Source organism: Enterobacter sp. R-1.6.2 (assembly GCF_035064085.1).
Classification (GTDB): Bacteria; Pseudomonadota; Gammaproteobacteria; order Enterobacterales; family Enterobacteriaceae; genus Enterobacter; species Enterobacter asburiae_B.
Genome location: NZ_JASEYI010000015.1, coordinates 57672 through 113918 on the forward strand (window position 1 = coordinate 57672; position 56247 = coordinate 113918).

The following is a 56247-nucleotide window of genomic DNA, read 5'->3' on the forward strand; positions in this document are numbered from 1 at the left end:
GGAAAGACGGTGAGCCGCTGAAGAAGGGCGACAGGCTGGTGCAGAAGAACCTCGCCAAAAGCCTGGAGCTGATTGCGGAGCACGGTCCGGACGCCTTCTACAAAGGGGCAATTGCCGACCAGATAGCCGAAGAGATGCAGAAGAACGGCGGGCTCATCACCAAAGCGGATCTGGCGGAATACAAGGCGGTGGAGCGCGAGCCGATTAGCGGTACCTATCGCGGATACGAGGTCTTCTCCATGCCGCCGCCGTCCTCCGGCGGGATCCACATCGTGCAGATCCTCAATATTCTCGAAAACTTCGATATGCACAAATTCGGCTTCGGCAGCGCGGACGCCATGCAGGTGATGGCGGAAGCGGAAAAACGCGCCTACGCCGACCGGTCGGAATATCTCGGCGATCCGGACTTCGTGAAGGTGCCGTGGCAGGCGCTGACCAACAAGGCGTATGCCAAATCCATTGCCGATCAGATCGACATCAACAAGGCCAAGCCGTCGAGCGAGATCCGCCCCGGCAAGCTGGCGCCGTATGAAAGCAACCAGACCACCCACTTCTCGGTGGTGGATAAAGACGGTAACGCGGTGGCGGTGACGTACACGCTCAACACCACCTTCGGCACCGGGATTGTGGCGGGCAACAGCGGTATTCTGCTGAACAACGAGATGGATGACTTCTCTGCCAAACCGGGCGTGCCGAACGTCTACGGGCTGGTGGGCGGCGATGCGAATGCAGTAGGGCCGAAGAAACGTCCGCTGTCTTCTATGTCGCCCACCATTGTCGTGAAAGACGGGAAAACCTGGCTGGTGACCGGCAGCCCTGGCGGGAGCCGTATTATCACCACCGTGCTGCAGATGGTGGTGAACAGCATCGACTTTGGGATGAACGTCGCCGAAGCGACCAACGCTCCGCGTTTCCATCACCAATGGCTGCCGGACGAGCTGCGCGTGGAGAAGGGCTTTAGCCCGGACACCATCAAGCTGCTGGAACAGCGCGGGCAGAAGGTGGCGGTGAAGGAGGCGATGGGCAGCACCCAGAGCATTATGGTCGGGCCGGACGGGGCGCTGTTTGGCGCGTCGGATCCGCGGTCGGTGGATGATTTATCGGCGGGGTATTGATGGTTTGCCGGGTGGCGGCTTCGCCTTACCCGGCCTACGTTTTTCATTCCCTCTCCCTGTGGGAGAGGGTTAGGGTGAGGGCAACAAACTACTTCATTCGCGCCATATAATACGCGTCCACATATTCACCGTTGCGCAGGGCATAGCGTTTGCCGGTGCCTTCAATTTCGAACCCGTGTTTTTTGTACACCGCAATCGCCGGTTCGTTATCGACAAATACCGTCAGCTCAATGCGGTCAACGCGCAGCCAGTTATCGCACATATCAATCATAGTGCGCATCAGAGCGCTGGCAACGCCCCGGTTTTGCCACTGCGCGCCGACACAAATCCCAAAATCAGCCACATGGCTGCGGCGCGGGCGTTGCGCGACGACGATGCACAGATGGCCGGCGACATGACCGTCTATGCAGGCGACGAGCTGCTTGATGCCGGGCTGGTCGGATAGCCGTTCTTGCCACATTTGCTCAGAGGGATGAGGAACCTGTAGTGTGTTGTGGTACACCTCCGGCTGGGCGTGGATCTGACGAATGGCGTCATAATCTTTCGGTTCCGCATGGCGTATCACTATCTCACTCATTCCTTATTCCTCAGTCAGTTAAACGTCCCTTTCAACATCAATGACTTTAAAATTTGAGTCAACCGCTATTTTTTGCAAAAAGTATTGGACAAGTGCGAATGAGAATGATTATTATTGCTATGCATTCAGGAAGACCGCTACGGGAACCTGAAAGCACGACATTGCTCACATTGCTTCCAGTATTACTTTAGCCAGCTTTTAGCTGGCTTTTTTTTTGTTATGGTTAGACTCAGTAACCTTCCAAAAGGACTGAGCCATGACACTACATTGCGCATTTATTGGATTTGGTAAAAGTACGACCCGCTACCACCTGCCGTATGTTCTCAACCGTAAAGACAGCTGGCACGTCGCGCACATCTTCCGCCGCCGCGCGAAGCCAGAAGAGCAATCCCCGCAGTATTCCCATATCCATTTCACCAGCGATCTTGATGAAGTGCTTAACGACCCGCAGGTCAAACTGGTTGTTGTCTGCACCCACGCCGACAGCCATTTTGACTATGCGAAACGCGCGCTGGAAGCGGGTAAAAACGTGCTGGTGGAAAAACCGTTCACCCCGACCATCGCCGAAGCAAAAGCGCTGTTCGCGCTGGCGAAAAGTAAAGGCCTGACCGTTACGCCGTATCAGAACCGTCGCTTTGACAGCTGCTTCCTGACGGCGAAAAAGGCGATTGAAAGCGGCAAGCTGGGCGACATTGTGGAAATCGAAAGCCACTTCGATTACTACCGTCCGGTAGCGGAAACCCAACCCGGCCTGCCGCAGGACGGCTCGTTCTATGGTCTGGGCGTGCATACGATGGACCAGATCATCTCCCTGTTTGGCCGACCGGACCACGTGACGTATGACATCCGCAGCCTGCGTAATAAAGCCAACCCGGACGACACCTTTGAAGCGCAGCTGTTCTACGGCGACCTGAAGGCCATTGTCAAAACCAGCCATCTGGTGAAAATCGACTATCCGAAATTTATCGTTCACGGCACCAAAGGATCGTTCATCAAGTACGGCATCGACCAGCAGGAGACCAGCCTGAAGGCCAACATCATGCCGGGTGAACCGGGCTTTGCGGCGGATGATTCCGTGGGCATTCTGGAGTACGTAAACGATGAGGGTGTGACGGTGAGAGAAGAGCTGAAGCCGGAAACCGGCGACTATGGCCGCGTCTACGATGCGCTGTATGAAACTCTCACAACCGGCGCGCCGAATTACGTCAAGGAATCTGACGTTCTGACCAACCTGGAAATCCTCGAACGGGCCTTCGAGCAGGCTTCTCCTGCCACGGTAACCCTCGCGAAATAAGCAAAAACGGCTCCTCTGCGCTTGTTCATAATTTTTGAACAGAGGAGTCAATTTTCACCCTCTATGATCCCAGTCGGTTTGCGTCCACACTTACTCCATCGAAACGAACTGAGGGTGAAACAATGATCTACTTACGCAAAGCAAACGAACGTGGTCACGCGAATCATGGCTGGCTGGACTCATGGCATTCATTCTCGTTTGCCGACTACTACGACCCGAACTTCATGGGCTTCTCCGCACTGCGCGTGATTAACGACGACGTGATTGATGCAGGCCAGGGCTTCGGTACCCACCCGCACAAGGACATGGAAATCCTGACCTATGTGCTGGAAGGGGCGGTAGAACACCAGGACAGCATGGGCAACAAAGAGCAGGTTCCGGCGGGCGAGTTCCAGATTATGAGCGCGGGCACCGGGGTGCGTCACTCCGAGTACAACCCGAGCAAAACGGAAAAACTGCACCTGTATCAAATCTGGATCATTCCAGAAGAGACCGGCATCACGCCGCGCTACGAGCAGCGCCGCTTCGACGCGAAACAGGGCAAACAGCTGGTGCTGTCCCCGGATGCGCGTGAAGGTTCTCTGAAGGTGCATCAGGATATGGAGCTGTACCGCTGGGCGCTGGCGAAAGACGAACAGTCTGTGCACCAGATTGCCGCCAACCGCCGCGTCTGGATCCAGGTGGTGAAAGGTGAAGTGTCCATCAACGGCACCAAAGCGACAACCGCCGATGGCCTGGCCGTCTGGGATGAGCAGGCGCTTTCCGTGCATGCCGACAGCGAAAGTGAAATTCTGCTGTTTGACCTGCCGCCGGTGTAATAAATCATAAATAAATGCCCATCCTTCCCTTTGGCAGGGGAAGGATGGGCTTTGTCCGTGATAAACTGAGCAAATCTCTCACTTCAAGATTTCTCAGGACGATGAAAAAGAAACGCCCCGTACTTCAGGATGTCGCCGATCGCGTCGGTGTGACCAAAATGACGGTCAGCCGTTTTTTACGTAACCCGGAACAGGTTTCCGTGGCGTTGCGTGGCAAGATTGCCGCGGCCCTTGATGAACTGGGTTATATCCCCAACCGCGCGCCCGATATTCTCTCCAATGCGACCAGCCGTGCGGTGGGCGTCCTGCTTCCTTCCCTGACCAACCAGGTTTTCGCCGAAGTTTTGCGAGGCATTGAAAGCGTCACCGATGCTTTTGGCTATCAAACCATGCTCGCCCACTACGGGTACAAGCCGGAACTGGAAGAGGAACGTCTTGAATCGATGCTTTCCTGGAACATCGACGGCCTGATTTTAACGGAACGTACCCACACTGCCCGCACGCTCAAAATGATTGAAGTGGCCGGTATCCCGGTGGTGGAGCTGATGGACAGCCAGTCGCCGTGCCTCGATATCGCCGTGGGGTTCGATAACTTCGAAGCGGCGCGCCAGATGACGGCGGCCATCATTGCCCGTGGGCATCGTCATATCGCCTATCTGGGTGCGCGTCTTGATGAACGTACTATCATCAAACAGAAGGGATACGAGCAGGCGATGCTCGACGCGAACCTAACCCCGTATAGCGTGATGGTGGAGCAGTCCTCTTCCTATACGTCGGGTATTGAGCTGATGCGCCAGGCACGACGCGAGTATCCGCAACTGGACGGTATTTTCTGTACCAACGATGACCTTGCGGTCGGCGCGGCGTTTGAGTGTCAGCGTCTGGGGCTCAAGATCCCGGATGATATGGCGATTGCCGGTTTCCACGGCCACGACATTGGCCAGGTGATGGAGCCGCGTCTGGCTAGCGTCCTGACCCCGCGTGAACGTATGGGCCGCATTGGCGCAGAACGCCTGCTGGCGCGCATTCGTGGCGAGACGGTTACCCCAAAAATGTTAGATTTAGGTTTCACCTTGTCACCGGGTGGATCTATTTGAACTGACAAATTTGAAGTAGCTCACACTTATTCACTTCGCGCACGTTTGGATATTGCTTCTCTTTTGCCCCGGCAGGACAATGTTACCGATAACTGTTACCCGTAACAATTGACTGAGGGACACCCTTTGAGCACGACTAATCACGATCACCACGTCTACGTCCTGATGGGCGTTTCCGGTAGCGGGAAATCAGCCGTAGCCAGCGAAGTGGCGCATCAACTCCAGGCTGCGTTCCTTGATGGCGACTTCCTCCATCCGCGCAGCAACATCATGAAAATGGCCTCCGGCGAGCCGCTGAACGACGACGACCGCAAACCGTGGTTGCAGGCGCTGAATGACGCCGCGTTCGCCATGCAGCGCACCAACAAAGTCTCCCTGATTGTCTGCTCTGCGCTGAAAAAAACCTACCGCGACCTGCTGCGCGACGGTAACCCGAACCTCTCTTTCATCTACCTGAAAGGGGATTTCGAGGTGATTGAAAGCCGTCTGAAGGCGCGTAAAGGTCACTTCTTCAAAACCCAGATGCTTGTGACGCAGTTCGAAGCGCTGCAGGAGCCGGGTGAAGATGAGAAAGATGTCTTAGTGGTTGATATCGATCAGTCACTGGAAGGTGTTGTTGCCAGCACCATCGAGGTCATTAATAAAAGGCAGTAAGTTTTGAGTACATTAACGCTAGTTTTGACAGCAGTGGGTTCCGTGTTGCTGCTGCTGTTTTTAGTGATGAAGGCGCGTATGCACGCTTTTGTCGCTTTGATGGTGGTTTCTATAGGTGCAGGTCTCTTTTCCGGTATGCCGCTCGACAAGATCGCCGCGACGATGGAAAAAGGGATGGGAGGCACGCTGGGCTTCCTGGCGATTGTGGTCGCCCTTGGCGCGATGTTTGGCAAGATTTTGCACGAGACGGGCGCGGTCGACCAGATTGCCGTCAAGATGCTGAAATCCTTTGGCCACAGCCGCGCGCACTACGCGATTGGTCTGGCTGGCCTGATTTGCGCGCTGCCGCTGTTCTTCGAAGTGGCCGTTGTGCTGCTGATAAGCGTCGCGTTCTCCATGGCGCGCCATACCGGCACTAACCTCGTGAAGCTGGTTATTCCGCTGTTTGCGGGCGTGGCGGCAGCCGCAGCGTTTCTGCTGCCTGGGCCTGCGCCGATGCTGCTGGCGTCCCAGATGCACGCTGACTTTGGCTGGATGATCCTGATTGGCCTGTGCGCGGCAATCCCGGGGATGATTATTGCCGGTCCGCTGTGGGGCAACTTCATCAGCCGTTACGTTGAGCTACACATTCCGGATGACGTCACCGAGCCGCACCTGGGCGAGGGCAAAATGCCGTCCTTCGGCTTCAGTCTGTCGCTGATCCTGCTCCCGCTGGTTCTCGTGGGACTGAAAACCATCGCCGCGCGCTTTGTGCCGGTGGGTTCCAGCGCCTACGAATGGTTCGAGTTCATCGGTCATCCGTTCACGGCGATCCTGGTGGCCTGTCTGGTGGCGATTTACGGCCTGGCGATGCGTCAGGGAATGCCAAAAGACCGGGTGATGGAGATCTGCGGTGCCGCGCTGCAGCCCGCGGGTATTATCCTGCTGGTGATCGGTGCCGGCGGCGTGTTCAAGCAGGTGCTGGTGGATTCTGGCGTGGGTCCGGCTCTGGGCGAAGCGCTGACCGGGATGGGCCTGCCGATTGCGGTCACCTGCTTCGTGCTGGCTGCGGCGGTGCGTATCATCCAGGGTTCCGCAACCGTGGCGTGCTTAACCGCCGTGGGTCTGGTGATGCCGGTGATTGAACAGCTGAACTACTCCGGTGCGCAGATGGCCGCGCTGTCTATCTGTATCGCGGGCGGTTCGATTGTGGTCTCTCACGTTAACGACGCGGGCTTCTGGCTGTTCGGTAAATTTACCGGCGCCACCGAAGCGCAAACCCTGAAAACCTGGACGCTGATGGAAACCATTCTCGGCACGACGGGTGCCATTGTCGGGATGATTGCTTTCACACTGCTGAGCTGAATGCGGTGATTTAACAAGGCTCAAAAATAAGGCCCGGTAGCGTTAACGCTTACCGGGCCTTTATATTATGCAGAACGCCAGGCCGGGTCAGGTGAAACCACCAACCCGGCTTTTTCACATCACTCGCCCTGCGTCGCGCTCTCGATCGTCAAACGCACATCCGACGTAATGAGTTCGGCCAGCATCTGGTACACCTTCAGCGTCTCTTCCGGCTCTGCATCGCCCGTATCGCTGATGTAGCCTTCATCACGCAGCGTCAGGACCAGAGAGCTGAAGACCGCTTTGTCGAAGAACTCAGGGGCGTTAATGCCGTGCAGAACGGACAGGCGCTGTGCCAGCGTCCGGCTCTCTTTCTCCAGCGTACCGCGGTTGATAGACGGGTTCGCACTCAGCAGCCAGAACGTAATGGCGTAGCGCTGCAGCGTTTCGCGCGCACCGGCCGCAAGCAGTTGCAGAGTTCGGGAACGCGACGGATTGATGTGCAGCTCGTCGTTTGAGACGGTGATCAGCCCCTGACGACGCAGCTCTTCCGTCAGTTTGTCCAGTTCGCCCGCCAGCTCGTCTTTGCTCCAGCGCAGGAACAGCTCCGCTTTCAGCATCGGATAGAGCGTCTCAACGTGACGCAATAGCTCCTGACGCGAAATACGGCGATGCTGGGTGATGATAGCCGCCATGAGCGACGGCAGCATCAGCATATGGGTGATGTTGTTGCGGTAGTAGGTCATCAGCACTGCCTGCTCGCGCGGCAGAATGATGATGTCGCCGATCGTGTCCTTTTCGACTTCAAACTTGTTCATCTGCAGCGCGTGATCGATAAGCTCACTGGCGGTAGCAGAAGGCACGGTTGAATCAACGGAATACGGCACGTTGCGCATCATGTCCAGATAGCAATCCAGCTGCTCCGTGAGCTGTTCGCGGGTCAGCGAGCGCTGACGCGAAGCCAGAAGCGCCGTACAGCACAGGTTCATGGCGTTAGCCGCACCGGCGTTGTTAATGCGCACCATCAGCTCGGACGCGATGCCGTTGACCGTTGGCGTCAGCCAGGCCGGACGAATCGCTTCGATAGGATCGATGGATTCACGCCACTCGGGAACGTGATGGTTCAGATACGTCATCAGCGGCATGGGTTCGCCGAAGTTCACGTAGCCCTGACCGAGATTGCGTAGCTTGCTCAAACCGCGCAGCATCTGCGGCAGGCTCTCTTTCTCTTTTGTCGCACCGCGCAGCTCTTTGGCGTACGTGCCCACTTCCATCACGTGCTCATAGCCAATGTAAATTGGCACCAGCGTGATTGGACGGGTTCCTCCGCGCAGCATCGCCTGAATGGTCATCGACAGCGTGCCGGTCTTCGGATCGAGCAGACGTCCGGTACGGGAACGACCGCCCTCCACGAAGTACTCCACGGAATAGCCGCGGCTGAACAGCTCGCCCAGATATTCGCGGAACACGGTGGAGTAGAGCTTGTTGCCCTTGAAGGTGCGACGGATAAAGAACGCGCCCAGGCGGCGGAAAATCGGACCTGCTGGCCAGAAATTCAGGTTGATACCGGCAGCAATGTGCGGCGGTACCAGCCCCTGGTGATAGAGCACGTAGGAAAGAAGCAGGTAGTCCATGTGGCTGCGGTGGCAGGGAACATAGACAATCTCATGGCCATCGTGCGCCAGCTGACGCACACGTTCAGCATTATGAACGTTGATGCCCTGATACAGGCGGTTCCAGGTAAAGCCGAGAATACGATCGGACAGGCGAATCATCTCGTAAGAGAAGTTCGCTGCAATCTCTTCCATCAGCGCAATGGCGTTCTGCTGGGCTTTCTCATGCGATATTTTCTTGCTGCGCGCTTCGTCTTCAACGGCGCGGGCAATCGCTTTGGAGGCCAAAAGCTTGTTGAACAGATCCTGACGCGCCGGGAGACGCGGCCCTACGGCAGCGAGGCGCTGGCGGGCGAAGTGCATACGCGCCACGCGCGCCAGTTTTTGCGCGATGATCTTGTCGGTACCGTGCTCGTCCGCCATACGACGCAGCGAAACGGAAGGGGAGAAACGCACAAAGCTGTCGCGTCCCAGCCAGGAGACCGCGAAGAACTTCTGAATGCCGTTAAGCATGCGCAGCGGCGGGTTCTCTTCACCTTTTTCACGGCCCGGACGACGACCAAACATCACCGATACCGGCACCATCTGCACATCCAGATCGGGGTTGCTGCGGTGCAGGTCGAGATAGTCATGGAACAGCTTGATGGACTCTTCTTTTGGCGTGTAGTAGGTAAACACGCGCGGTCCACCGTGAATGAACACGTAGCGCGGCAGCAGCGTACCGTCAACTTCAAGCGGTTCAAGCGGGTCCGGTAAGTCATGCGCCAGACATTGGGCGCGAAGCGTCAGTAAGTCTGCCTTCGAGTTATAAGGCAAAACGTACATAATAGGACGCGACGTATCGAGCCCCAATTCCAGCGCGGGTTCTGCTGGGATAGACTTGCTTTTTACCAGGATGCTTAATGGTAAATTAAGTAATTTGTAGTAAATTCGTGGCCAGCCGGACATAAACGATGTAAAGCCTCTGGTTAATAATGCAATTGCGGCGCAAGGATAACAGAAAGCGCGCAAAATTTCTGTTGTTACCCGTCATACTTCAGGCTGTAGCGAAACGCGCTACAGTTCCTGTTACTGACGCTTTTTTTCATAAAAGGTTCTTTTAATGGCCAATAATACCACTGGGTTAACGCGTATCATCAAAGCCGCCGGCTATTCATGGAAAGGTTTCCGTGCCGCGTGGATCAACGAAGCTGCCTTTCGCCAGGAGGGCGTCGCCGCTATCATCGCGGTGATCATCGCCTGTTTCCTTGATGTTGATGCTATTACCCGCGTACTTCTTATCGGTTCCGTACTTCTGGTGATGATAGTGGAAATTCTTAATAGCGCTATTGAGGCCGTTGTTGATCGCATAGGTTCAGATTTCCACGAGCTTTCTGGCCGCGCAAAAGACATGGGCTCTGCTGCCGTGCTGCTGGCGATTATCACTGCCGTTATCACCTGGGTCACGCTGCTTTGGTCACATTTCCGATGAGCCTCGAGGAATAATTAAGTCCCTGGTTTTTTGTGCAGTTTTTGGTTCCAAAATCGCCTTTGACTGTATATACTCACAGCATAACTGTATATACACCCAGGGGGCGGAATGAAAGCGTTAACGACCAGGCAGCAAGAGGTGTTTGATCTCATCCGGGATCATATCGGCCAGACGGGTATGCCACCCACGCGTGCGGAAATCGCGCAGCGTCTGGGCTTCCGTTCTCCGAATGCTGCTGAAGAACACCTGAAAGCGCTGGCGCGTAAAGGCGTGATTGAGATTGTTTCAGGCGCGTCACGCGGTATCCGCCTGCTGGTGGAAGAAGAGACGGGCATTCCGCTGATAGGCCGTGTTGCTGCCGGTGAGCCTTTACTGGCACAGCAGCATATTGAAGGCCACTACCAGGTCGATCCTGGCATGTTCAAACCGAGCGCTGATTTCCTGCTGCGCGTCAGCGGTATGTCGATGAAAGACATCGGTATTCTTGACGGCGATCTGCTTGCGGTGCACAAAACACAGGATGTGCGTAACGGTCAGGTGGTTGTCGCGCGCATAGATGATGAAGTTACCGTCAAACGTCTGAAAAAACAGGGTAACACCGTTCAGCTACTGCCTGAAAACAACGAGTTCTCCCCGATTGTGGTCGATCTCCGCGAACACAACTTCTCTATCGAAGGACTGGCGGTTGGGGTCATTCGCAACGGCGAATGGCTGTAACCTCTTCCTGACAGGCTATGGCGCCGCTGTAGCCTGCTTCATTCTCCACTCCCGGTATTTTTCATGTCACTGCTGACGGAATCAGATAAGGCATTGTGGCGTCTTGCTCTGCCGATGATTTTCTCCAATATTACCGTTCCCTTGCTGGGTCTGGTCGATACTGCCGTTATTGGCCACCTTGATTCGCCTGTTTATCTTGGCGGCGTGGCGATTGGCGCGACGGCAACCAGCTTCCTGTTTATGCTGCTGCTGTTTTTGCGCATGAGCACCACCGGGCTCACGGCCCAGGCTTATGGTGCAAAAGATCCGCTGCGTCTGGCGCGCGCGCTGGTCCAGCCGCTGATCCTTGCGCTTGGCGCGGGAGTGTTAATCGTTTTATTACGTACGCCCCTGATCGACCTTGCGCTCCATGTTGTCGGCGGCAGCGAGGCGGTACTGGCTCAGGCGCGCCGTTTCCTTGAAATTCGCTGGCTCAGCGCGCCCGCCTCGCTGGCAAACCTGGTTCTGCTGGGGTGGCTACTGGGCGTGCAGTACGCCCGTGCGCCAGTGATTTTGCTGGTGGCAGGCAACCTTCTCAACATTGTGCTGGATGTCTGGCTGGTAATGGGCCTGCATATGAACGTGCGGGGCGCGGCGCTGGCGACGGCGATTGCCGAATACGGAACCTTGATTATCGGTCTGTGGATGGTCTGGCGCGTGCTGTCGATGCGCGGGATCTCCCTGGCGCTGCTCAAAACCGCATGGCGCGGCAATATCCGTAAGCTGCTGGCGCTCAATCGTGACATCATGCTGCGCTCGCTGCTGCTTCAGCTCTGCTTTGGCGCGCTGACGGTTTTCGGGGCCCGACTGGGGCCAGAAATCGTCGCGGTCAACGCGGTATTGATGACGCTGCTGACCTTTACCGCCTACGCGCTGGACGGATTTGCCTATGCGGTAGAAGCGCATTCCGGGCAGGCGTACGGGGCGCGCGAAAGCGGGCAGCTTAGGGACGTCTGGCGGGCAGCCTGCCGCCAGTCTGGGCTGGTGGCGCTGGCGTTCGGCCTGGTTTACGCCTGCTTTGGTGAGCAAATTGTCGCGTTGCTTACGTCTCTTCCTGCGCTGCGCGAGCTGGCGAGTCACTATCTCATCTGGCAAGTCATCTTACCGGTGGTCGGCGTCTGGTGTTATCTGCTGGACGGTATGTTCATTGGTGCGACGCGCGGAGCGGAAATGCGTAACAGCATGGCGGTCGCGGCGGCCGGGTTTGGTCTGACGCTGCTGACGCTTCCCTGGCTGGGTAATCACGGTTTGTGGCTGGCCCTGGCCGTTTTCCTCTCGCTGCGAGGGATATCGCTGGCTTTTATCTGGCACCGCCACTGGCAAAACAATACCTGGTTCCCTTCACGTCACGATATATCGTGACGGTTAAAGATTCCGAATATCAAATCAACTGCCGAATCCTTAACTACAATAATTATCACGTCCAGCAGAAAAGAACGTAACGGACGTTACGACCCGACGCTTAACTAAGAGGACACGATGATGAATAAAGACGAAATCGGCGGCAACTGGAAGCAGTTCAAAGGTAAAGCGAAAGAACAGTGGGGTAAGCTGACCGATGACGATATGACCGTCATTGAAGGTAAACGCGATCAGCTTGTCGGTAAAATCCAGGAGCGTTACGGCTACGCGAAAGACCAGGCGGAAAAAGAAGTGGGCGACTGGGAAAAACGCAACGACTACCGCTGGTAACCGGGCTATACCCGCAAGTACAAGGAAGTACACCCTGAGGGCGGCCATGAGCCGCCTTTGCTTTTACTACTGCTAACGCGGTTTTTTCTTCACAAGAATAGAGTGGTCGTGCTGACATGCGTCCTGATGGCGGCAGGCTTCCACTTCCACGCAGGCAGAGCACAGTCCGTGCGCTTCAATCACGTTATGACGCAGGGCAAAACCCATTTTCGCCGCCAGCGTATGCATAATATCTTCCACGCCTTCCGCAGCCTCTTCTTTCACCACGCCGCAGCGGTCGCAGATAAACATCGCCGATGTATGGGTGGGCTGATCGAACAGATGGCACAACACGTAGCTGTTTGTGGACTCAACTTTATGCACGAATCCTTGTTCCAGCAGGAAATCCAGGGCGCGATACACGGTCGGTGGTTTCGCCTGCGGCTCGCTTTCGCGGAGCAGGTCCAGCAGATCGTAAGCGCTGATGGCACCCTGCTGCAGGCTCATCAGACGTAAGACTTCAAGGCGCTGCGGAGTCAGGCGCACATTGCGTTGCGCACACAGCTTTTCGGCCTGCGCTAACAGCTCTTTTGTGGACTTATCCATTTAGCACCCCGGATGTTATAGGACGGAAAACCCTCACTTTATCATGTTCTGGTAAAAACGCCGAGATCCGCCAGTCTGTGCTATACCTGACCCATTGCAAACCGGGAAATAAACAATGAAAAAACCTGACTGTATTCGACATTGGCGCGACGTTGAAGGCGCGGATGATTCGACCTATCCAGATAGCGATGAGCGTTTTTCTATCGGCGCCCCGTTGGCTCGCAAGCTTGGGCTCGGGCGCATTGGTATCCATCACGAGCGTTTACCGCCCGGGCGCAGGACGTCCTATCCGCACGCGGAAAGCGATGAAGAAGAGTTCGTTTATGTGCTCGAAGGTCATCCAGAAGCGTGGATCAATGGCTATTTATGGAAACTTGAACCGGGCGACAGCGTGGGGTTTCCTGCCGGAACCGGTATTTGCCACACCTTTATCAACAACACGGACGAAGAGGTGCGGTTACTGGTCGTTGGCGAGGCCAACAAAAAGCACAACCGCATCTACTACCCGCTCAACCCTGTGTATGCCGCCACGCGTGAGGATCGCTGGGTAGACCACCCGCCCCAGTTTTTTGGACCGCATGATGGAAAACCTGGGAAAAAATAATTTCCTCTTCTATAAATATTGAGGGCCGTCACAAAATATAACAGGCCGTAAGGGAGTTTTACTTAGGGATAGAAATAGCGGGTCTTTTACTACTTATTCACAGCAATAGTTCGTTCCTGTTTGGGTGATAACAGACAGGGGTTATTTCATAACAGACTATAACGGGCATACTGTGAAAAAAAATTTTAAATTTTCGGTGGTTAGTATCGCTGTTTCCTTGTTTATGGCAAATCAGGCGGGAGCAGCCAATACTTGGACAGAATCACGTAGCGACGCAATGGGTGGCACTGGCGTTGCCTCCGGGAGCTATGGTAGCGGGGCGTTAATCAACCCCGCGTTGCTGGCAAAGGCAAAACCGGACGATGATGTGACGGTCATTTTGCCGTCCGTTGGCGTACAGGTGACGGATGAGGACAATCTGCAGGACGAGATTGATACCATCAACGACAAAATCAATCACTATAAGGATGTGGTTGATGACCTCACGCCAAGGGAGATCATCACCAATCCGTTAGGTTCCATTAATCAATTCCAGGGCGCGGCCAAAGATCTGGCCGATGAGCTGGACTATCTCAAGGGTAAAACCGCACGCGCGACGGCAGGTGCAGGGCTTGCCGTGAGTATCCCTAACGATGTGCTTTCCGTGGCCTTTATGGCGAAAGGCTACGCCCATGGCCGGGTAAGCTCGTCTATCGATCAGCAAGATATTGATTATCTGCGCGGTATTCAACAAAGCAAAGCGGTGGCTGCCGGTGTTGCCCTGGACGCTGCGCTGAACGGCACGGATCAGATCACTAAAAATCTCAACTCAACGGCGTCTGGCCGGGCAGCGATTGTGTCCGACTATGGTGTTGCCGTTGCCCGTCAGTTTGACCTCGGCGGCGTCCCGGTTTCCGTGGGGGTGACGCCAAAACTGCAAAAAACCTGGGTCTATAACTACACCACGTCAATCTACGATTACGACAGTAACAAGTGGAACGACAGCCGCTACCGCACGGACGACACGGGCTTTAACGTCGATGCCGGTATTGCGGCTGATTTCGGCGAACACTGGACGGTTGGCGTGAGCGGGCAAAACCTGATGTCGCGCGATATCGACACCAAAGATATCCGTATCCGCAACGGCCGGACGGGAGAAGTGGTGAGCTACAAAGACACCTACCAGATCCGTCCGCTGGTGACCGCCGGCGCCGCCTGGCATAACGACCTGGTGACGCTGACCGCCGATGGCGATCTGACGGAAACCAAAGGCTTCAAGAGCGAAGATACGTCGCAGTACGTGGGCGTCGGTGCTGAGGTTACGCCGCTCAGCTGGCTGGCGGTGCGTGCGGGTTATCGCGCGGACGTGAAGGGTAACGACAGCAATGTCTTTACCGGCGGTGTCGGCTTCGCGCCGTTCAGTACCGTTCATGTTGACCTGATGGGCCTGTACGGCGAGGACGAAACCTGGGGCGCCGGGGCTCAGCTGAGCATGACGTTCTAAAGTCCACCGGAGGCGCTGCGCCTCCGGCTTTTCTTTGTGCTATAGTAGCGCCCCTTTTCCACCAGATGCTTAAAACTTCGCCATGTCGTCAGAATTACAGACCGCTTTCCCTGCACACCGTTTCTCCATTGCGCCGATGCTCGACTGGACGGACAGACACTGTCGCTACTTCCTGCGCCAGCTCTCCCGCCATACGCTGCTGTACACCGAAATGGTGACCACGGGCGCAATCATTCACGGGAAGGGCGACTATCTGGCCTATAGCGAAGAAGAGCATCCGGTTGCCCTGCAGCTGGGCGGCAGCGATCCGGCCGCGCTGGCGCAGTGCGCGAAGCTGGCGGAAGAACGCGGCTACGACGAGATCAACCTGAACGTTGGCTGCCCGTCCGACCGCGTGCAGAACGGCATGTTTGGCGCCTGTCTGATGGGGAATGCACAGCTTGTAGCGGACTGTATCAAGGCGATGCGCGATGTGGTCTCCATTCCGGTCACGGTCAAAACCCGTATCGGCATTGACGACCAGGACAGCTACGAATTCCTGTGCGACTTCATCAACACGGTATCCGGGAAAGGCGAGTGCGAGATGTTCATCATCCACGCGCGAAAAGCCTGGCTCTCCGGCCTCAGCCCGAAAGAGAACCGCGAGATCCCGCCGCTGGACTATCCGCGCGTGTATCAACTGAAGCGTGACTTCCCGCACCTGACGATGTCCATCAACGGCGGCATCAAGTCGCTGGAAGAGGCCAAAGCGCATCTGGCGCATATGGATGGCGTGATGGTCGGCCGCGAGGCGTATCAGAATCCGGGCATTCTGGCGACGGTCGATCGCGAAATCTTTGGGATCGAAGGCGCGGACACCGATCCGGTTGCCGTCGTGCGTGCGATGTACCCTTACATTGAGCATGAGTTGAGCAATGGCACGTATCTCGGCCATATCACCCGCCATATGCTTGGCCTGTTCCAGGGTATTCCGGGCGCGCGTCAGTGGCGCCGCTACCTGAGCGAGAATGCGCATAAAGCCGGAGCCGATATTGAGGTGCTGGAACATGCGCTGCGACTGGTGGCGGACAAGCGATAACTTTCGCTAAAAGTTCGTCAAATTCACCACGCCCTGCGAACGTTCGCGGGGCGTTTTGCTTTAATAACAACAGGTTAATACTGGCATGATTCTTGTAATGCTTACTTCATTACTCGGGAACTCGTGGGAGATCACCATGCTGGAACTACTTTTTGTGATTGGCTTTTTTGTCATGCTGTTAGCGACAGGCGTTTCGCTGCTCGGCATTCTGGCGGCTATCGTGGTGGCGACGGTGGTCATGTTTATTGGCGGATTGTTTGCGCTGACGATCAAACTGTTGCCGTGGCTACTGCTGGCCATTGCGGTCGTGTGGGTGATTCGGGCGATTAAAGCGCCAAAAGTGCCCAGTTATCAGCGCAATAACCGCTTCCGTTACTAAGGTATTGAGGGGTTCGTCACATACTTGTAACTTTTCCGGCGGCATGGCTTAGAACAGAATAGGATTTAGTTATCGAATCTGTCACTATGACTGCCGTTAAAGAATTCATCGAGCTGTACCCTACATACAGCCGAACTAAAAAAAGAAAGGGCTTCCCACGGGAAGCCCAATTTCTTTTTGGGGCTCAGGGAATCAACAAGCTCGACCCCTGCGTCGCCCGGCTCTCCAGCACCTCATGCGCGCGCTGCGCATCGGTCAGCGCGAATTTCTGCGCATCTGCCACATCCACTTTGATGACGCCGCTGGCGATCAGCGAGAACAGCTCGTTGCTGGCTTCCTCAAGTTCTTCCCGGTTGGTGATGTATCCTTGCAGGGAAGGGCGAGTCACATACAGCGAACCTTTCTGATTCAGAATACCGAGGTTAACGCCGGTTACCGCGCCTGATGCATTGCCGAAGCTGACCATCAGACCACGGCGCTGCAGACAGTCCAGCGACGCTTCCCACGTGTCTTTCCCCACAGAGTCATACACCACGCGCACTTTTTTGCCGCTGGTGATCTCCTTCAGCCGCTCAACAATGCTCTCTTCACGGTAGTTAATCACCTGCCAGGCGCCCGCCTGCAGCGCGCGCTGCGCTTTTTGTGCATTTCCGACCGTGCCGATCAGCTTCGCGCCCAGCGCCTTTGCCCACTGACAAGCGATGAGCCCGACGCCACCCGCTGCGGCATGGAACAGGAACTGCTCGTCGGGCTTAATTTCATAGGTTTTGCGCAGCAGGTAGTAAACCGTCAGACCTTTCAGGAACGAGGCCGCCGCCTGCTCAAAGGAGATGGCGTTAGGCAGCAGGGCGGCTTTATCCGCCGGAACGTTGTGGACGGAGCTGTAAGCGCCCAGCGCAGACTGCGCGTACACCACGCGGTCGCCCTCTTTAATATGCTTAACCGCGCTGCCCACTTTGACGACGACCCCGGCTGCCTCAGTGCCCAGGCCGCTCGGCATTGACGGCGGCGGGTAGAGACCGCCGCGAATATAAGTGTCGATGTAGTTTATGCCTATGGCTTTGTTTTCAACTTGCACTTCGTTTTCGCCAGGCGCGGCAGGGGTGAACTCCACCGCTTTCAGTACGTCTGGCCCACCGTGTTTCTGGAATTCAATGCGCGTTGCCATGCTCCCTCCGTAAGAAAAATATGGTAATCTTTCGACCCACTCTTTATCTCGGTAACTCCATTCACTATGGCAGGAAACAAACCCTTCAACAAACAGACTGAACCTCGCGAGCGTGATTTCCAGGTCGCAGGGTTAAAGGTCCCGCCGCACTCGATTGAAGCGGAACAGTCGGTGTTGGGCGGTTTAATGCTGGATAACGAACGCTGGGACGACGTCGCCGAGCGCGTTGTGGCGGAAGATTTCTACACCCGCCCGCACCGCCACATCTTTACCGAAATGGCGCGTCTGCAGGAGTCGGGCAGCCCAATCGACCTGATCACGCTCGCGGAATCGCTGGAGCGCCTTGGTCAGCTCGACAGCTGCGGCGGGTTTGCCTATCTGGCGGAACTGTCAAAAAACACGCCTAGTGCGGCGAACATCAGCGCGTATGCCGATATCGTGCGCGAACGTGCCGTCGTCCGCGAGATGATTTCGGTGGCGAATGAGATCGCCGAAGCCGGTTTTGATCCACAGGGGCGTACCAGCGAAGACCTGCTCGATCTGGCTGAATCCCGCGTCTTTAAAATCGCCGAAAGCCGCGCCAATAAAGACGAAGGTCCAAAAAACATCGCCGATGTCCTCGACGCCACCGTTGCCCGTATCGAACAGCTGTTCCAGCAGCCGCACGACGGTGTGACCGGGGTAAACACCGGCTATGACGATTTGAACAAGAAAACCGCTGGCCTGCAGCCGTCGGATTTGATTATCGTCGCCGCGCGTCCGTCGATGGGTAAAACTACCTTTGCGATGAACCTCGTCGAAAACGCGGCGATGTTGCAGGATAAGCCGGTATTGATCTTCAGCCTTGAGATGCCCTCCGAGCAGATTATGATGCGTTCTCTGGCGTCGCTGTCGCGCGTGGATCAGACCCGCATTCGTACCGGCCAGCTCGATGATGAAGACTGGGCGCGCATCTCCGGCACCATGGGCATTCTGCTGGAAAAACGTAACATCTATATCGATGACTCCTCCGGCCTGACGCCGACGGAAGTGCGTTCCCGCGCGCGCCGTATCGCCCGTGAACACGGCGGCATCGGCCTCATCATGATCGACTACCTTCAGCTGATGCGCGTCCCGTCGCTTTCCGACAACCGTACGCTGGAAATTGCGGAGATTTCCCGCTCGCTCAAGGCGTTAGCCAAAGAGCTGCACGTACCGGTCGTTGCGCTGTCGCAGCTGAACCGCTCTCTGGAACAACGTGCCGACAAGCGCCCGGTCAACTCCGACCTCCGTGAATCCGGCTCCATCGAGCAGGATGCCGACTTAATCATGTTTATCTACCGTGATGAGGTTTATCACGAGAACAGCGACCTGAAAGGGATCGCCGAAATTATTATTGGTAAACAACGTAACGGCCCAATCGGGACGGTGCGTCTGACCTTTAACGGACAGTGGTCGCGTTTCGACAACTATGCCGGTCCTCAATATGATGATGAGTAATTTCTAAGGAATTCAAATGCAAGCGGCAACTGTTGTTATTAACCGCCGCGCTCTGCGACACAACCTGCAACGTCTGCGTGAACTGGCGCCTGCCAGCAAGCTCGTTGCAGTCGTGAAAGCGAACGCTTACGGACACGGTCTTCTTGAGACCGCGCGAACGCTCCCCGATGCCGACGCCTTTGGCGTCGCCCGTCTCGAAGAAGCCCTCCGCCTGCGCGCGGGCGGCATTACTCAACCCATACTGCTCCTCGAAGGCTTTTTCGAAGCCAGCGATCTGCCGACCATTGCTGACCAGCATCTGCATACCGCGGTACATAACGAAGAACAGCTCGCCGCACTCGAAACCGCCAAGCTGAGCGAGCCGGTGACCGTCTGGATGAAGCTCGACACGGGCATGCACCGTCTGGGCGTGCGTCCGGAAAGCGCGGAAGCGTTTTATCAGCGTTTATGCCGGTGCAAAAACGTGCGTCAGCCGGTGAATATCGTCAGCCACTTCGCCCGCGCCGATGAGCCCGAGTGCGGTGCGACCGAGCGCCAGTTGGATATCTTTAACACCTTCTGCGAAGGCAAGCCGGGGATGCGCTCGATTGCGGCATCCGGCGGTATTCTGCTGTGGCCGCAGTCGCATTTCGACTGGGCGCGACCGGGCATCATTCTCTACGGCGTGTCGCCGCTGGAGAATAAACCCTGGGGGCCGGACTTTGGCTTCCAGCCGGTCATGTCGCTGGTCTCTAACCTGATTGCCGTGCGTGACCATAAAGCGGGCGAGCCGGTGGGCTACGGCGGTACCTGGACCAGCGAGCGTGATACCCGTCTCGGCGTGGTGGCGATGGGCTATGGTGACGGCTATCCGCGCGCCGCGCCGTCGGGCACGCCGGTTCTGGTCAACGGTCGCGAGGTGAAGATCGTCGGCCGCGTGGCGATGGACATGATTTGTGTCGATCTGGGGCCTGAAGCCCAGGATAAGCCCGGCGACGATGTCGTGATGTGGGGCGAAGGTTTGCCCGTCGAACGCATTGCTGAAATGACGAAAGTGAGTGCTTACGAACTTATCACGCGCCTGACGTCAAGGGTGGCGATGAAGTACATCGACTGAGACTCGCAGATAGTCGTCCAACGGCATTAGCTGCCGTTGGACGCGTAACGCTTATTTCAACACGTTATAGATCGCCTGATTAGTCAAATAATCCGACGCGAGCCCTGACTCCGGACTGAAGCGCGAACCCTGGATGGACGAGAACCGTTTTCCGGTGCTGCCCAACGAGACATAACGCTCCCCCCCATCGTTTTCCGAAATGGTGTACACCGTTTTCTGCATCTCGGCGAATAGCGGAGCGTTACGCTGAATGGCCTGATGCAATTCCAGCAGCTGCACTCCATCCAGATTGAGCTTTTTATCCAGCGTGACGCCCCATCTTTGCAGGCAAACTTCGGCGAAATGACGCACGATCGTGCCGGGCTCATGGACCACTTTTTCCCCGATATTCCCATTGGCCGAAGCATTCCCTACCAGCGTAGCGTGGCGACCAGACATGGGATAAATATGGACTTTTGTCGCGCTATCGGTCTGCGGAATGACGCACGAGAAACCTTTTGACCGCTCATGTCTGGCATAGAAAGCCACATACTCCTTCACGTTGCTGCCCAGAGTGACTTTGTCCGCCTGGAAATTACCCATGCCCGGAACCGGATCGACCGCAAAAATATTCACCGGAATCGTCGTCAAAAGGGGGTCGGCCAGCATTGCATTGGCAAGCATATGGCAGCTAATTCCGCCCCGGCTCCACCCAACAAGGTTCACCTGAGTGGGCAGGATCTGACCCTGGCGGAAGGTTTTGATGATTTGCTGCTGCAGCGCCTGCTGGGTCACTTTACGATCGCCATAGTCATATTTGCGCCACCAAAATGAGCCGGTAACCTCAACGTCCTGAATCGGTACGCCCGCCTTTTTAAGCTGCTCATAGTTTTCTTTTGTGAGCTTCTCACGCTGCCAGTCAACGTGTCCTTTGATAATATTGATCGCATGCTGAACATTCTCATTCCAGCCGCTGCCCAGAAGCTGGGCGCGAAGCTGAGAATATTCTCCGCTTTTGACCCAAAGCTCATCGCTTTGTAGATTGCCGCTCCCCGGGCCATCAAGAATGACCCATTCGGCGAACTCTTTACCCTTGTTATTGGCTGCCAGAGAAGAGATGAGCTCGCCGTTCCAGTAATTAGCATGAGACTCATCAAATTTATTAGATCCAGTACCACAGAAATACACTGTTAGTATTGTCATAAATGACCTCATTGAAATATTAATATGTAGGTGGATGGCACGCGTGCAGTAAAATAATAAGTGCCAGCAATATTTCTGGGAATATGCTATTGAGCCCAGGCTGTTTTTAATAACGATAAGATCGTTTTTAATTAAATATGGCTATGTCTAATGTGTAGTACTGCTTAACTTTTTGCTTTGGGTATATGACGTTTGCCTTATGCCGAATGCTGTTTTTACAGTTTTGTAATAGCACGCATACTTAATTTCGGAATAAGTTGGTTGAATAGCCTAAGAAAATAGATTTCACACGGGGTTATGCTACGATGAATATATTAATGATCGATGAATTACCGATCTTCATTCACGGTATGAAAACAGAGCTGAAACGCGTCATGCCGGAATGCACTGTTTTTGCAGCGAGCAATTTTGAAGATGCACACGCAATTTTAACCTCTATGCCGGTCAGCATTATTTTGCTGGATGGTGAAATGAAGTGCCGTGATTTTATCACTAATTTGATGACAAACTGGCCTGAGCTACCGATCGTGGTGATGTTACGAAAAACGACGGATAAGATATTCAACTTCTACATCCGCCAAAGCATTAAGGGCATTTTTACCAAGGATCTCCCCGCGGAGAAAATCAGCCAGATACTTTGCATGGTTTCCTCGGGGGTGGTCTGTTTTCCGGAGCAAGCCGTGGTCCAGCGAGAACAACCCACTGGCGGGTTGCCGATCTACTCCCTGAGTCGTCGGCAGAAGGAAGTTCTTAAGCTGCTGGCGAATGGAGGAACAAATAAGCAGATCAGCCGGCAATTGAATATCAGCGCAGGTACGGTCAAAGTGCATCTGGAATCCATCTTTCACCGACTACAGGTCAACAATCGGACGCAGGCCGCAATGCTCTATTTTAAATATATGTCTAATTAGCCGATTTTCAGCAAAGCGAAGGGCTGCAGTCAAAATGCGTTAAAAGAAAAGCGCAACAGACAGACCTCTGTTGCGCTTTGTTTTTTTAACGGTACTGAGATTTGAAATAATATATCACCACCACCAGCGTTCCGAAGTCCTGCAATAGCCAAAATGGAAAGCTGTCACTCAGTATATCAGCACCGGTAAGAATAAATTTCATGTTTAAGCTGCTCTCACCAAAAAAACCAAAGGCGAGGGCGGCTAAGCCAATTTTACACATTACCGGCAGGGCATGGACTCTTCGGCTATAGGCGGCAAACAAAATCAGCAGCGATGTTATCAGGTCGACGAAGATAATAAAGGGAAGCACCCAGCCATTCATTATGTTAAGCATTTATTCTCCATCGGGTTTGTTGTGGGTTAAATCAGGCGGAGAAAGTGATTCATGTCTGACTTTACTTTTGATGACGCTTGCAACATCAAAAATATCGCGCTGTTCATGCCGGCGAAAAAAGTTTGCCAGCCAGACGATCAGGCCATTACTCATTGCCCCGAGGATATACCCTAAACCAAGCGTGATATCGGCCTGATTAAGGTCTATCTTTAACCAGCGGGCTGCTAATCCACCTAATGCGACGGCCGCGCCCATGCTGATTCCACCAAAAATAATGCCTGCCATAAATCGGCTGTGCTGGTGCAATCGCTGCGGTTGCCAGAAAAACGAGATACTGACGCCGCCAAATAAACCTGAAAAAGCCAGCAAGGCTTCACTGATGAGGGTCGGGAGATAGATGTCAGACATACGTTCATCCTCTGCAAGGATAAATCCCCTCGGAAAAGGGGATTTATTATCGTAACGGGCGCTTATTATTGGCAGGGATCCAGCTCAACAATATGCTGATACTTATCGGTCGTAATAAAGCGCTGTTGCCCTGACAGGCTGTAAATCAAACGCTTGGGAGAGCGATACCCCTTCACGACATCGATATCCGCGCTAAGCCAGGGCTGACTGGAAGGAAGAGCGCGATCGCTGTATTTATCGCCACCGATCCATTTTTGATTGGTGGGTTTAAGACCCCAAAGCGATTCGCTTTCACTTCCCGACCAGCCGAGGCGTTTGGCCTCATCCGAGGTAATATAGCGGTCGGGCAGGCGCCCAAAATTTTTTATATGACGAAGCGTTGTCGCCAGATCGGTCACGTTATTGACGGGCACCATACCCTGAGAAGATAAAAAGGCGTTGGCTTCCTTTATTTCCTCTTCGCAGGTTGGCATGGCGGCGGTTGCCTGTAACACGTTGAATAACGAAACAGACAGTACGGCCATTTTCACTATGTAAAGTGGTTTCATTGTAATTTTCCTGTTGAATTAACTAAGAAATAGCTTCATTTCCGCCTCGCGGCGTCGGGTAAGCCCGGTCAAAACCTTACCGCCTGCCTTATTCCAGCTTTTGAACTGCAGTGCGGCGCCCTGGATATCGCCTGCGTTGAATTTTTTGAGCAGCGTGGATTTCTTTAAATTGCCCACGCCAAGGTTGAAGGCGAACGAAACCAGCGCGTCGAATTGGTTCTGCGTCGAAGCGTTGTTCAGCAGTTTTTTCACGCCGTCCTCGGTGCGTTTCAGATCTTTGCGCAGCAGATCTTTGGCTTCACCGGTGGTAATTTTGGTGAGCTTTTCCATCTCCTCTTTGAGGATCAAATGGCCGTAGCCGATGGTCCATAAACCTACGGCATCGCGATAACGCTCCAGCCTCAGCCCTTCAAACTGGCAAATAAGCTGAATGCCCCTGTCACCTGTACGTTCTGGTTGTTTTTGCATTACGGAGTCTCCTCTGCTTTCGGGCGGGGAATCACCTTGTTGGTGTATTCGTCAATCAAACGCATGACGCTTTCCGGTGGCTCAAGTGCGGTAAATTGCATCTCTACATCGACGTGGCGGCTGTCACGCCCGCCTTTGTTATCGCTGGAAGGCGAAAGGCTGACGTGAAAGCGGCCAAATTCGTTTTCACCGGACTGGCGGGAAGGCGCCTGCATGCCTTCCGTGCGGATCGTCAGGTTGACCTTCATCTTTTCCAGCATCAGCCCGCGCGGTGTCGAAAGCGCGACCAAGGGCAGGTCAAAGTAATGCTTTTCATCCAGCGCCAGCTGTACCGTGCGTGGAATTAACGAACCGTCTTCTGCGGGTTCGAAAAAGGGATCCAATGCCTTCATATACTGCTGAGCAATCAGTTCGTTGGCCGCAGTGGCCGCGTACTGCATCCCACGCGTGATATCTTCAAGCGAGATCGGCACGCCGGGAATATCGGCTGGAGGCGCTGGAGGCGTGTTTTCCTGTACCGATGGCGTGCCTTCATCCTCTTTGCCCGCCCTGTTTTCCGGCTCCTCATCCTTGCCGCCGCGCAGCCATTTTTTAAAAGACATATTTCGCTCCTGGAAAAAGGGCTACCCGGGTAGCCCCTGCGTTACGGAATCGCACGTATGTCGCGGCGTGGAAGATTATTGCGCGGCGACAGGCTTGGTTTTGGCGTTGGTCAGGTAATCAATCACGCGCTGCAGAGCTTCAGGTGGCTCCTGGCGTTTAATCTGGGTATGAATGGAATATTTCGCGCGTGTATCGGTCGAACGGGTCTGCTCCGATTTATGGGAGACCTTGCCGGTCATTTTCGCTTTGAAAACGCCCCAGCCGACGGACGCTTCCACGGAGGCCTCCGCTTCGGTGCTGCTGGAACTGGCTTCGCTCTGGCTCACTTCCAGCTCAAAGTCGATGGTACCGTCCTCGATACAGATGATGGGGTGGGTGACCGCCGCCAGGAGCGGAATACTCATCTTGCGAGTCACGCTGCCTTTATTGACCCCCTGTTCGTCTACCACGGTTTCGTCGTAATCGAACTCGATCGCGACAGCTTTGCCGTCTTTAATACAGACGGAGAGCAGGAAGTCGGTATAGGCCTTGCTCGCCTGGACCTGTGCTTTGATCATCGCCTGCAGCGGACCGCCGATCATATGTTCCAGCGGCAGGGCGTTAATAACTGAACCAATAAATTGTGAATCCATGATGTGAACTCCTTGAATCAGTGAATGCGCGGTTGCGCAGGAGCCACATTACGGAAAGCGAGAAGGGGAAAATATTGGGTAAATGTCATGGCGAGAGGACGCAAAAAACCTATGCCGATCGCAGGATAATCTTAAGGGGTGGTGTTGAGTGATGTTCCGGTTTATTGTTGAAATCCCTGCCTCATCGAATTCCGGAGAACCATCGCGTGTTTCAGAAAGTTGACGCCTATGCCGGCGACCCTATCCTCTCCTTAATGGAGCGTTTCAAAGAAGATCCTCGCAGCGACAAAGTGAACCTCAGCATCGGTCTGTATTACAACGAGGATGGCATCATTCCTCAATTAAAAGCCGTTGCCGAAGCCGAAGCGCGTCTGAACGCTGTTCCACACGGTGCTTCTCTTTATCTGCCGATGGAAGGGTTAAACGCCTACCGCAACACCATCGCTCCGCTGTTATTCGGTGCCGATCACGCGGTGCTCGCGCAAAAACGCGTGGCGACCATCCAGACGCTGGGCGGCTCGGGTGCGCTGAAAGTGGGTGCAGACTTCCTGAAAAAATACTTCCCGGATTCAGGCGTATGGGTCAGTGACCCGACGTGGGAAAACCACGTTGCGATCTTCGAGGGCGCAGGTTTCAACGTGGCGACCTATCCGTGGTTCGACAGCGAAACGAACGGCGTGCGCGTTGAAGCGCTGCTGGAAAAACTAAACACGCTGCCGGCGCGCAGCATTGTGCTGCTGCACCCATGCTGCCATAACCCGACCGGGGCGGATCTCACCAACGCCCAGTGGGATGCGGTGATTGAGGTACTGAAGGCCCGCGACCTGATTCCGTTCCTCGACATCGCCTACCAGGGCTTTGGCGCGGGCATGGAAGAAGATGCTTACGCCATCCGCGCCGTGGCCAGCGCCGGGCTGCCAGCGCTGGTCAGCAACTCCTTCTCTAAAATCTTCTCCCTGTACGGTGAACGCGTTGGCGGTCTGTCCGTGGTCTGTGAAGACGCCGAAGCGGCGGGTCGCGTCCTGGGCCAGCTGAAGGCGACGGTGCGCCGCATTTACTCCAGCCCGCCAAACTTTGGTGCGCAGGTGGTGGCGACGGTTCTCGGTGACGAACAGCTGAAAGCGTCCTGGCTTGCCGAAGTGGAAGCGATGCGTAAGCGCATCCTGTCCATGCGTCAGGAGCTGGTTAACGTGCTGAAAGAGGCCGTGCCGGGACATAACTTCGACTATCTGCTCAAGCAGCGTGGGATGTTCAGCTATACCGGTCTGAGCGCGGCGCAGGTCGATCGCCTGCGGGAAGAGTTCGGCGTCTACCTGATCGCCAGCGGCCGTATGTGCGTGGCGGGCCTGAATGCCAGCAACGTTCATCGCGTGGCGCAGGCGTTTGCTGCTGTAATGTAAGTATTCACTTACTTGCATGCTATATGTAGGCCGGGTAAGGCGCAGCCGCCACCCGGCTTTTTTTGTTTGCGCCGGTGCCAATCATTGCCCGGTGGCGCTTCGCTTACCGGGCCTACACGCCTCTTCCACGCTTTGTGATCGTCTTCTTTTTATTCCGCTTCATAAGCAAAAACTCCTTCCCTTCACCTCCCGCTGGGGTTATGGTCGGATAGTTTTTTGACCATCTACTCAAATTAAAACGATAACAAACTGAATATTCAGGGGAAAATATGCGCAAGATCACACTGGCGCTCAGCGCCGCCTGCTTATTGTTCTCGCTTAACAGCGCCGTCGTCGCACGAGCTTCTGCCCCGACGCCGCTTTACACCGGCACCACCGCCGCCATTCTTGCCGAGCAGGCGCCCATTCACTGGGTTTCAGTGGCCCAAATCGAAAACAGTCTGATCGGCCGCGCGCCAATGGCCGTGGGTTTTGACATTGACGATACCGTGCTGTTCTCAAGCCCCGGCTTCTGGCGCGGGAAGAAAACGTATTCACCCGACAGCGAAGCGTATCTGAAGAACCCGGAATTCTGGGAAAAAATGAATAACGGCTGGGACGAATTCAGCATCCCGAAAGAGGTTGCCCGTGCGCTTATTGCCATGCACGTGAAGCGCGGCGACAGCATTTATTTTGTTACCGGCCGCAGCCAGACCAAAACCGAAACCGTCTCTAAAACGCTGCAGGATGATTTCCAGATCCCGGCGACCAGCATGAGCCCGGTCATTTTTGCCGGTGACAAAGAGGGGCAAAACACCAAGACCCAGTGGCTGGAAAAGAAAAATATCAAAGTATTCTACGGCGATTCGGATAACGACATCACCGCCGCGCATGACGTGGGGGCCAGAGGGATCAGGGTATTGCGCGCCTCTAACTCGACCTATCGACCGCTGCCGATGGCCGGAAAGTTTGGCGAAGAGGTGATCGTCAATTCGGAGTATTAAGTACCCGGCAGCGGGTTTGACTCTTTTTTAATCAAATCTCGCTGCTGCGGGTTTTACCTTTCGTCTTCTTGCTGCACACTTAGAAAGATTCATCTTTCATCACGGAGCAGCACATGTGGTACCAACAGACCCTGACCTTAAGCGCTAAACCACGCGGATTTCACCTGGTGACGGATGAAGTCATCGGGCAACTCCGCGATCTGTCGCGGGTGAAAACGGGTTTGCTGCATCTGCTGCTTCAGCACACGTCAGCCTCTCTCACGCTTAATGAAAATTGCGATCCCACCGTCCGGTCCGACATGGAGCACCATTTTCTGAAGAGCGTCCCGGACAACGCGCCTTACGAGCATGACTATGAGGGGGCGGACGATATGCCTTCCCATATTAAATCTTCCCTGCTGGGCGTGTCGTTGATGCTGCCGGTTCACAACGGGCGGCTGCTGTTGGGAACGTGGCAGGGGATCTGGCTGGGAGAGCATCGCATTCACGGTGGTTCGCGTAAAATTATCGCCACGCTACAAGGGGAATAAAGATGACAATTTCGGAGATACTTCAGTACTGCATGAGCAAGCCCGGCGCGGAGCAGAGCGTTCATAGCGACTGGAAAGCCACGCAGATTAAGGTGGGAGATGTCCTGTTTGCGATGGTGAAAGAGGTGGAAGGCCGTCCGGCGGCGTCGCTGAAAACCAGCCCTGAACTGGCGGATTTGCTACGCCAGCAGCATGATGACGTGAGGCCGAGCAAGCACCTCAATAAGGCGCACTGGAGCACCGTCTATCTGGATGGATCGATTCCTGGCTCGCAGATTTACTACCTGGTGGACGCGTCCTATCAGCAGGCGGTTGAGCTGCTGCCGGAAACCACCCGACAGCAACTCTCCGTGTGACAATTACAGCAACGGTTTAAGGAAGCGCGCGGTGTGCGAGGCTTCGCACTCTGCAACGGTCTCTGGCGTACCGGAGACGAGAATTTCACCGCCGCCGCTGCCGCCTTCCGGGCCGAGATCGACAATCCAGTCCGCGGTTTTAATCACGTCCAGGTTATGTTCGATGACCACGATGGTGTTGCCCTGGTCTCTGAGCTGATGCAGAACCTCGAGCAGCTGCTGGATATCGGCAAAGTGCAGGCCGGTGGTCGGCTCGTCCAGAATGTAGAGCGTCTGACCGGTGCCGCGTTTTGACAGCTCACGCGCCAGCTTCACGCGCTGCGCTTCACCGCCGGACAGCGTGGTGGCCGACTGCCCCAGACGAATGTAGGTCAGGCCGACGTCCATCAGAGTCTGCAGCTTACGCGCCAGCGCAGGGACGGCGTCAAAGAACTCGCGCGCCTCTTCGATGGTCATGTCCAGCACTTCGTGGATGGTCTTGCCCTTGTACTTAATCTCCAGCGTTTCGCGGTTATAGCGTTTCCCTTTGCACTGGTCGCACGGCACGTAGATATCCGGCAGGAAGTGCATCTCAACCTTGATCACGCCGTCGCCCTGGCATGCTTCGCAGCGGCCACCGCGCACGTTAAAGCTGAAACGTCCTGGCGTATAGCCGCGTGAACGCGCTTCCGGCACACCGGCAAACAGTTCACGCACGGGCGTGAAGACGCCGGTATAGGTTGCCGGGTTAGAGCGCGGGGTACGGCCAATCGGGCTCTGGTCAATGTCGATAACTTTATCAAAATGCTCCAGACCCTGGATGTCGCGGTACGGTGCAGGCTCGGCCAGCGTCGCGCCGTTTAGCGCCGTCTGCGCAATCGGGAACAGCGTATCGTTGATCAGCGTCGATTTGCCGGAACCGGACACGCCGGTGATGCAGGTAAACAGGCCAACCGGCAGCGTCAGGGTGACGTCTTTCAGGTTGTTGCCGCGCGCGCCGGTCAGCTTCAGCACTTTTTCCGGATCTGCCGCTACGCGCTGTTTCGGCACCTCAATCTTACGCTTGCCGCTCATGAACTGACCGGTCAGCGACTCGGGCACCGCCATGATGTCCTTCAGCGTCCCTTCCGCGACCACCTGGCCGCCGTGTACGCCAGCGCCAGGGCCAATGTCGATGACGTGGTCAGCCGCGCGGATCGCATCTTCATCGTGCTCGACCACAATTACCGTGTTGCCGAGGTTGCGCAGGTGAACCAGCGTCCCGAGCAGACGCTCGTTGTCGCGCTGGTGAAGGCCGATGGACGGCTCATCCAGCACGTACATCACGCCGACTAAGCCCGCGCCAATCTGGCTCGCCAGACGGATACGCTGGGCTTCACCGCCGGAGAGCGTTTCTGCCGAGCGGGAAAGCGTCAGGTAGTTCAGGCCGACGTTCACCAGGAACTTCAGGCGATCGCCAATCTCTTTCAGCACTTTTTCGGCGATTTTCGCGCGCTGGCCGGAGAGCTTCAGGTTGTTGAAGAAGTCCATCGCATGGCCGATGCTCATGTCTGAGATGGTCGGCAGCGCGGTGTTTTCCACAAACACGTGGCGCGCTTCGCGACGCAGACGCGTGCCTTCACAGGTGGCGCAGGAGCGGTTGCTGATGAATTTCGCCAGCTCCTCGCGTACCGCGCTGGATTCGGTCTCTTTGTATCGGCGCTCCATGTTGTGCAGCACCCCTTCGAACGGGTGGCGACGCACGGAGGTATCGCCGCGATCGTTCATATACTTGAACTCGATGTTCTCTTTGCCGGAACCGAACAGGATCACTTTGTGTACGTTCGGGCTCAGGCTCGCCCACGGCGCTTCGACGTCGAACTTGTAGTGCTCCGCCAGCGATTTCAGCATCTGGAAGTAGTAGAAGTTACGCTTGTCCCAGCCGCGAATGGCCCCGCCCGCCAGCGACAGCTCCGGGTTCTGGATCACGCGGTCCGGGTCGAAATACTGCTGCACGCCCAGGCCGTCACACGTCGGGCACGCGCCCGCCGGGTTGTTGAATGAGAACAGGCGCGGCTCGAGCTCGCGCATGCTGTAGCCGCAAATCGGGCAGGCGAAGTTGGCGGAGAAGAGCAGCTCTTCCGCTTTTGGGTCGTCCATGTCGGAGACCACGGCCGTGCCGCCAGAGAGTTCCAGCGCCGTTTCAAAAGATTCCGCCAGACGCGTGGCGAGATCGTCGCGCACCTTAAAGCGGTCAATCACCACTTCGATGGTGTGCTTCTTCTGCAGCTCCAGCTTTGGCGGGTCGGACAGGTCACACACCTCGCCGTCGATACGGGCGCGGATATAGCCCTGGCTTGCCAGGTTTTCCAGCGTTTTGGTGTGTTCGCCTTTTCGCTCTTTAATGATCGGCGCCAGCAGCATCAGGCGTTTGCCTTCCGGCTGCGACAGCACGTTATCCACCATCTGGCTTACGGTCTGGGCCGCCAGCGGGACGTCGTGGTCCGGGCAGCGCGGCTCGCCCACGCGAGCATACAGCAGACGCAGATAGTCATGAATTTCGGTAATGGTACCGACCGTTGAACGCGGGTTATGCGAGGTGGACTTCTGCTCAATAGAGATAGCAGGGGACAACCCTTCAATGTGGTCGACATCCGGTTTTTCCATCAGCGACAGGAACTGACGCGCGTACGCAGAGAGCGATTCAACGTAACGACGCTGTCCTTCGGCATACAAAGTGTCGAAAGCCAGTGAGGATTTGCCAGACCCCGAAAGCCCGGTCACGACAATGAGTTTGTCGCGAGGGATTATGAGGTTGATATTCTTGAGATTGTGGGTGCGGGCGCCCCGAACTTCGATCTTATCCATTCACCTTTCCCGGTTGGAACACGGATTGCCTGATTTGTTTGAAGGACAAACGGCTGTCAGAAACGGCTAATTATGACACAATTTGACCTGTTTGAATATACAGTATTGGAATGCATTTTCTGATTGGCTGTGTAACAATGTAGAGTCCGCGAGAGATTTCTGAACCGACTACGCAACTATGCAAATTGCCGCGTGGAAATGGTACACTCGCGCGTTTACACTATTAAGAAACGTATTCAGGAGACACGAACATGGCCAGCAGAGGCGTAAACAAGGTGATTCTCGTCGGTAATCTGGGCCAGGACCCGGAAGTACGCTACATGCCGAGTGGTGGCGCAGTTGCCAACATTACGCTGGCTACTTCCGAATCCTGGCGTGATAAAGCGACCGGTGAGATGAAAGAGCAGACCGAATGGCACCGCGTAGTGCTGTTTGGCAAACTGGCCGAAGTGGCCGGTGAGTATCTGCGTAAAGGTTCTCAGGTCTATATCGAAGGCCAGCTGCGTACCCGCAAATGGACCGATCAGGCCGGCGCTGAGAAGTACACCACAGAAGTCGTGGTCAACGTGGGCGGTACCATGCAGATGCTGGGTGGCCGTCAGGGCGGTGGCGCACCGGCAGGTGGCGGTCAGAGCCAGCAGCAGGGCGGTTGGGGTCAGCCTCAGCAGCCGCAGGGCGGCAACCAGTTCAGCGGCGGCGCACAGTCTCGTCCGCAGCAGCAGTCTGCTCCGGCGCCGTCTAACGAACCGCCAATGGATTTCGACGACGACATTCCGTTCTGATTTCCGCGTGCTGAAAACAAAAAACCCAGACTATCGTCTGGGTTTTTTTATTCCGGAAGGGATCAGGTAATCACCATCGGCCAGTCTGGCGGCGTGTGGCTCATCGCCTCAACCATCACCACTTTAATATTTTCCCAGACGGCGGCGATATCCAGCAGGGTGATGCCAAGCAGGCCCGTTGCAAACCAGCAGGCCGCACCCAGCCCCAGCAGGGTGCTGATAACTGCAAGACCCGCATAGTCAGATTTACGAAACTGAATGTTCAGCGTGCTGGCTAAAAACATCAGTACCGCACTCAACAAAGGCCAGCGCAGGAGAACCATGCTGGTAGTAATGGTTGCCATAAAACCCATCCTCTATAAAACAGACGAACTGAATGAAACGGTGTTTCTCGTTACAGAATATGTGTGAACTATATCACGTTTGTTGATTTATTCGCCAGCGTCTGTGCGATCAAAAAAGAGGATTTTATTCCTCAGAAAAGGCGATTGTGCGGGCTGGTCCTGCCTTCGGCGCACGAGGAGGCGGAGCCACAGCGTGCCGAAAACGCGCTTCGGGCAAGTGGGGATAGCGCAAATTCAGTTTTTATAAGAGGGGCGTTATTCTCACCCAATCCTGAAAATATTGTGGTGAAGGCTGACTATTTATAAATCAACGGACACAATACCCCAGAGCAAATAGCATAAAACGTCATGATGAAGTTGTACTTTTTTCATGCTGTCAGACGTTTGGCTTAATCAACGATTGTCTGTTGTGTTATCTTCCCGTCTGCCTGACGGGCTGGATAATTATTTTCCTTAATTGAAACGGAACGAATACTTACAGTTTAACTTACGGGAAAATATTATCGGCATAACGAAATTTAAGATTTTTAATACTAAAAGTCAGTTGCTAACTTCACATGATTCATGCAACGTAATCACCTGTTTAACAAAGCATCCGGCCTTAAGTACTACAGGCGTACAACATGCAGGGATATAGGGCGGGAAATGAATCGTAGCGCGCGGCGCAAAATGCTCAGGGTGGTAGGGATCATCATGGTAGTTATGCTGCCGGTGATGCTTGCGCTATGGTTTGCCCAACTGCGTGCCGTGTCTGAAACAAGCGCCCAGCTACGCACATTTGCTGAACTGGCTTTAGACAAAACAGAGCTGGTTATTCAACAGGTTGAGCTGGCCAGGGACGAGGCGGTAAAATATCAGGGCGAGCTTTGCACGCCGGGACACCGTCAATATATGCTGAACGTTGTTCGTGGCCGCCTGTTTGTCGCCGATTTAATTTACGCTGAAGGTCAGAATTTTCTTTGTTCGACCGTTTTTACACCGGATCACCCCTACGCCATTCCTGTCGCTAATTACACGCGCAAACCTGACGTCGCTATCTATTATTATCGCGATACACCATTTTATACTGGCTATAAAATGACATATATGCAGCGCGGAAATTATGTGGTGGTCGTCAATCCGCTTTCATACAGCGAAGTCATGTCCGCGGATCATTCTCTCTCCTGGGGTGTGTACGACACGGTAACCAATGCTTTCTTTTCCGTCAGCCAGAAAGCCAATGTTTCTTTATTAAATTCGATGATTCGGGATAAGGAATCGGTATTTCAAAAAGATAACCGCTTTTATACGATCGTAACATCTCCCAAAAGACCGATTGCGGCCATTGTGTCGACATCGAATAAACGCTTTTATGAAACGCTTTATCACCAGGCGACGTTGACGCTACCGCTGGGCATGATCTGCAGCATTATTATTTTGCTGGTATGGTCGCGTACCCATCGTGAGCTTAATTCGCCGGGGCGCTTACTGCACCGGGCGCTGAACAAACGACAGCTTTGCGTTCACTATCAGCCGATTATTGATATTAAGAATAACCAGTGTGTGGGCGCGGAGGCGCTGTTGCGCTGGCCTGGCTTTGACGGGCAGGTGATGAGCCCGGCTGAGTTTATCCCGCTGGCGGAAAATGAGGGAATGAGCGAGCGGATTACGGACTATGTCGTTGAGGAGGTGTTCAACGATCTGGGCCATTTCCTGGCCGAGCATCCGCATCTCTATATTTCGATTAACCTGTCGGCCACGGATTTCCACTCCTCGCGGCTGATCGCCATGATTTCCGACAAGGCCCGCCACTACGCCGTCCGTGCGCAGCAAATCAAAATAGAAGTGACGGAACGCGGTTTTATCGATGTGCCAAAAACCACCCCGGTGATTCAGGCTTTCCGTCAGGCGGGTTATGAAGTCGCGATCGATGATTTTGGTACCGGCTACTCGAACCTGCACAACCTCTACTCGCTGAACGTGGATATTCTGAAAATCGATAAATCGTTTATCGATACCTTAACGACCAACAGTACCAGCCACCTGATCGCCGAGCATATTATCGAGATGGCGCAAAGCCTGCGGCTGAAAACCATTGCGGAAGGGGTAGAGACGGCAGAGCAGGTAAGCTGGCTGTTGAAGCGCGGCGTCCAGTTTTGTCAGGGATGGCACTTCGCGAAAGCGATGCCGCCCCAGGAATTTATGACCTGGCAGCAGCAACCTTTGCACTGAGGGTGATTAATTCAACTGGTGGCGATAGTCGCTCGGCGTGCGGTCAAACTCGCGGCGAAACACGCGGGAAAAGGTTTGTTGCGACACATAGCCAAGGTCCATCGCGATATCAAAAATGGGCCGCTGCGTTGAGCGTAGCGCCTGCGCCGCCAGCAGCAGTCTGCGCTGGCGAATGTACTCGCCCAGCGTTTGATGCATGACCGTGCGGAACATTCTCTGTAAATACCATTTCGAATAGCCCGACTTTTTAGCGACCACATCAATGTTCAACGGTTGGTCGATATGTTCATCAATCCATTCAATAAGCGTCTGAATAATCTGCTGATGCGACATAAGGTTGCCCCTCTGTAGATACAACTATCTCGGTTAATTCGTCGTTTTCTCTGCGGGCGAGTATAATTCCTCAAGTTAACTTGAGGTAAAGAGGTTTTATGGAAAAGAGATTGCCGCGCATTAAAGCGCTGTTAACCCCCGGTGAAGTGGCGAAGCGAAGTGGCGTTGCGGTATCCGCGCTCCACTTCTATGAAAGCAAAGGGTTAATTAAAAGCATCCGCAACGGGGGCAACCAGCGTCGCTATACCCGCGACGTGCTCCGCTACGTGGCGATTATCAAAATTGCGCAACGAATCGGAATTCCCCTGGCCACGATCGGCGAGGCGTTTGGCGTGCTGCCGGAAGGGCATACGCTTAGCCCGAAAGAATGGAAAGAGCTGTCGTCCCAGTGGCGTGAAGAGCTGGACAGGCGTATTCATACGCTGGTCGCGCTGCGTGACGAGCTGGATGGCTGCATCGGCTGCGGCTGCCTGTCGCGTAGCGATTGTCCGTTGCGTAACCCCGGCGACAGGCTGGGCGAGCAGGGGACGGGGGCGCGGTTGCTGGAAGAGGAATGAGTATGTGCGACCGGTTTGCCGGGTGGCGGCTGCGCCTTACCCGGCCTACAAAACCGGGAACGTAGGCCGGGTAAGCGAAGCGCCACCCGGCAAAAGCATTATAAAGAACTAAAGCGCCACATAAGGGCGCTTTAGTTTTTCCCGGTCTTTGTCTTTCACTCTATCCCGCTGGTTCACGGGAGGGTTTCCCCCGACATCAGCACCCCTCAGTGTCGAGCTGGTTGGGGAGGTTCCGGATTGTGCTGACACTTTAATTCTATGCAAGACCCGTTTTTTCGCCAGCCTCACCGACCGTTTTTTAGACGAATTTTTTTCGCGGTGTTGTTCAATTTTCTATAGTTAAAAAGTATGAATAACAGGAGAAAACCATGCTCACGGTACACCACCTTAACCAGTCGCGCTCGCACCGCGCGATCTGGGCGCTGGAAGAACTCGGCCTGCCTTATGAGATCGTTCACTACCAGCGCGAAAAGAACATGCTGGCACCGGAGGCTCTTAAAAAGGTGCATCCGTTGGGCAAATCGCCGGTTATCGAAGATAACGGACTGATCCTTGCGGAGTCCGGCGCCATCCTGGAGTACCTGCAGGAGACGTACGATCCCGAGTCACGCCTTAAGCCTTTAGACCCGTCGCATAAGGTGCAATACCGCTTCTGGCTGCATTACGCCGAAGGATCGCTGATGCCGCTGCTGTTAATGAAGCTGGTCTTCAACAGCCTCGGCAAGCCGCCGGTGCCGTTTGGTATCAGAACCCTGGGCAAAGCGCTGGGGCAGGGGGTGCAGAAAGCGTATCTCAACCGTCAGCTGGAAACCCATGCGCGCTTTATTGAGTCACATCTTGCCGAAAACAGCTGGTTTGCCGGGGATTCGCTCAGCATGGCCGATATCCAGATGAGCTTCCCGATCTTTGCGCTGCTGGCGCGCGGCGGTATCGCTAATCTGCCGCATATTCAGGCGTGGAAGACAAAAGTTGAGAACACCCCAGGCTGGCAAAGAACCCTGGAACAGGGGGGACCGTTATCTATCCCGGGCGAGGACTGAAATGTAAACAAATTGCGCATAGACGATAACGTTTGCGCATCCTCTGTTTATTTCTTCAGCGTCATAAGGGAATTTTAGCGAAAAACGATAAAGTTCAGTTGAAAAGGGCGGGGATTACGCTAGATAATCGTTTGCCTTAATTTGACCACCCGTTTGTAAGCGCGGAGCTAAACGTTTGCTTTTTTTGTGACGCCCTTTCGTCACAAACGCAACACAAGGATTTGACGTTCAGCTGGCAGTGGCGTCTCCACCTCGCTTACGGACTTCCTAAAAAACTCTCAGGGGATGTTTTCTATGTCTACGCCATCTGCGCGTACTGGCGGTTCACTTGACGCCATGTTTAAAATTTCGGCCCGCGGCAGCACCGTGCGCCAGGAAATTGTTGCCGGTTTGACAACGTTTCTGGCGATGGTTTATTCCGTCATCGTTGTGCCGGGCATGCTGGGCAAAGCAGGCTTCCCGCCAGCGGCTGTCTTTGTGGCGACCTGTCTTGTGGCCGGCGTGGGCTCCATCGTGATGGGTCTGTGGGCGAACCTGCCGCTGGCGATTGGTTGCGCCATTTCTTTGACCGCGTTTACCGCGTTCAGCCTGGTGCTGGGTCAGCACATCAGCGTACCGGTTGCGCTGGGTGCCGTGTTCCTGATGGGTGTGCTGTTTACCGTGATTTCAGCGACCGGCATCCGTAGCTGGATTTTGCGCAACCTGCCGCAGGGCGTGGCGCACGGTACCGGCATCGGTATCGGCCTGTTCCTGTTGCTGATCGCCGCCAACGGCGTCGGTCTGGTCATTAAGAACCCGCTGGACGGTCTGCCGGTAGCGCTGGGCCACTTCGCCAGCTTCCCGGTGATTATGTCGCTTATCGGTCTGGCGGTGATTATCGGTCTGGAAAAACTGAAGGTGCCTGGCGGCATTCTGCTGACCATTATCGGCGTTTCTATTGTCGGCCTGATTTTCGATCCAACCGTACACTTCTCCGGTATCTTCGCTATGCCGTCGCTGAGCGATGACAAAGGCAACTCCCTGATTGGCAGCCTGGATATCGTTGGCGCGCTGAACCCGGTGATCCTGCCAAGCGTGCTGGCGCTGGTGATGACCGCCGTGTTTGACGCGACCGGTACCATTCGTGCGGTGGCCGGTCAGGCGAACCTGCTGGATAAAGACGGTCAGATTATTGATGGCGGCAAAGCGCTGACCACTGACTCCCTGAGCAGCGTCTTCTCCGGCCTGGTGGGCGCGGCGCCTGCGGCGGTGTACATCGAGTCCGCAGCGGGTACGGCGGCAGGCGGTAAAACCGGCCTGACGGCGATCACCGTCGGCGTGCTGTTCATGCTGATCCTGTTCCTCTCTCCGCTCTCCTATCTGGTTCCGGCGTATGCGACCGCGCCAGCGCTGATGTACGTTGGCCTGCTGATGCTGAGCAACGTAGCGAAAATCGACTTTGCGGACTTCGTGGACGCGATGTCTGGCCTGATTACCGCGGTCTTCATCGTCCTGACCTGTAACATCGTGACCGGCATTATGATCGGCTTCGCGTCGCTGGTGATTGGTCGTCTGGTCTCCGGTGAATGGCGCAAGCTGAACGTTGGCACCGTGATTATCGCCGTTGCGCTGGTAGCGTTCTACGCGGGCGGCTGGGCAATCTAAGTTGTCCATTGATGCGAAAACGGGTGGCTCAGGCCGCCCGTTTTTATTTTCAGGACTCATCCTGTTGCCTTTTGCGTTACTCTGGAGAAGATAGAATAAAAGGCACGACGCCTTCCGGAGTACATAAGCAACACAGCAAACAGGGAACGCATGGAAATCTTCTTCACAATACTCATCATGACCCTTGTGGTCTCGCTATCCGGGGTGGTTACACGCGTACTGCCCTTTCAGGTCCCCCTGCCATTAATGCAAATTGCCATCGGCGCGCTGCTGGCGTGGCCGACGTTTGGCCTGCACGTGGAATTTGACCCCGAACTGTTCCTCGTGCTGTTTATCCCGCCGCTGCTGTTTGCCGATGGCTGGAAAACGCCCACCCGCGAATTCCTTGAGCACGGGCGCGAGATCTTCGGCCTGGCGCTGGCGCTGGTGGTGGTCACCGTCGTCGGGATTGGTTTTCTGATCTACTGGGCGGTACCGGGTATTCCATTAATACCGGCTTTTGCGCTGGCCGCCGTGCTGTCGCCAACCGATGCCGTGGCGCTGTCTGGCATTGTGGGTGAAGGCCGTATTCCGAAGAAAATCATGGGGATTTTACAGGGTGAGGCGCTGATGAACGACGCCTCCGGCCTGGTCGCCCTGAAGTTTGCCGTGGCCGTTGCGATGGGCACGATGGTCTTTACCATCGGCGGCGCAACCCTTGAATTCTTCAAGGTGGCGATTGGCGGTATTCTGGCGGGCTTCGTGGTGAGCTGGCTGTACGGCCGCTCATTGCGCTTCCTCAGCCGCTGGGGCGGCGATGAGCCCGCAACGCAGATCGTACTGCTGTTCCTGCTGCCGTTTGCCTCTTATCTGATTGCCGAACATATCGGCGTGTCGGGCATTCTGGCTGCGGTTGCGGCGGGGATGACCATCACCCGTTCCGGCGTAATGCGTCGCGCGCCGCTGGCCATGCGTCTGCGTGCCAACAGCACCTGGGCCATGCTGGAATTTGTCTTTAACGGCATGGTGTTCCTGCTGTTGGGCCTGCAGCTGCCGGGCATTATGGAATCCTCGCTGGTGGCGGCGGAGGCCGATCCGAACGTTGAGGTCTGGATGCTGTTTACCGACATCGTGCTGATCTACATGGCGCTGATGCTGGTGCGTTTCGGCTGGCTGTGGACGATGAAAAACTTCAGCGTACGTTTCCTGAAGAAAAAGCCGATGGAGTTCGGCTCGTGGACAACGCGTGAGCTGCTGATCGCCTCTTTTGCGGGCGTACGCGGGGCGATCACCCTTGCCGGTGTGCTCTCCATTCCGCTGCTGCTGCCCACGGGCGACGTCTTCCCGGCGCGCTACGAGCTGGTCTTCCTGGCGGCGGGCGTGATTCTGTTCTCCCTGTTTGTCGGCGTGATTATGCTGCCGATTTTACTCCAGCATATTGATGCCGGTGATTCGACCCAGCAGCATAAAGAGGAGCGTATTGCCCGGGCGGCCACCGCCGAAGTGGCAATTGTCGCGATTCAGAAAATGGAAGAGCGTCTGGCCGCGGATGCGGAAGAGAACATCGACAATCAGCTGCTGACGGAAGTCAGTTCCCGCGTGATTGGTAACCTGCGCCGCCGCGCGGACGGGCGTAACGATGTGGAAAGCTCGCTGCAGGAGGAAAACCTTGAGCGCCGGTTCCGCCTGGCGGCGCTGCGCTCCGAGCGCGCCGAGCTGTACCATCTGCGCGCCACGCGGCAGATCAGCAACGAAACGCTGCAAAAGCTGCTGCACGATCTGGACCTGCTGGAAGCGCTGTTGATAGAGAATCAGTAGCGCTGTTTTTGCCCGGTGGCGCTGCGCTTACCGGGCCTGCGTGCTCGATCGGTTCCCTCTCCTTGTGGGCTGAGGGTTTCCCACAACTGCACGGACGACCCCCTCTCCCTTGAGGGAGAGGGCTGGGGTGAGGGGGAACATACGGCTGTGGAGGTCATTCCGTTCACTTTATGTTCCTTGCTACTCTGTAACGACATGACCGGTGAACGTGCCAGGGTGGCTCAATCGCCACCACCCTGGCGACCCGGGCTCCCGGCGGTAAATCGCCGCTTCGCGGTGCCCTCAGCTTATTCCTTCAGGCTATCGGGTCGGGCATGAGCCTGCATCCCTGCAGGCCACGCCCTCTCGGCGCATCCCTGCGCCTCGCCCCGGCCTTACGGAAACGCTTCGGCGATTTACAGCCGGACCAGGGCGTCGCTGTAACTCATTAATTTTGCAGAAGAAGCGTTCATCGCTTCAGGTAAAAAATTACTGGGGATTCCTCAGCCCTGTGGGAGAGGGTTAGGTTGAGGGCACCCAAAACCCCTCACAACACTGCAGCCACGCCTGCGCGCTCTGCGATAAATACACCCCTTCGCGCCAGATCATCCCCAGCTGCCAGTGCAGGTCGCTCTCCAGCGGGATCCAGCGCAGCGTGTTTTTATCCAGACGCTCGCAAATCGGCTGCGGCAGGATGGCAATCCCCACGCCGGCCTGCACCATCGCCGCCAGGAAATCCCACTGTCCGCTGCGCACCGCTATGCGCGGCTTGACGTTATGCTGGTTAAACAGCGTCATTAGCTGGCGGCTGAGGGCGAAGTCTTCGTTGTAGATCAGCAGAGGGTGCTCGCCGAGCAGTTCAGGTCTCACCGAGTCCAACTTCAGCCAGTCGCCGGAGCGGGGAACCAGCACGCACAGCGGGTGGCTAAAGAGCGGAAGCGTCGCCAGACCGCTCTCTTCCTCAACGGGGAGGGCGGTCATTGCCACGTCGAGCTCGCCGTTGGTGACGGCCTGCTGGACGGTTAACCCACCAAACTCCGAAATCTTCAGCTCAACGCCGGGATAACGCTGGCGAAACAGGCTAATCGGCCCGGCCATCATCATCCCCACCATGGGCGGAATGCCGAGGCGAAGCACACCTTTCTTCAGATGATTGATATCGCCCAGCTCTGCTTCCAGCTGGCGAAACTCCGCCAGAATCGCCAGCCCGCGTTCGAATACTACGCGTCCGGTGTCGGTCAGCAACAGCTTGCGCCCGTCGCGGATCAGCAGGGTACAGTTCAGTTCATCTTCGAGGTTTTTCAGCATCTTGCTGATGGTGGGCTGGGTAACAAACAACTTCTCCGCTGCGCGGGTAAAACTTTGCTGACGAACCACTTCGACAAAATAGCGCAGCGTTCTTATGTCCATGATTATTCCTCGAAACTATACCTTTGATGATTTTAATTCATTTCAGTCCATACCGTGCGCTCTCTATACTGGCGCCTCGTCTCATTTTTGAGGAAAACCCCCATGGCTGTGGCGTTAAGCCGTGTTACGCCTGCCGTTGTGCAACGACTCCAGGTCCCGGTGCAGGTACTGCTCTACGCGGGACTGTTTGTTTTCGCGGAATATCTTGTCGGCTGGCTGCATCTGCCGCTGCCCGCCAATCTTGTCGGGATGCTGCTGATGCTGACGCTTATTCTGTGCCGCGTGATCCCCCTTAACTGGGTACGCGCCGGGGCGCGCTGGCTGCTGGCGGAGATGCTACTGTTCTTTGTTCCGGCGGTGGTGGCGGTGGTGAACTATGCGCAGCTGCTGATGGTGGACGGCTGGCGAATCTTTGCGGTTATCGCGCTGAGTACGCTGATGGTGCTGGGGGCAACCGCCTGGGTGGTGGATAAAGTGTATCGCTTTGAAATCAGCAGGCACAAACATGACTAATTTTCAGATCAGCGTCTTGTGCCTGATTGCGACGCTGGCGATCTACTTTGCCAACAAGCGGCTGTATCGCCGCTTTCATGCCCTGCCGCTGATGCCGCTGGTCTTCACGCCGATCCTGCTGGTGCTGATGCTGGTCTTCGGCCACATCTCCTGGCAGAACTACATTGGCGAATCCCACTGGCTGCTGTGGCTGCTCGGCCCGGCGACCATCGCTTTTGCCGTCCCCGTTTACGACAACCTGGCGATTATCAAACGCCACTGGATGTCGCTCAGCGCGGGCGTGATCACCGCCACGGTGGTCGCGGTGTGCAGCTCCGTCTGGCTGGCGCGGCTGTTTACGCTGCCCGATGAAATTCAGCGCAGCCTGGCGGTGCGTTCGGTAACCACGCCGTTTGCGCTGGCGGCCGCTAAACCGCTCGGCGGGCAGCCGGACCTGGTGGCGCTGTTTGTTGTCGTGACGGGTGTGTTCGGTATGGCGGTCGGCGATATGTTGTTCCTGCGCTTGTCGATCCGGGAAGGGATGGCGAAAGGCGCGGGGTTTGGCGCGGCGTCACACGGGGCGGGCACGGCACGTTCGTATGAGCTGGGGCAGCAGGAGGGCGTTGTCGCAAGCCTGGTAATGATGCTCTCAGGCGTAGTGATGGTGCTGATTGCGCCGCTGGTGGCGTGGGTGATGTTTTAAGCTCCCCGGCCAGAATGACCGGGGAGAAAGGCTTAGTGCGCGCGGCCCTGCTCAACGCCCAGGCCGGTTTGAGAACGGATAAACTGGGCGCGGAATTTCTCACGCTCCAGGTTACCCTCCGGCGAATTGTCGGTGGCCGAGAAGAACCAGATGCCGATAAACGCCACGGCGATCGAGAACAGCGCCGGGTATTCATACGGGAAGATAGCGCTTGCGTGACCGAGGATCTGCACCCAGATGGTCGGGCCCAGAATCATCAGGATCACCGCCGTCAGCAGCCCCAGCCAGCCGCCAATCATCGCGCCGCGCGTGGTCAGCTTCGACCAGTACATGGAGAGCAGGATGATCGGGAAGTTACAGCTTGCCGCAATCGAGAAGGCCAGCCCCACCATAAAGGCGATGTTCTGCTTCTCGAACAGAATGCCTAACAGAATCGCCACGACGCCCAGCACCAGCACGGTGATTTTCGAGACCTTCAGCTCGTCGCGCTCGCTCGCGCCTTTGCGGATAACGTTGGCGTAGAGGTCATGCGACACCGCAGACGCGCCGGCGAGCGTCAGCCCTGCAACCACCGCAAGAATGGTGGCGAAGGCCACGGCGGAGATAAAGCCGAGGAACAGGTTACCGCCCACCGCGTCCGCCAGATGCACCGCCGCCATGTTGTTACCGCCAATCAGCGCGCCCGCCGCGTCTTTAAACGCCGGGTTCGCCCCCACCAGCATGATCGCGCCAAAGCCGATGATAAAGGTCAGGATATAGAAGTAACCCATGAAACCGGTGGCGTAGAAGACGCTCTTGCGCGCTTCACGCGCATCGCTCACGGTGAAGAAGCGCATCAGGATATGCGGCAGGCCCGCGGTACCGAACATCAGGCCGAGACCGAGCGAGAGCGCGGATATCGGGTCTTTCACCAGCCCGCCCGGGCTCATGATCGCTTCCCCTTTCGGGTGGACCGCCATCGCCTCGGTGAACAGGTTATTGAAGCTGAATCCGACGTGCTTCATCACCATAAAGGCCATAAAGCTGGCGCCGAACAGCAGCAGGACGGCTTTGATGATCTGCACCCAGGTGGTTGCCAGCATGCCGCCGAACAGCACGTACATCACCATCAGCACGCCAACCAGCACCACCGCGACGTGGTAGTTCAGGCCGAACAGCAGTTCGATCAATTTACCCGCGCCGACCATCTGCGCAATCAGGTACAGCGCCACCACCACCAGCGAACCGCAGGCGGAGAGGGTGCGAATCGGCCCCTGCTTCAGGCGATATGAGGCCACGTCAGCGAAGGTATAGCGGCCCAGGTTACGCAGGCGTTCGGCAATCAGGAACAGGATGATCGGCCAGCCGACGAGGAAGCCGAGGGAATAAATCAGGCCGTCATAGCCGGAGGTGTACACCAGCGCGGAGATCCCGAGGAACGAGGCGGCGGACATAAAGTCACCCGCAATCGCCAGCCCGTTCTGGAAGCCGGTAATGTTGCCGCCAGCGGTGTAGTAATCGTTACGGGAGCGCACGCGTTTCGACGCCCAGTAGGTGATGTACAGCGTCAGCAGGACGAAAATCAGGAACATCACAATGGCCTGCCAGTTGGTTGGCTGGCGCTGGACCTCGCCGGTAATGGCATCCGCCGCGTGGGCGGCAAAGGGAAGCGTGGCGGCGAGCGCCGTCAGAACTCTCTTCATGATGCTTTTACCTCTTGCAGTACCGCTTTATTAAGTCGATCGAATTCACCGTTCGCGCGCCAGACGTAGACGCCGGTCAGCAGGAATGAAATCACAATCACGCCAATGCCAATCGGAATACCGCGCGTTACGCTGGTCCCCTCGTGCAGCGGGGTGCCCAGCCAGTGCGGGGCAAAGGCGATCAGCAGAATAAAGCCGACGTAGATAACCAGCATGATGATGGAAAGGATGAAGGCAAACCGTTGCCGCTTATCGACGAGCTCCCTGTAGTGCGCACTATTCTCTATCTGCTGACAAATATCGTTATTCATCACAGAGTCTCCAAAGGTAAGGTAGGTTTGTTTTTAGTCCCCTCTCCCTTTTGGGGAGAGGGTTAGGGTGAGGGGAGGAAGGTGCGGTCTGATGCCCTCACCCCAGCCCTCTCCCACAGGGAGAGGGAGAAAACACTAGGAAGGCATCGCGATGGCCTGCTTCTCTTCGAGCAGTTTTTCCACCACGCCAGGATCCGCGAGCGTTGAGGTATCACCGAGGTTGCTGGTGTCTCCAGCCGCGATTTTGCGCAAAATACGACGCATAATTTTGCCGGAACGGGTTTTCGGCAGCGAGTCGGTCCAGTGCAGCACGTCCGGCGTCGCCAGCGGGCCAATCTCTTTACGCACCCAGTTGCGCACCTCAGCGTAGAGCTCAGGCGACGGTTCTTCGCCGTGGTTCAGAGTGACATAGGCGTAAATCGCCTGGCCTTTGATGTTATGCGGAATGCCCACAACCGCCGCTTCGGCAATCTTCGGATGCGATACCAGCGCCGATTCAATCTCAGCGGTGCCCAGACGGTGGCCGGAGACGTTCAGCACGTCGTCCACGCGCCCGGTTATCCAGTAATAGCCGTCTTCGTCACGACGCGCGCCGTCGCCGCTGAAGTACATGTTTTTAAAGGTCGAGAAGTAGGTCTGCTCGAAGCGATCGTGATCGCCGAACAGGGTACGCGCCTGACCCGGCCAGGAGTCTGTGATCACCAGGTTGCCTTCGGTGGCGCCTTCCAGCGGGTTGCCTTCGTTATCCACCAGCGCAGGCTGCACGCCGAAGAACGGGCGGGTTGCGGAACCGGCCTTGAGCTGCGTGGCGCCCGGCATCGGAGTGATCATGAAGCCGCCGGTTTCGGTCTGCCACCAGGTGTCCATCACCGGGCATTTCTCGTTGCCGATTTTCTTCCAGTACCACTCCCAGGCTTCCGGGTTGATTGGCTCACCCACGGAACCGAGGATGCGCAATGAAGATCGGTCAGTGCCTTCGATGGCTTTATCGCCTTCCGCCATCAGTGCGCGGATCGCCGTTGGCGCGGTGTAGAGAATGTTGACCTGGTGTTTGTCGACCACCTGACACATACGCGCCGGGGTCGGCCAGTTTGGTACGCCCTCAAACATCAGCGTTGTTGCGCCACAGGCCAGCGGTCCGTACAGCAGGTAGCTGTGTCCGGTAACCCAGCCCACGTCGGCGGTACACCAGTAGATGTCGCCCGGATGGTAGTCGAAGACGTATTTGAAGGTAGTGGCCGCATAGACCAGATAGCCGCCGGTGGTGTGCAGGACGCCTTTCGGCTTACCGGTGGAGCCGGAGGTGTAAAGAATGAACAGCGGATCTTCGGCGTTCATCTCTTCCGGCTGATGCTGGTCGCTCGCGTTCTCAATCAGGTCGCTCCACCACAGGTCGCGCCCCTCGGTCCAGTCGATTTTGCCGCCGGTACGCTTAAGGACGATGACGTTACTGACCGTTTTGACGTTCGGGTTTTTCAGCGCTTCGTCGACGTTTTTCTTCAGTGGGATACCGCGTCCGGCGCGCACACCTTCATCGGCGGTGATCACCAGTTTTGAACTGGAATCGACAATACGGCCCGCAACCGCCTCTGGCGAGAACCCGCCGAAAATCACCGAGTGGATCGCGCCGATACGCGCGCAGGCCAGCATGGCCACCGCAGCTTCCGGCACCATCGGCATATAGATAGCGACCACATCGCCTTTTTTAATGCCCTTTTCCAGCAGGACGTTGGCGAAGCGGCACACGTCGCGGTGCAGCTCTTTGTACGTAATATGTTTGCTTTGCGAGGCGTCATCGCCTTCCCAGATGATGGCCGTCTCATTCCCGCGCTCGGCGAGGTGACGATCGAGGCAGTTCGCCGCCAGGTTCAGGGTGCCATCTTCATACCATTTAATGGAGACATTGCCGGGCGCAAAGGAGGTGTTCTTCACCTTCTGATAAGGTTTGATCCAGTCAAGGATATGACCCTGCTCACCCCAGAAGGTGTCCGGGGCGGTGATAGATTGCTGATAATTCTCGTGGTACTGCTCCGGGGTGATCAGGCAACGGTCCGCAATATTTGCGGGAATGTCGTGTTTATGTATTTGGCTCATGGCTTTTTTTCTCCTTGTAAGATGTTAATAATATGTCGCAAAAACGTTAATTGTAGGGGCTTTACAAGCTTTGTTTATTATTTGGGCTACAGATCACGCATTGTTTGAAGAGTATGAAAATTGAGCGAATGAAACTTTGAAGGAAAATAATTGATGCTGACGATTATTCACATTTATGTTTAAAAAAGCGTTTTTATAACAAAAGGTTATTTGTCAGAATTAGAACAAACTCCCGTCATCGTCGCTTTTGTGAGTGAAACGCGTCGTTCTTTAAGGCTTGCGCAACAGGTCGCGCAAATGATACTCATACGCCGCGTTAAAAAATCCCATAAACCAACGCAACACAATTCATACCCTTTCAGTATGTCTCCCTGTTCATGCAGTTTGAGTGAATAAGGCGCTTCATTGAGGAAGTCAGTTTCTATGAAAAACGTTAAAGTCAGCCTTGCCTGGCAGATCTTAATCGCCCTTGTGCTGGGCATCTTGCTGGGCAGTTACCTCCACTATCATAGCGACAGCCGCGAATGGCTGATTGCGAACCTGCTTTCACCGGCAGGGGATATCTTTATTCATCTGATCAAGATGATTGTGGTGCCGATTGTGATCTCGACGCTGGTGGTCGGTATTGCGGGCGTCGGCGATGCGAAACAGTTAGGCCGTATTGGTGCGAAAACCATTATCTATTTCGAAGTGATCACTACGGTTGCGATTATCCTCGGTATCACGCTGGCGAACGTGTTCCAGCCGGGGTCCGGGATCGATATGTCGCAGCTGGCAACGGTGGATATTTCGAAATACCAAAGTACGACCGCTGACGTGCAGAGCCATGCGCATGGCCTGATGGGCACTATCCTGTCGCTGGTGCCGACCAACATCGTGGCGTCGATGGCGAAGGGCGAGATGCTGCCTATCATCTTCTTCTCGGTGCTGTTTGGTCTGGGGCTCTCTTCCCTGCCGGCGACGCACCGTGAGCCGCTGGTGACCGTGTTCCGCTCTATCTCCGAAACCATGTTCAAAGTGACGCACATGGTGATGCGTTACGCGCCGGTAGGGGTGTTTGCGCTTATCGCCGTCACCGTGGCGAACTTCGGTTTTGCCTCCCTGTGGCCGCTGGCGAAGCTGGTGCTCCTGGTGCACTTCGCCATTCTGTTCTTCGCGCTGGTGGTGCTGGGGATCGTGGCGCGCCTGTGCGGGCTGAGCATCTGGATCCTGATTCGCATCCTGAAAGATGAGCTGATTCTGGCGTACTCCACGGCAAGTTCTGAGAGCGTGCTGCCGCGAATCATTGAGAAGATGGAAGCCTACGGCGCGCCTGCCTCTATTACCAGCTTCGTGGTACCGACCGGCTACTCCTTTAACCTGGACGGTTCGACGCTGTACCAGAGCATCGCCGCCATCTTTATTGCGCAGCTGTACGGCATTGACCTGTCGCTGTGGCAGGAGATCGTACTGGTGCTGACGCTGATGGTGACGTCCAAAGGTATTGCAGGCGTTCCGGGCGTCTCCTTCGTGGTGCTGCTGGCAACGCTTGGCAGCGTCGGTATTCCGCTGGAAGGTCTGGCGTTTATCGCCGGTGTGGACCGTATCCTCGACATGGCGCGTACCGCGCTGAACGTGGTGGGGAATGCCCTGGCGGTGCTGGTTATCGCCAAGTGGGAACACAAATTCGATCGTAAAAAAGCGCTGGCGTATGAACGCGAGGTGCTGGGTCGTTTTGATAAGACGGCTGACCAGTAATGTTAAAAGCCGGGTGGCGGCTTCGCCTTACCCGGCCTACACAAGCCGTAGGCCCGGTAAGCGCAGCGCCACCGGGCAATGCTTTACTCTCCGCTCAGCGCATCAAACTCTTCGCATCCGGTATCAAACCCTTCAGTGCAGCTCAGGTTCAACCAGTACAGCGCTTTCTGTTTATTGGGCGTGATAAAGCCTTTCTCACCCTGCCTGAACAACATCCCCGCCCAGTACTCGGCGTAGCCCGTGCGTGAAAGTGCCGAGCTCCGCTTGAACCACGAGGCGGCCTGCACGTCGTCCTGGACCACTTCAACGCCGTTGGCATAAATCAGCCCCAGCAGCATTTGCGCATCTACCGCAGAGTCGTTGTCGATATCTTCGGTCGCCGTTTGCAGCAGTTTGATGGCCTGGGGATAGTCGGTTGTACCTGCCTGAGTGTTGACCAGCACGCGCGCCAGCATGATCGCGCCGCGCTTGCTGCCCGCGATGGTTGCCTGCTGCGCCAGTGCCTTAGCTTGCGCATAATTTCCCTGGGTATAGAGGATTTGCGAGAGCAGCCCCATGGCGTCGACATCGCCACCTTTAGCGGCTTTCTCGGCCCACAGCGCGGCCTGCTTGCTGTCACCGGAGCTAAAATATGTATCGGCCAAATAATACTGGGCACGGGCGTCACCCGCTTCAGCCTGTTCTTTGTACTGGCTGCCAATCTCGTCGGCACGGACAAGCGATGTAAAAAGTAACAACAACAGAAAAATATGTTTCATGGGGTCTTATCATCGGGGTACACGCCGCGCAGTATAATCGCGGCGACAGAAGAAAAAAATGGGTGCATTAAGACCTCAGCATCCTGCAAGCCGGGCGGAACCTTGGTTCCGCCCGTAGAGGTTAGCCTGCGTTACAGGCTAATTTTGCCGCCACCTCCTGATGTTCACCCTTTATTGAAAACTCGCATAACTTACCTCGAGTAATAAAGGTAAAGATCACTATCGTCAGGCAAATAATAAAGACGATGCCTAACGCAGTTTTTAATGGCGTCATGCCTTTTACTCCTTGTCAAAAAAAGAATAAGAGGCTACTCTCAACTTGTCGGAGTTGAGGGAGAGTAGCCTCGGGTAAATGAAAATTTCCCGGGGCTTTCTACTTTCTGTCCCTCAACAATGCTCAAGACAGAAAGTCTTAAGCACCCGCCGCACATCTTATCCCTCTGAATTAAAATGCAAAGATGTAATTCTTTTTCGCGAAAATTACATTATTTCTGCGAGCCGCTTTCCAGAATAATAATTCATATATTTGATGAGTTAATCGGAAATAAAAAGGGAGTGAATATCTCACTCCCTTTATTCACTGATTAATTAACGGCTTCAGCCCATTGCGCTTTCGCGCAGTCGGGCTTTCAGCTTGTTATATTCGTCGATGACATACTGTTCCGCAGCGTGCTGATCCGCAATCGGCTCCACGCGTACGGCGCAGTATTTATACTCCGGCGTTTTGGTTATCGGACTTAAGTTCTCCGTCACCAGCTCGTTACAGGCGCCAATCCACCACTGGTAGGTCATATAGACCGCCCCTTTGTTCGGACGATCGCTGACCTGCGCACGGGTAATGATCCGGCCTTTGCGCGAGTTCACCCACACCAGCGCTTCATCCTCAATGCCGAGGCGCTCAGCGTCGGCGGTGTTGATTTGCGCGTAGCCCGGTTCGTCCGCCAGCGCCGCCAGCGCGGCGCAGTTGCCGGTCATCGAACGACAGGAATAGTGGCCCACTTCACGCACGGTGGAGAGCACCATCGGATACTCGTCGGTGAGCTTATCGATTGGCGCGACCCAGTCGCAGGTGAAGAACTGCGCCAGCCCGTTCGGGGTGTCGAACTTCTCTTTAAAGAGGTATGACGTCCCCTGATCGGCTTCGGACTCATCGCGACACGGCCACTGGATGTATCCCAGCTCACCCATTTTTTCGTAGGTTGCCCCGTAGAAGTCCGGGCACAGACTGCGCAGCTCGTCCCAGATCTCCTGAGTGTTGTTGTAGTGCATCGGGTAGCCCATGCGGGTGGCGATTTCGCTGATGATCTGCCAGTCCGTTTTCAGGTCCCACTTCGGCTCGACCGCCTTAAAGAAGCGCTGGAAGCCGCGGTCCGCCGCCGTGTAGACGCCTTCATGCTCGCCCCAGGAGGTTGACGGTAGAATCACATCCGCCGCCGCCGCGGTTTTGGTCATGAAGATATCCTGGACAATCACCAGCTCCAGATCCTCAAACCCTTTGCGCACAGCAGACAGCTCGGCGTCGGTCTGAAGCGGATCTTCGCCCATGATGTAGGCCGCACGCACTTCGCCGTGCGCCGCGCGGTGCGGCAGCTCGCTAATGCGATACCCGGTGTGTTCCGGCAGGCTTTCCACGCCCCAGGCCTTCGCGAACTTAGCGCGGTTTTCCGGGAACTTCACGTACTGGTAGCCCGGGTAGGTGTCCGGCAGCGCGCCCATATCGCAGGCGCCCTGGACGTTATTCTGACCACGTACCGGGTTAACGCCGACGTGCGCTTTACCCAGATTGCCGGTCAGCATCGCGAGGCTTGTCAGAGAACGCACGGTTTCCACGCCCTGATAGAACTGGGTCACGCCCATTCCCCACAGGATGGCGGCGGTTTTCGCCCCGGCATACATCCGTGCCGCCTGGCGGATCTCCTGCGCGCTGACGCCGGTGATTGTTTCCACCGACTCTGGCGTATAGCCTTCGACAATTTTCCGATACTCTTCAAAACCTTCCGTACGGGTCGCGACAAACGCCTGGTCGTACAGGTTCTCCTCAATAATGACGTGCCCCATTGCGTTCAACAGCGCGATGTTCGAGCCGTTTTTCAACGCGATGTGCATATCCGCAATGCGCGCGGTTTCAATTTTGCGCGGATCGCAGACGATGATTTTCGCCCCGTTCTGCTTAGCGCGAATAACGTGGTTCGCGACGATAGGGTGAGAATCCGCCGGGTTATAACCAAAGATGAAGACGAGATCGGTGTTATCTATCTCGTTGATGGCATTACTCATTGCGCCGTTACCGACCGACTGGTGCAGACCTGCAACCGATGGGCCGTGTCAAACGCGAGCGCAGCAGTCGACGTTATTGGTTCCAATAACGGCGCGCGCGAATTTTTGCATCACATAGTTGGTTTCATTCCCCGTCCCGCGTGAAGAGCCGGTGGTCTGAATTGCATCCGGGCCATACTTGGCCTTGATGGCGCTCAGACGCGTGGCGACGTAATCCAGCGCCTCGCTCCAGGAGACGGCTTCCAGCTTGCCGCCGCGCTCGCGGCGGATCATAGGGGTTTTCAGGCGCGGGGTGAGGATTTGGGTATCGTTAATAAAATCCCAGCCGTAGTAACCTTTCAGGCATAGCGTGCCCTGGTTGGTTTTCCCCTGTGCGGCCTCCGCCCGGACGATTTTGCCGTTATCGACCACCAGGTGGATCTTGCAACCTGAGGCACAATAAGGGCAAACCGTGACGACTTTTTTCATCAGTCTGCTCCAGTTAATCGAATCATTCGCACCCACTATGCAGCTTCTATGCCATGTTTTTTGTATGGGTATACCCTGACTTTACGGTCCCTTCGCGGTGAAAACCCTGACAAAAAGCAGCCAATCGTCAAAATTGACGTGTCGACAGGGCAGCGGATGTGACATGGGTTGAATTTCCGTCACTGAAAAAACCATTTGACTGGAGCCGACGGCAGAATGGTTCAGACTTAACATAATCCCCTGACGGAAGCATACGATGAAACCGGCGATCCTGGTGGTTGATGACGATACGGCAGTCTGCGAACTGCTTCAGGACGTGCTGAGCGAGCACGTCTTTAGTGTGCTTGTCTGCCATAACGGCCAGGATGCACTGCGGCAGGTACAGCAGGAGCCGAATATCGCGCTGGTGCTGCTGGATATGATGCTGCCGGATATCAACGGCTTACAGGTTTTGCTGCAGCTGCAAAAGCAGCGCCCAGCGCTGCCGGTGATCATGTTAACCGGGCTGGGCAGTGAGTCAGACGTGGTGGTGGGGCTGGAGATGGGGGCTGACGATTATATCGGCAAACCTTTCAACCCGCGCGTGGTGGTCGCCCGCGTAAAAGCGGTATTGCGCCGTACCGGCGTGCTGGCGGCGGAAGTTCCCGCAGCGCCCGTCGCGGGCATTGCTTTTAACGGATGGACGCTCGATACCACCCGCTGTGAACTGAGCGATCCGCAGCGTAACCCTGTCCCCTTAACCCAGGGCGAGTACGGCTTGCTGCTGGCGCTCACGCAAAATGCCCGTCGGGTGCTGAGCCGTGACCGGCTGCTTGAGCTGACCCACAGCGAAAGCGCGGACGTGTTCGACCGCACGATTGACGTGTTGATCATGCGCCTGCGCCGGAAGATAGAGGCTAACCCGCATCAGCCTGCGCTCATCAAAACCATCCGTGGGCTGGGCTATGTGTTTGCCACCGACGTTTCCCATAGCGAGAAAGCGGCCTAGGTATTCTCTTTGATAAACAGCTGCAGCTCGGCCAGCGTTTTCGCGCCGTCAATCGCGTTGGCGGCCAGCAGGCTGGCCCGCGCGCAGGCGTGTGCCAGATAAATGCTCTCCGTGAGCGGGAGCGATTCATGGCAGCCGTATAAAAACCCCGCGCAAAACGCATCGCCCGCGCCAACGCTGCCGACAATCTCTTTCTGCTCCAGTAACCATGAGGGGATCCAGCGACCTTGCTCACCCGGCGCTTCGCCCCATGCGCCTTCCGGACAGTGGATCACCACCCGCTGACGCACGCCTGCCGCCAGCAGCTGCGTCGCGGCATCGGCGATATGGGCGATATTCAGCGCATCGTCGGCGTCGCGCATCTCCAGTCCGCTAAACTCCCCGGCTTCCAGCTCGTTAATCACCAGATAATCAAGGTGGCGCAGGGCTGGGAGCACCAGCGGCTGATAGCGCGGGTCGCCCTTGCGGGAAACCAGATCGAGCGACGTTTCATACCCCTGGTCGCGCATCTGCGCCAGCAGGCGCGCGCTGCGGGTGCCAAACTCGTCATCGGGCATATCCAGGCTGTCGAGCAGCAGCAGGTAGCCGAGATGGAAGATCTTCATCGATCCGTCTAAGCGATCGAAGGCGGGAAGATCCAGCAGGCGGTTGGCGCCCGGCGAGTGGAAAAAGGTGCGCTGTCCGCTGGGATCGGTCATCACCTGCGACATGGAGGTTGGTGCAAAGGTGGTGCGCTGGACGCGCTGGCGGTTGACGTGGTACTGGTCCAGCATCGCCAGAATGTAATCCCCGTCGGCATCTTCGCCAATCAGCCCCACCGCCTGCAGCGGCAGGCCAACGTGCATTTTCGCCAGCGTCAGCAGCACGTTGAGCGGCGCGCCGCCGGTTGAGCGTTCGCTGTGGGTGATTTCCGCCAGCCAGCCGCGCTCCGGCCACTGCACGATCTGGTGGACGTGATCCACCAGCATGTTGCCTGCGGCGATGATACCTTTGCGTTCCATTATGCCTGCCCCGCGCTGCCGAAGATGCGCATCTGTTCGGCGACCGTATCGGCAATCGCCTCTTCTATCCCCAGCAACAGCTCGGCAAATTCATCGTACAGCGGCTGGCGGTTCGCCATGCGCTGCTCAACGGCGGCGAGTGCGGCCTGCGACATGCCGGTGTAGAAGTTAATTTTATGAATGCCGAGCTCGATGGCGCGGCGGAAGTCGGCATCGCTAATCCCGGAGCCGCCGTGTAAAACCAGCGGCAGCCCCGTCTGCTGGCGAATGGCGTCCAGGCGTGGGAAATCGAGTTTCGGCTCGCCTTTGTATTTGCCGTGCGCGTTGCCGATGGCAACCGCCAGCGCGTCAATGCCGGTTGAATCGACAAATTCGCGCGCCAGCTGCGGATCGGTAAAGAACGCTTCATCCGCATGACCGTACAGCGCGCCGCCTTCATCGCCACCGACCGCGCCCAGCTCCGCCTCCACCGACACGCCGACCGCGTGGCACATCTTCACCACCTCCCGCGTCTGGCGAATGTTCTCCTCATAGCTCAGCGTAGAGCCATCGAACATTACCGAGCTGAACCCTAAGCGCAGGGCGCGCACCACCGCCTCGAAATGCAGGCCGTGGTCGAGGTTGAGCACCACGGGAATATCGTGACGGGCGGCTTCGAACTTAACCGCTTCGACAAGCGAATCCAGGGAGACGTACTTAAAATGCACTTCGGCGATGTTGATGATAAACGGCGAGCGTTCCTGCTTCGCGGCGGCGAACAGCGCGCGCAGGAAGTGGGAGTCGAGCACGTTAAACGCGCCCAGCGCGTAGCGATGCGCCCTGGCGTGCTCCAGACCGTCGGCAAGAGAGATCAATGGCATCATTTACTCCTTATATCCGGAACAGGTTGTACTCGTTGCACAGCACCAGCAGCGCCGGTTCGTCTTCTTCGATGTTGTTATAGCGGGCAACGGGCTGCAAAAAGTGGTTGTCGTGCTCGTCGTCGTTTACCGATGACACCTCCCCAACCAGCACGTCGCCGAAGCCGCGTTCGCCCCAGAAGCTGTGGTACAGAGTGGGTGTCAGGCAGATGCTTTCCCCTGGTGTGAGGCGCAGCTGGCTTCCGGGCGCGTGGGTCTGACGGCAGCCGTCGACGGTGACCGTCACGTCGGTGTTTTCCGTCTCTTCATGCGCCCCGGCATTCCATAACTCAATAATCAGATTCCCGCCGCCCCGGTTGATGATGTCTTCCCGCTTGCGCCAGTGAAAATGCATCGGCGTCACCTGGCCGTCGCGCACGTGCATAATTTTTTCGGCATAGCACTTTTCATAAGGCACGCCGTTGGGCGAGCCGTTGCGCAGGGTAAACAGCGTCAGGCCCTCAGCGGCAAAGCTGTTGCCGCCGAACGCCGTCACGTCCCAGCCGAGCTTGAGGTCGAACACTTCCTGCCATGCGGCCTGGTCAAGCTGCTGCCATTTCGTTGGCGGAAAGCTGGCAAAAGGCGGGAGGTGCACGTCGTGCATGGAAAAAAACTGTCGCGTGTGGCCGAGAATTTCATTGATGTCGGAGCGTTTCATGGGGACTCCTTGAATTTTATGCCATCCCCTCACCCCGGCCCTCTCCCTCAAGGAGAGGGGGAAATAAGTTCCCTCTCCCTGTGGGAGAGGGTTAGGGTGAGGGCATCAGGCCGCAACGAGGTTACTTAACCGTCCACCCCTTATAGGTCCCGACGTTCTTTTTATCGATCATCGTCACCGGGATCAGCACCGGCGCTTTCGGCGCAGGTTTGCCCTGTAGAATGTCATAGCCGATCTCCACCGCTTTTGCCGCCATCACCTGCGGATCCTGCGCCGGGGTCGCGACAAACAGCGAGTTTTCGCGCTTCAGCGCTTCCTCACCGTCCGGGCTGCCATCCACGCCGACGATAAAGAACTCGTTGCGCTGAGCCTGCTTCGCGGCCAGATCGGCACCGATCGCCGTCGGATCGTTAATCGCAAACACGCCGTCGATCTTCGGATTGGCCGCCAGCAGGGAGGTCATGACTTCCAGACCGCCTTCACGACTGCCCTTGGCGTTTTGGTTATCCGAGAGCACCTTGATATCCGGATGTTTTTTGAATTCCGTCTGGCAGCCTTCCACGCGGTTTTGCACCGC

The 56247-nt window shown here is 56.0% G+C and carries 57 protein-coding genes (2 of these 57 running past the window's edge); 32 read left to right on the plus strand and 25 right to left on the minus strand.

What is annotated here, in order from left to right; all coding sequences use genetic code 11:
• Positions 1-1115, plus strand: partial view of a gamma-glutamyltransferase gene (gene ggt, locus QMN93_RS16545; RefSeq protein ID WP_182382911.1) — the 3' portion only. 631 nt of this gene lie to the left of the window's left edge; 1115 of the gene's 1746 nt are visible here — the last part of the coding sequence; its start codon lies off the left edge, out of view; the stop codon is at positions 1113-1115.
• An 88-nt stretch (positions 1116-1203) separates the two neighbouring features.
• Here the strand turns inward: ggt and yhhY are convergent, their stop codons facing one another.
• Positions 1204-1692 carry an N-acetyltransferase gene (yhhY, locus tag QMN93_RS16550; RefSeq protein WP_045143059.1) on the minus strand — a complete coding sequence of 163 codons (489 nt, stop codon included), beginning with the start codon at positions 1690-1692 and terminating at the stop codon, positions 1204-1206.
• 256 nt (positions 1693-1948) lie between these two features.
• Between yhhY and QMN93_RS16555 the strand changes: the two genes are divergently transcribed.
• The 5 genes from QMN93_RS16555 (at position 1949) to gntU (ending at position 6899) form a co-directional block, all read left to right on the plus strand.
• Positions 1949-2986, plus strand: coding sequence for an oxidoreductase (locus QMN93_RS16555; protein ID WP_193138780.1), 1038 nt, complete (start codon positions 1949-1951; stop codon positions 2984-2986).
• A 122-nt stretch (positions 2987-3108) separates the two neighbouring features.
• Positions 3109-3804 carry a pirin family protein gene (locus tag QMN93_RS16560; RefSeq protein WP_003861565.1) on the plus strand — a complete coding sequence of 232 codons (696 nt, stop codon included), beginning with the start codon at positions 3109-3111 and terminating at the stop codon, positions 3802-3804.
• Positions 3805-3905: 101 nt separating this feature from the next.
• Positions 3906-4901, plus strand: coding sequence for a gluconate operon transcriptional repressor GntR (gntR, locus tag QMN93_RS16565; protein WP_021242747.1), 996 nt, complete (start codon positions 3906-3908; stop codon positions 4899-4901).
• A 126-nt stretch (positions 4902-5027) separates the two neighbouring features.
• Positions 5028-5555, plus strand: a complete 528-nt coding sequence (gntK, locus tag QMN93_RS16570; RefSeq protein WP_008503362.1) for a gluconokinase — start codon at positions 5028-5030, stop codon at positions 5553-5555.
• 3 nt (positions 5556-5558) lie between these two features.
• Positions 5559-6899 (plus strand): gluconate transporter, encoded by a 1341-nt coding sequence (gene gntU, locus QMN93_RS16575; protein WP_023310036.1) that lies wholly within the window; start codon positions 5559-5561, stop codon positions 6897-6899.
• A gap of 119 nt (positions 6900-7018) precedes the next feature.
• On the opposite strand, the gene plsB is transcribed toward gntU, so the two are convergent.
• Complete coding sequence (gene plsB, locus QMN93_RS16580) at positions 7019-9439, minus strand: glycerol-3-phosphate 1-O-acyltransferase PlsB (RefSeq protein ID WP_033144402.1); 2421 nt, start codon at positions 9437-9439, stop codon at positions 7019-7021.
• A 154-nt stretch (positions 9440-9593) separates the two neighbouring features.
• Between plsB and QMN93_RS16585 the strand changes: the two genes are divergently transcribed.
• From QMN93_RS16585 to QMN93_RS16600, 4 genes are all read left to right on the plus strand, one after another.
• Entirely contained in the window at positions 9594-9962 is a 369-nt protein-coding gene (locus QMN93_RS16585; protein WP_023334158.1) for a diacylglycerol kinase, read from the plus strand.
• A gap of 108 nt (positions 9963-10070) precedes the next feature.
• Positions 10071-10679 (plus strand): transcriptional repressor LexA, encoded by a 609-nt coding sequence (gene lexA / locus QMN93_RS16590; protein ID WP_023310039.1) that lies wholly within the window; start codon positions 10071-10073, stop codon positions 10677-10679.
• Between the two features lie 63 nt (positions 10680-10742).
• Entirely contained in the window at positions 10743-12080 is a 1338-nt protein-coding gene (gene dinF, locus QMN93_RS16595; RefSeq protein ID WP_064672991.1) for an MATE family efflux transporter DinF, read from the plus strand.
• Between the two features lie 120 nt (positions 12081-12200).
• Positions 12201-12410, plus strand: a complete 210-nt coding sequence (locus tag QMN93_RS16600; RefSeq protein WP_014830284.1) for a CsbD family protein — start codon at positions 12201-12203, stop codon at positions 12408-12410.
• A gap of 72 nt (positions 12411-12482) precedes the next feature.
• On the opposite strand, the gene zur is transcribed toward QMN93_RS16600, so the two are convergent.
• On the minus strand, positions 12483-12995 hold the full coding sequence (gene zur, locus QMN93_RS16605; protein ID WP_008503369.1) for a zinc uptake transcriptional repressor Zur: 513 nt from the start codon (positions 12993-12995) through the stop codon (positions 12483-12485).
• A 115-nt stretch (positions 12996-13110) separates the two neighbouring features.
• On the opposite strand from zur, the gene QMN93_RS16610 reads away from it, so the two are divergent.
• The 4 genes from QMN93_RS16610 to pspG all read left to right on the plus strand — a co-directional run bounded on the left by QMN93_RS16610 (position 13111) and on the right by pspG (position 16539).
• A complete protein-coding gene (locus QMN93_RS16610; RefSeq protein WP_023310041.1) occupies positions 13111-13599 on the plus strand; it encodes a cupin domain-containing protein in 489 nt (162 codons plus the stop codon).
• 172 nt (positions 13600-13771) lie between these two features.
• Positions 13772-15082: a conjugal transfer protein TraF gene (locus QMN93_RS16615; protein WP_064672990.1), complete on the plus strand. Its 1311-nt coding sequence runs from the start codon at positions 13772-13774 to the stop codon at positions 15080-15082.
• A gap of 82 nt (positions 15083-15164) precedes the next feature.
• Positions 15165-16160, plus strand: coding sequence for a tRNA dihydrouridine(20/20a) synthase DusA (dusA, locus tag QMN93_RS16620; RefSeq protein WP_064672989.1), 996 nt, complete (start codon positions 15165-15167; stop codon positions 16158-16160).
• Between the two features lie 136 nt (positions 16161-16296).
• Complete coding sequence (pspG, locus tag QMN93_RS16625; protein WP_023310044.1) at positions 16297-16539, plus strand: envelope stress response protein PspG; 243 nt, start codon at positions 16297-16299, stop codon at positions 16537-16539.
• A gap of 184 nt (positions 16540-16723) precedes the next feature.
• Here pspG and QMN93_RS16630 read toward each other — a convergent pair whose 3' ends face one another.
• On the minus strand, positions 16724-17707 hold the full coding sequence (locus tag QMN93_RS16630) for a quinone oxidoreductase (RefSeq protein WP_039264131.1): 984 nt from the start codon (positions 17705-17707) through the stop codon (positions 16724-16726).
• 66 nt (positions 17708-17773) lie between these two features.
• Between QMN93_RS16630 and dnaB the strand changes: the two genes are divergently transcribed.
• The gene (dnaB, locus tag QMN93_RS16635) at positions 17774-19186 is read left to right on the plus strand and encodes a replicative DNA helicase (protein WP_023310046.1); all 1413 of its coding nucleotides are present in this window, start codon (positions 17774-17776) and stop codon (positions 19184-19186) included.
• 16 nt (positions 19187-19202) lie between these two features.
• Complete coding sequence (alr, locus tag QMN93_RS16640) at positions 19203-20282, plus strand: alanine racemase (protein ID WP_193138781.1); 1080 nt, start codon at positions 19203-19205, stop codon at positions 20280-20282.
• 51 nt (positions 20283-20333) lie between these two features.
• Here the strand turns inward: alr and QMN93_RS16645 are convergent, their stop codons facing one another.
• Positions 20334-21464, minus strand: a complete 1131-nt coding sequence (locus tag QMN93_RS16645) for a hypothetical protein (protein ID WP_069303529.1) — start codon at positions 21462-21464, stop codon at positions 20334-20336.
• A gap of 317 nt (positions 21465-21781) precedes the next feature.
• Here QMN93_RS16645 and QMN93_RS16650 point away from each other — a divergent pair, with 317 nt between their 5' ends.
• The gene (locus tag QMN93_RS16650; RefSeq protein WP_226852583.1) at positions 21782-22375 is read left to right on the plus strand and encodes a response regulator transcription factor; all 594 of its coding nucleotides are present in this window, start codon (positions 21782-21784) and stop codon (positions 22373-22375) included.
• A gap of 85 nt (positions 22376-22460) precedes the next feature.
• On the opposite strand, the gene QMN93_RS16655 is transcribed toward QMN93_RS16650, so the two are convergent.
• The 6 genes from QMN93_RS16655 to QMN93_RS16680 form a co-directional block, all read right to left on the minus strand.
• Entirely contained in the window at positions 22461-22751 is a 291-nt protein-coding gene (locus tag QMN93_RS16655) for a hypothetical protein (protein WP_032662594.1), read from the minus strand.
• Positions 22752-23159, minus strand: coding sequence for a hypothetical protein (locus QMN93_RS16660; protein ID WP_033144411.1), 408 nt, complete (start codon positions 23157-23159; stop codon positions 22752-22754).
• A 65-nt stretch (positions 23160-23224) separates the two neighbouring features.
• Positions 23225-23707: a ribonuclease domain-containing protein gene (locus tag QMN93_RS16665; protein WP_193138782.1), complete on the minus strand. Its 483-nt coding sequence runs from the start codon at positions 23705-23707 to the stop codon at positions 23225-23227.
• 18 nt (positions 23708-23725) lie between these two features.
• Positions 23726-24175, minus strand: a complete 450-nt coding sequence (locus tag QMN93_RS16670) for a lysozyme (RefSeq protein ID WP_048976345.1) — start codon at positions 24173-24175, stop codon at positions 23726-23728.
• The gene (locus QMN93_RS16675) at positions 24175-24777 is read right to left on the minus strand and encodes a DUF2589 domain-containing protein (RefSeq protein ID WP_193138783.1); all 603 of its coding nucleotides are present in this window, start codon (positions 24775-24777) and stop codon (positions 24175-24177) included. The genes QMN93_RS16670 and QMN93_RS16675 overlap by 1 nt, the downstream gene beginning before the upstream one ends.
• Before the next feature lie 75 nt (positions 24778-24852).
• Complete coding sequence (locus QMN93_RS16680; protein ID WP_023334176.1) at positions 24853-25410, minus strand: DUF2589 domain-containing protein; 558 nt, start codon at positions 25408-25410, stop codon at positions 24853-24855.
• Positions 25411-25616: 206 nt separating this feature from the next.
• Between QMN93_RS16680 and tyrB the strand changes: the two genes are divergently transcribed.
• From tyrB to QMN93_RS16700, 4 genes are all read left to right on the plus strand, one after another.
• On the plus strand, positions 25617-26810 hold the full coding sequence (tyrB, locus tag QMN93_RS16685) for an aromatic amino acid transaminase (RefSeq protein WP_047059576.1): 1194 nt from the start codon (positions 25617-25619) through the stop codon (positions 26808-26810).
• 269 nt (positions 26811-27079) lie between these two features.
• Complete coding sequence (aphA, locus tag QMN93_RS16690) at positions 27080-27793, plus strand: acid phosphatase AphA (protein WP_182382916.1); 714 nt, start codon at positions 27080-27082, stop codon at positions 27791-27793.
• Positions 27794-27906: 113 nt separating this feature from the next.
• Positions 27907-28323 (plus strand): secondary thiamine-phosphate synthase enzyme YjbQ, encoded by a 417-nt coding sequence (locus QMN93_RS16695; protein WP_023310052.1) that lies wholly within the window; start codon positions 27907-27909, stop codon positions 28321-28323.
• Between the two features lie 2 nt (positions 28324-28325).
• Positions 28326-28679 carry an MmcQ/YjbR family DNA-binding protein gene (locus QMN93_RS16700; RefSeq protein WP_023310053.1) on the plus strand — a complete coding sequence of 118 codons (354 nt, stop codon included), beginning with the start codon at positions 28326-28328 and terminating at the stop codon, positions 28677-28679.
• 3 nt (positions 28680-28682) lie between these two features.
• On the opposite strand, the gene uvrA is transcribed toward QMN93_RS16700, so the two are convergent.
• Positions 28683-31505 (minus strand): excinuclease ABC subunit UvrA, encoded by a 2823-nt coding sequence (uvrA, locus tag QMN93_RS16705; RefSeq protein ID WP_029740212.1) that lies wholly within the window; start codon positions 31503-31505, stop codon positions 28683-28685.
• Between the two features lie 251 nt (positions 31506-31756).
• On the opposite strand from uvrA, the gene ssb1 reads away from it, so the two are divergent.
• Positions 31757-32287 (plus strand): single-stranded DNA-binding protein SSB1, encoded by a 531-nt coding sequence (ssb1, locus tag QMN93_RS16710; RefSeq protein WP_029740211.1) that lies wholly within the window; start codon positions 31757-31759, stop codon positions 32285-32287.
• A 62-nt stretch (positions 32288-32349) separates the two neighbouring features.
• Here ssb1 and QMN93_RS16715 read toward each other — a convergent pair whose 3' ends face one another.
• On the minus strand, positions 32350-32631 hold the full coding sequence (locus tag QMN93_RS16715; protein ID WP_008503385.1) for a YjcB family protein: 282 nt from the start codon (positions 32629-32631) through the stop codon (positions 32350-32352).
• A 63-nt stretch (positions 32632-32694) separates the two neighbouring features.
• Here QMN93_RS16715 and QMN93_RS16720 point away from each other — a divergent pair, with 63 nt between their 5' ends.
• Positions 32695-32937: a hypothetical protein gene (locus tag QMN93_RS16720; RefSeq protein WP_182382918.1), complete on the plus strand. Its 243-nt coding sequence runs from the start codon at positions 32695-32697 to the stop codon at positions 32935-32937.
• Positions 32938-33276: 339 nt separating this feature from the next.
• Positions 33277-34842, plus strand: coding sequence for an EAL domain-containing protein (locus QMN93_RS16725; protein WP_193138784.1), 1566 nt, complete (start codon positions 33277-33279; stop codon positions 34840-34842).
• Between the two features lie 6 nt (positions 34843-34848).
• Here QMN93_RS16725 and soxS read toward each other — a convergent pair whose 3' ends face one another.
• A complete protein-coding gene (gene soxS / locus QMN93_RS16730) occupies positions 34849-35175 on the minus strand; it encodes a superoxide response transcriptional regulator SoxS (RefSeq protein ID WP_013095071.1) in 327 nt (108 codons plus the stop codon).
• A 98-nt stretch (positions 35176-35273) separates the two neighbouring features.
• Between soxS and soxR the strand changes: the two genes are divergently transcribed.
• The 4 genes from soxR to QMN93_RS16750 all read left to right on the plus strand — a co-directional run bounded on the left by soxR (position 35274) and on the right by QMN93_RS16750 (position 40213).
• Positions 35274-35732, plus strand: coding sequence for a redox-sensitive transcriptional activator SoxR (soxR, locus tag QMN93_RS16735; protein WP_014882155.1), 459 nt, complete (start codon positions 35274-35276; stop codon positions 35730-35732).
• Positions 35733-36100: 368 nt separating this feature from the next.
• Positions 36101-36772 carry a glutathione S-transferase family protein gene (locus QMN93_RS16740; RefSeq protein ID WP_182382919.1) on the plus strand — a complete coding sequence of 224 codons (672 nt, stop codon included), beginning with the start codon at positions 36101-36103 and terminating at the stop codon, positions 36770-36772.
• Between the two features lie 294 nt (positions 36773-37066).
• Positions 37067-38416 carry a guanine/hypoxanthine transporter GhxP gene (ghxP, locus tag QMN93_RS16745; protein WP_023310059.1) on the plus strand — a complete coding sequence of 450 codons (1350 nt, stop codon included), beginning with the start codon at positions 37067-37069 and terminating at the stop codon, positions 38414-38416.
• A 150-nt stretch (positions 38417-38566) separates the two neighbouring features.
• Positions 38567-40213 carry a Na+/H+ antiporter gene (locus tag QMN93_RS16750; protein WP_033144417.1) on the plus strand — a complete coding sequence of 549 codons (1647 nt, stop codon included), beginning with the start codon at positions 38567-38569 and terminating at the stop codon, positions 40211-40213.
• A 501-nt stretch (positions 40214-40714) separates the two neighbouring features.
• Here the strand turns inward: QMN93_RS16750 and QMN93_RS16755 are convergent.
• On the minus strand, positions 40715-41602 hold the full coding sequence (locus tag QMN93_RS16755) for a LysR family transcriptional regulator (RefSeq protein ID WP_039262399.1): 888 nt from the start codon (positions 41600-41602) through the stop codon (positions 40715-40717).
• A gap of 102 nt (positions 41603-41704) precedes the next feature.
• On the opposite strand from QMN93_RS16755, the gene QMN93_RS16760 reads away from it, so the two are divergent.
• Together QMN93_RS16760 and QMN93_RS16765 are read left to right on the plus strand one after the other, a co-directional pair.
• On the plus strand, positions 41705-42115 hold the full coding sequence (locus tag QMN93_RS16760; RefSeq protein WP_021242769.1) for a CidA/LrgA family protein: 411 nt from the start codon (positions 41705-41707) through the stop codon (positions 42113-42115).
• Positions 42108-42797, plus strand: coding sequence for an LrgB family protein (locus QMN93_RS16765; protein WP_023310063.1), 690 nt, complete (start codon positions 42108-42110; stop codon positions 42795-42797). Before QMN93_RS16760 ends, QMN93_RS16765 begins: the two co-directional genes overlap by 8 nt.
• Positions 42798-42829: 32 nt before the next feature.
• Here QMN93_RS16765 and actP read toward each other — a convergent pair whose 3' ends face one another.
• The 3 genes from actP to acs all read right to left on the minus strand — a co-directional run bounded on the left by actP (position 42830) and on the right by acs (position 46884).
• The gene (actP, locus tag QMN93_RS16770; protein WP_033144419.1) at positions 42830-44479 is read right to left on the minus strand and encodes a cation/acetate symporter ActP; all 1650 of its coding nucleotides are present in this window, start codon (positions 44477-44479) and stop codon (positions 42830-42832) included.
• A complete protein-coding gene (locus QMN93_RS16775; protein WP_023310065.1) occupies positions 44476-44790 on the minus strand; it encodes a DUF485 domain-containing protein in 315 nt (104 codons plus the stop codon). The genes actP and QMN93_RS16775 overlap by 4 nt, the downstream gene beginning before the upstream one ends.
• Positions 44791-44925: 135 nt before the next feature.
• A complete protein-coding gene (acs, locus tag QMN93_RS16780) occupies positions 44926-46884 on the minus strand; it encodes an acetate--CoA ligase (protein WP_058842101.1) in 1959 nt (652 codons plus the stop codon).
• 423 nt (positions 46885-47307) lie between these two features.
• Here acs and gltP point away from each other — a divergent pair, with 423 nt between their 5' ends.
• On the plus strand, positions 47308-48621 hold the full coding sequence (gltP, locus tag QMN93_RS16785) for a glutamate/aspartate:proton symporter GltP (protein WP_023310067.1): 1314 nt from the start codon (positions 47308-47310) through the stop codon (positions 48619-48621).
• An 83-nt stretch (positions 48622-48704) separates the two neighbouring features.
• On the opposite strand, the gene QMN93_RS16790 is transcribed toward gltP, so the two are convergent.
• The 3 genes from QMN93_RS16790 to fdhF all read right to left on the minus strand — a co-directional run bounded on the left by QMN93_RS16790 (position 48705) and on the right by fdhF (position 52124).
• Complete coding sequence (locus QMN93_RS16790) at positions 48705-49379, minus strand: tetratricopeptide repeat protein (protein ID WP_193138785.1); 675 nt, start codon at positions 49377-49379, stop codon at positions 48705-48707.
• A gap of 121 nt (positions 49380-49500) precedes the next feature.
• Positions 49501-49653, minus strand: a complete 153-nt coding sequence (locus QMN93_RS16795) for a Hok/Gef family protein (RefSeq protein ID WP_032644722.1) — start codon at positions 49651-49653, stop codon at positions 49501-49503.
• A 323-nt stretch (positions 49654-49976) separates the two neighbouring features.
• Positions 49977-52124, minus strand: coding sequence for a formate dehydrogenase subunit alpha (fdhF, locus tag QMN93_RS16800; protein WP_080277752.1), 2148 nt, complete (start codon positions 52122-52124; stop codon positions 49977-49979).
• 256 nt (positions 52125-52380) lie between these two features.
• Here fdhF and QMN93_RS16805 point away from each other — a divergent pair, with 256 nt between their 5' ends.
• Complete coding sequence (locus QMN93_RS16805) at positions 52381-53112, plus strand: response regulator (protein ID WP_029740750.1); 732 nt, start codon at positions 52381-52383, stop codon at positions 53110-53112.
• Here the strand turns inward: QMN93_RS16805 and QMN93_RS16810 are convergent.
• The 4 genes from QMN93_RS16810 to QMN93_RS16825 form a co-directional block, all read right to left on the minus strand.
• Positions 53109-54113, minus strand: a complete 1005-nt coding sequence (locus QMN93_RS16810) for a carbohydrate kinase family protein (RefSeq protein ID WP_039262394.1) — start codon at positions 54111-54113, stop codon at positions 53109-53111. The two genes, QMN93_RS16805 and QMN93_RS16810, sit on opposite strands and share 4 nt — an antisense overlap.
• Entirely contained in the window at positions 54113-54973 is an 861-nt protein-coding gene (locus QMN93_RS16815; RefSeq protein WP_033144425.1) for a ketose 1,6-bisphosphate aldolase, read from the minus strand. Before QMN93_RS16815 ends, QMN93_RS16810 begins: the two co-directional genes overlap by 1 nt.
• A 10-nt stretch (positions 54974-54983) precedes the next feature.
• Complete coding sequence (locus QMN93_RS16820) at positions 54984-55670, minus strand: D-lyxose/D-mannose family sugar isomerase (protein WP_047059282.1); 687 nt, start codon at positions 55668-55670, stop codon at positions 54984-54986.
• 121 nt (positions 55671-55791) lie between these two features.
• Positions 55792-56247 carry the 3' end of an ABC transporter substrate-binding protein gene (locus QMN93_RS16825; protein WP_021242935.1) on the minus strand. 486 nt of this gene lie beyond the right edge of the window, so only the last 456 of its 942 coding nucleotides appear in the window; its start codon lies off the right edge, out of view; it ends in the stop codon at positions 55792-55794.

Excerpts from the sequence above, each read along its gene's own strand:
- yhhY (WP_045143059.1), bottom strand. The coding sequence starts at position 1,692 with ATGAGTGAGATAGTGATACGCCATGCGGAACCGAAAGATTATGACGCC.
- QMN93_RS16555 (WP_193138780.1), top strand. The coding sequence starts at position 1,949 with ATGACACTACATTGCGCATTTATTGGATTTGGTAAAAGTACGACCCGC.
- QMN93_RS16560 (WP_003861565.1), top strand. The coding sequence starts at position 3,109 with ATGATCTACTTACGCAAAGCAAACGAACGTGGTCACGCGAATCATGGC.
- gntR (WP_021242747.1), top strand. The coding sequence starts at position 3,906 with ATGAAAAAGAAACGCCCCGTACTTCAGGATGTCGCCGATCGCGTCGGT.
- plsB (WP_033144402.1), bottom strand. The coding sequence starts at position 9,439 with ATGTCCGGCTGGCCACGAATTTACTACAAATTACTTAATTTACCATTA.
- QMN93_RS16585 (WP_023334158.1), top strand. The coding sequence starts at position 9,594 with ATGGCCAATAATACCACTGGGTTAACGCGTATCATCAAAGCCGCCGGC.
- lexA (WP_023310039.1), top strand. The coding sequence starts at position 10,071 with ATGAAAGCGTTAACGACCAGGCAGCAAGAGGTGTTTGATCTCATCCGG.
- dinF (WP_064672991.1), top strand. The coding sequence starts at position 10,743 with ATGTCACTGCTGACGGAATCAGATAAGGCATTGTGGCGTCTTGCTCTG.
- QMN93_RS16600 (WP_014830284.1), top strand. The coding sequence starts at position 12,201 with ATGAATAAAGACGAAATCGGCGGCAACTGGAAGCAGTTCAAAGGTAAA.
- zur (WP_008503369.1), bottom strand. The coding sequence starts at position 12,995 with ATGGATAAGTCCACAAAAGAGCTGTTAGCGCAGGCCGAAAAGCTGTGT.
- QMN93_RS16610 (WP_023310041.1), top strand. The coding sequence starts at position 13,111 with ATGAAAAAACCTGACTGTATTCGACATTGGCGCGACGTTGAAGGCGCG.
- dusA (WP_064672989.1), top strand. The coding sequence starts at position 15,165 with ATGTCGTCAGAATTACAGACCGCTTTCCCTGCACACCGTTTCTCCATT.
- pspG (WP_023310044.1), top strand. The coding sequence starts at position 16,297 with ATGCTGGAACTACTTTTTGTGATTGGCTTTTTTGTCATGCTGTTAGCG.
- QMN93_RS16630 (WP_039264131.1), bottom strand. The coding sequence starts at position 17,707 with ATGGCAACGCGCATTGAATTCCAGAAACACGGTGGGCCAGACGTACTG.
- dnaB (WP_023310046.1), top strand. The coding sequence starts at position 17,774 with ATGGCAGGAAACAAACCCTTCAACAAACAGACTGAACCTCGCGAGCGT.
- alr (WP_193138781.1), top strand. The coding sequence starts at position 19,203 with ATGCAAGCGGCAACTGTTGTTATTAACCGCCGCGCTCTGCGACACAAC.
- QMN93_RS16645 (WP_069303529.1), bottom strand. The coding sequence starts at position 21,464 with ATGACAATACTAACAGTGTATTTCTGTGGTACTGGATCTAATAAATTT.
- QMN93_RS16650 (WP_226852583.1), top strand. The coding sequence starts at position 21,782 with ATGATCGATGAATTACCGATCTTCATTCACGGTATGAAAACAGAGCTG.
- QMN93_RS16655 (WP_032662594.1), bottom strand. The coding sequence starts at position 22,751 with ATGCTTAACATAATGAATGGCTGGGTGCTTCCCTTTATTATCTTCGTC.
- QMN93_RS16660 (WP_033144411.1), bottom strand. The coding sequence starts at position 23,159 with ATGTCTGACATCTATCTCCCGACCCTCATCAGTGAAGCCTTGCTGGCT.
- QMN93_RS16665 (WP_193138782.1), bottom strand. The coding sequence starts at position 23,707 with ATGAAACCACTTTACATAGTGAAAATGGCCGTACTGTCTGTTTCGTTA.
- QMN93_RS16670 (WP_048976345.1), bottom strand. The coding sequence starts at position 24,175 with ATGCAAAAACAACCAGAACGTACAGGTGACAGGGGCATTCAGCTTATT.
- QMN93_RS16675 (WP_193138783.1), bottom strand. The coding sequence starts at position 24,777 with ATGTCTTTTAAAAAATGGCTGCGCGGCGGCAAGGATGAGGAGCCGGAA.
- QMN93_RS16680 (WP_023334176.1), bottom strand. The coding sequence starts at position 25,410 with ATGGATTCACAATTTATTGGTTCAGTTATTAACGCCCTGCCGCTGGAA.
- aphA (WP_182382916.1), top strand. The coding sequence starts at position 27,080 with ATGCGCAAGATCACACTGGCGCTCAGCGCCGCCTGCTTATTGTTCTCG.
- QMN93_RS16695 (WP_023310052.1), top strand. The coding sequence starts at position 27,907 with ATGTGGTACCAACAGACCCTGACCTTAAGCGCTAAACCACGCGGATTT.
- QMN93_RS16700 (WP_023310053.1), top strand. The coding sequence starts at position 28,326 with ATGACAATTTCGGAGATACTTCAGTACTGCATGAGCAAGCCCGGCGCG.
- uvrA (WP_029740212.1), bottom strand. The coding sequence starts at position 31,505 with ATGGATAAGATCGAAGTTCGGGGCGCCCGCACCCACAATCTCAAGAAT.
- ssb1 (WP_029740211.1), top strand. The coding sequence starts at position 31,757 with ATGGCCAGCAGAGGCGTAAACAAGGTGATTCTCGTCGGTAATCTGGGC.
- QMN93_RS16715 (WP_008503385.1), bottom strand. The coding sequence starts at position 32,631 with ATGGCAACCATTACTACCAGCATGGTTCTCCTGCGCTGGCCTTTGTTG.
- QMN93_RS16725 (WP_193138784.1), top strand. The coding sequence starts at position 33,277 with ATGAATCGTAGCGCGCGGCGCAAAATGCTCAGGGTGGTAGGGATCATC.
- soxS (WP_013095071.1), bottom strand. The coding sequence starts at position 35,175 with ATGTCGCATCAGCAGATTATTCAGACGCTTATTGAATGGATTGATGAA.
- soxR (WP_014882155.1), top strand. The coding sequence starts at position 35,274 with ATGGAAAAGAGATTGCCGCGCATTAAAGCGCTGTTAACCCCCGGTGAA.
- QMN93_RS16740 (WP_182382919.1), top strand. The coding sequence starts at position 36,101 with ATGCTCACGGTACACCACCTTAACCAGTCGCGCTCGCACCGCGCGATC.
- ghxP (WP_023310059.1), top strand. The coding sequence starts at position 37,067 with ATGTCTACGCCATCTGCGCGTACTGGCGGTTCACTTGACGCCATGTTT.
- QMN93_RS16750 (WP_033144417.1), top strand. The coding sequence starts at position 38,567 with ATGGAAATCTTCTTCACAATACTCATCATGACCCTTGTGGTCTCGCTA.
- QMN93_RS16755 (WP_039262399.1), bottom strand. The coding sequence starts at position 41,602 with ATGGACATAAGAACGCTGCGCTATTTTGTCGAAGTGGTTCGTCAGCAA.
- QMN93_RS16760 (WP_021242769.1), top strand. The coding sequence starts at position 41,705 with ATGGCTGTGGCGTTAAGCCGTGTTACGCCTGCCGTTGTGCAACGACTC.
- QMN93_RS16765 (WP_023310063.1), top strand. The coding sequence starts at position 42,108 with ATGACTAATTTTCAGATCAGCGTCTTGTGCCTGATTGCGACGCTGGCG.
- actP (WP_033144419.1), bottom strand. The coding sequence starts at position 44,479 with ATGAAGAGAGTTCTGACGGCGCTCGCCGCCACGCTTCCCTTTGCCGCC.
- QMN93_RS16775 (WP_023310065.1), bottom strand. The coding sequence starts at position 44,790 with ATGAATAACGATATTTGTCAGCAGATAGAGAATAGTGCGCACTACAGG.
- acs (WP_058842101.1), bottom strand. The coding sequence starts at position 46,884 with ATGAGCCAAATACATAAACACGACATTCCCGCAAATATTGCGGACCGT.
- gltP (WP_023310067.1), top strand. The coding sequence starts at position 47,308 with ATGAAAAACGTTAAAGTCAGCCTTGCCTGGCAGATCTTAATCGCCCTT.
- QMN93_RS16790 (WP_193138785.1), bottom strand. The coding sequence starts at position 49,379 with ATGAAACATATTTTTCTGTTGTTGTTACTTTTTACATCGCTTGTCCGT.
- QMN93_RS16795 (WP_032644722.1), bottom strand. The coding sequence starts at position 49,653 with ATGACGCCATTAAAAACTGCGTTAGGCATCGTCTTTATTATTTGCCTG.
- QMN93_RS16805 (WP_029740750.1), top strand. The coding sequence starts at position 52,381 with ATGAAACCGGCGATCCTGGTGGTTGATGACGATACGGCAGTCTGCGAA.
- QMN93_RS16810 (WP_039262394.1), bottom strand. The coding sequence starts at position 54,113 with ATGGAACGCAAAGGTATCATCGCCGCAGGCAACATGCTGGTGGATCAC.
- QMN93_RS16815 (WP_033144425.1), bottom strand. The coding sequence starts at position 54,973 with ATGCCATTGATCTCTCTTGCCGACGGTCTGGAGCACGCCAGGGCGCAT.
- QMN93_RS16820 (WP_047059282.1), bottom strand. The coding sequence starts at position 55,670 with ATGAAACGCTCCGACATCAATGAAATTCTCGGCCACACGCGACAGTTT.